The organism is Georgenia daeguensis (genome assembly GCF_039537705.1).
Classification (GTDB): Bacteria; Actinomycetota; Actinomycetes; order Actinomycetales; family Actinomycetaceae; genus Georgenia; species Georgenia daeguensis.
In genome coordinates, this window is the sequence record NZ_BAABBA010000006.1 from 1 (window position 1) to 56,306 (window position 56,306).

The following is a 56,306-nucleotide window of genomic DNA, read 5'->3' on the forward strand; positions in this document are numbered from 1 at the left end:
GTCCGCGCCCGCGCCGCCCGCCGCGACCTCGCGCCCCGGCCCGCCCGCCGCGGGGCTCACCCGCGCCTCCCGAGGAACGACAGCGCGGCGCCGGCCAGCAGCGCCAGGCCTGCCATGCCGGCCCGGTTGAACATGTGCGGCAGGTCGCGGGTGCTGACCACCGGGTCGGGCGGGAGGCCGTAGACCTCGGGCTCGTCGAGCAGCAGGAAGAAGGCGCCGGCGCCGCCCGTGCCGTCGTGCGCGTCCTCGCCGTACAGGCGCGCCCCGCTCACGCCGTCGTCCTGCAGGCGCTCGAGCCGGGTCCGCGCCCGCTCGCGCAGCTCGTCGAGGTCGCCGAACTGGATCGAGTCGGTCGGGCAGGCCTTGGCGCAGGCGGGCTCGAGGCCGGCACCGAGCCGGTCGTAGCACAGCGTGCACTTCTGGGCGATGCCGACGTTGCGGGCACCCGCCGGGCCCTTCCTCCGCTCGATGACGCCGTACGGGCACGCCGCGACGCAGTAGCCGCAGCCGTTGCAGACGTCGTCCTGGACCACGACGGTGCCGAACTCCGTGCGGAACAGCGCGCCGGTGGGGCACACGTCGAGGCAGGCGGCGTGCGTGCAGTGCTTGCAGACGTCGGAGGACATCAGCCAGCGGAAGTCGGGAGGCCCGTCCCCGGTGCCGTCGTCGGGAGCGGCGGCTCCGGCACCGCCGTCGGCGGAACCCTGGCCGGGCGCGCCGGCTCCGCCGTCGGGAGGCCCGAGGCCCGGCATGCCGAGCGGCACCGGGCCCCGCCCGCCCGCCGGCTGCTCGACGAACGCGACGTGCCGCCACGTGCTCGCCCCGAGGGCGCCGGTGTTGTCGTAGGAGGAGCCGAGCAGGTCGAAGCCGTCGTCGGGCAGGAGGTTCCACTCCTTGCACGCGACCTCGCACGCCTTGCAGCCGATGCACACGCTGGTGTCGGTGAAGAACCCCTTGCGCGCGGGCGGGTCGTCGTAGCCCGCGTCCTGCGCCGGGTCGATCGGCCCGAACAGGCTGTTCCTACCGGCCATCGTGCCCCTCCTCGTCCTGCGGCCCGGCGCCGCCCTGGTCCGCGCCGGTCGCGCGTGCGGTCACGATCTCCCCGCCGCCGCCGTCCACGATTCCTGCCCGACGGCGGTACCCGGCCACGTACTCCAGGAGCGCCGCCCCGGTGGGGCGCCGCCCGGGCCGCACGTCGCAGGTGCCGGCCTTGGTCTCCTGGATCAGCACGTTGGGCTCGAGCGCGATGCCGAACAGGTCGTTGGCGGAGTCCCCGGTGACCAGGCCGCCGCTGCCCCAGTGGTAGGGCAGCCAGACCTGGTGCACCGTGCGGCCCTCGATGCGAAGCGGGCGCAGGCGGTCGGTGACCATCACCCGGCCCTCGATCGCCGACCGCGCCGTGACGACGTGGCACCAGCCCATGTGCTCCAGCCCGCGCTCGGCCGCCAGCTGCGGGGAGACCTCCACGAACATGGCGGGCTGCAGCTCCGAGAGGTACTCCAGGAACCGGCTCATGCCGCCCGCGGTGTGGTGCTCGGTCAGCCGCGAGGTCGTGAACACGAACGGGAAGACCTCGCTGTCCCCGGGCGGGCCGGGATGGATCGGGTTGTCGGCGCGGCGGTACTCCACCCGGGTGGGGTTGGCCTGCTGGCCGTAGAGCGGGTTGCGGAACGGGGACTCCACCGGCTCGTAGTGCGTGGGCAGCGGCCCGTCGAGCAGGCCGACCGGGACGAACAGGGCTCCCTTGCCGTCGCCCTGCATGATGAAGGGGTCGTCGCCCGCGATGCCCTCGACGCCGTCGGCCCCCTCGGGCGGGCGGTACGACGGCGGCTTGGTGCGCTCGAAGTCGGGCACGTCGTGCCCCGTCCACTCCCCGGCCTCCTCGTCCCACCAGACGTACGCCTTGCGCTCGCTCCACGGCCGGCCCTCCGGGTCCGCGGACGCCCGGTTGTACAGGATGCGGCGGTTCGCGGGCCAGGCCCAGCCCCACTCGGGCGCCACCCAGGACTGCTCGGAGCCGGGACGACGGCGGGCGGCCTGGTTGACGCCGCCGGCGTAGACGCCGGTGTAGATCCAGCACCCACCGACCGTCGAGCCGTCCGCGCGCAGCTCGGTGAACGCCGAGAGCTCCCGGCCGCTCGCCACCTCGTAGCCGTTGATCTCCCGCAGCACCGCCTCGGCGCTGGGCTCGTCGGTGGGGCCGTGCACCGGGTAGTCCCAGGCCAGGTCGAGCACCGGCCGGTCCCGCTCGAGCGTGGAGCCGGCCAGCCGCTCCCGCACGAGGCGGCCCAGGTGGTAGAAGAACCACAGCTCGGAGCGGCGGTCGCCGGTGGGGTCGAGCGCCTTCTCGCGCCACTGCAGCATCCGCTGCGTCTGGGTGAAGGTGCCCTCCTTCTCCACGTGCGAGGCGGCGGGCATGAGGAAGACCTCGGTGCGGCACTCCTCGGGCACGATCTCCCCGGTGGCGATCTCCGGGGAGTCCTTCCAGAACGTGGCGCTCTCGATCTCGTAGAGGTCGCGCACCACCAGCCAGTCGAGGTTCGCCATGCCCAGGCGCTGGGCCCGGCCGTGGGCCGACCCGACGGCGGGGTTCTGCCCCAGCAGGAAGTAGCCCTTGACCTTGCCGTCGATCATGTCGAGCACGGTGCGGTAGGTGCCGTGGTCGCCGGTCATCCGCGGCAGGTAGTCGTAGGCGAAGTCGTTCTCCGCCGTGGCTTTCTCACCCCAGTAGGCCTTGAGCAGGCTGACGGCGTACGCGTCGGCCTGCTTCCAGAACCCCTTCGCGCCGGGGTGGCGGATGCTCCCGACCCAGCTGTCCAGGTCCGGGTGGTCCTCCGCGTGCGGCATCGGCAGGTAGCCCGGCAGGAGGTTGTACAGGGTCGGGATGTCGGTGGAGCCCTGGATGCTGGCGTGGCCGCGCAGCGCGAGGATGCCGCCGCCGGGCCTGCCCATGTTGCCCAGCAGCAGCTGGAGGATGGCGCCGGTGCGGATGTACTGGGCGCCCACGCTGTGCTGCGTCCACCCGACGCTGTACACCAGCGCGGTGGTCCGCTCGCGCCCGGAGTTCGCGACCCAGGCGTCGGCCACCTTGAGGAACTCCTCCCGCGGCACTCCGCAGGCCTCCTCGACCATCTCCGGCGTGTAGCGCGCGAAGTGCCGCCTGAGCACCTGGTACACGGTGCGCGGGTCCTGCAGCGTCTCGTCGCGGAGCGGGTGGCCCTGGACCTGGATGCCGTGGGTCTCGTGCTCCATCGGGCGCGCGGCGGCCCGCCGGTCCCCGGCCTCCTCCTCCCCGTGGCCGGCGTCGTCCGTGGCGTACTGCCAGCTGTCGTTGTCGTAGCTGCGCCGCTCGCGGTCGAAGCCCGAGAAGAGCCCGTCGAGGTCCTCGGTGTCGACGAAGCGCTCGTCGAGGATCGTGGCCGCGTTCGTGTAGGCCAGCACGTACTCGCGGAAGTCCAGCTCGTTGCTCAGGACGTGGTTGACGATCGCGCCGAGGAAGACGATGTCCGTCCCGGCGCGCAGCGGCACGAACTGGTCCGCGAGCGCGCTCGTGCGGGTGAACCTCGGGTCGACGTGGATGACCCTCGCGCCCCGGGCCTTGGCCTCCACCACCCACTGGAAGCCCACCGGGTGGGCCTCGGCCATGTTCGAGCCCTGGATGACGATGCAGTCCGCGTTGGCCAGGTCCTGCTGGAACCCGGTGGCGCCGCCGCGCCCGAAGCTGGTCCCCAGACCGGGGACCGTGGAGGAGTGTCAAATACGCGCCTGGTTCTCGATCTGCAGGGCGCCGAGCGCGGTGAACAGCTTCTTGATGAGGTAGTTCTCCTCGTTGTCCAGCGTCGCCCCGCCCAGGCTGGCGATGCCGAGGGTGCGGCGGACCCAGCGGCCGGTCTCGTCGAGGTCCTGCCAGGTCTGCTCGCGCGCCCGCACCACCCGGTCCGCGATCATCTCCATGGCGACGTCGAGGGGCAGGTCCTCCCACTCGGTGCCGTAGGCCCGGCGGTACCGCACGGTCGAGAGCCGCGCCGGGTTGGTCACCAGGCTCTTGCTGGCGGACCCCTTGGGGCACAGCCGCCCGCGCGAGATCGGGCTGTCCGGGTCGCCCTCGATCTGGACGACGCGCTCGTCCTTGACGTAGACCCGCTGACCGCAGCCGACGGCGCAGTACGGGCAGACGCTGCGGGCCACCCGGTCCGCCGTCGTCGTGCGGGCGGTCAGCTCCTCCGTGCGGGCGGAGCGTACGGCCGGACCGCGCCCGAGCGGGTCCGCGCCCGTGAGCTGGCGCACCACGGGCCAGTCGAGGAAGACCTTGCGTGCCACCGCCCCTGCCCCTTCCTGCCGACGCCGTCGTCCTGCCCCCGATGGTGCCCCGTCCGTGCCGTCACCGCACCCGAACGGCGTGCTCCCCCGCGGCCACCAGCTCTCCGACCACCGGGTAGCCCGGCACCTCCCCCGCCACCAGCAGCCCGCCGGAGGTCTGCGCGTCGGCGAGCAGGACCAGCTCGTCCTCCCCGACGGCGGAGTCGAGGTGCGGGCGGACCCAGTCCAGGTTGCGTCGGCTCCCGCCGGGGACGAACCCGTCCGCGAGCGCCTCGCGGGCTCCGTCGACGTAGGGCACGGCGGCCGCGTCGATGACCGCGGAGACCCCGCTGGCGCGCACCAGCTTGTACAGGTGGCCGAGCAGCCCGAAGCCGGTGACGTCGGTGGCGCAGCGCGCGCCGCCGTCGAGCGCGGCCGCGGCGGCGTCCCGGTTCAGCGTCGTCATCTGCGCCACGGCCTCCTCGAACCGCTCGCCGGTGGCCTTGTGGCGGTTGTTCAGGACTCCCAGCCCGAGCGGCTTGGTCAGCGTCAGCGGCACGCCGGCCTCGCCGGCGTCGTTGCGCAGCAGCCGGTCGGCATCGGCGATGCCCGTGACGGCCTGGCCGTACTTGGGCTCGGGGTCGTCCACGCTGTGCCCGCCGCCGAGGAAGGTCCCCGCCTCGGCGCACGCGTCGGCGCCGCCGCGCAGCACCTCGGCGGCGATCTCGAACGGGATCGTGCTGCGCGGCCAGCACAGGAGGTTCACCGCCACCAGGGGGGTCCCGCCCATCGCGTAGACGTCGGAGAGGGCGTTCGTCGCCGCGATGCGCCCCCAGTCGTACGGGTCGTCGACGACGGGGGTGAAGAAGTCGGCGGTGGCGATGATCGCCCGCCCGCCCTCGATGCGCACCGCCGCGGCGTCGTCGCCGTTCTCCAGGCCAACCAGCAGGTTCCCGCCGGCCGGCAGCCGCAGCGTCCCCAGCACCCGCTCCAGCTCCCCCGGCGGCACCTTGCAGGCGCAGCCTCCCCCGGCGGCGTACTGCGTCAGTCGCAGCGGCTGCGTCGTCGCGGTCACAGGGCGAGCCTAGGTGCGGCCCCGGCCGGGGTCCACCCTCCGCCGGCTGCCACTAGGGTGAGCGGCGGAGGCGTACCTCGTCTGGTGACGGGCGCGGTCCTCAAAACCGTTGTGGCCGGGTATCCCGGCCAGGCGGGTTCGATTCCCGTCCGCCTCCGCCACCGTCAGGAGGGCCGATCGTGCCGGACCGTCGCAGCGCCGCGACCGATTCCCGCCGCGCCGTGCCGCGCACGGACGCCGTGCTGGCCGACCCGCGGCTGGCCACCGCGGCCGCCCGCCTCGGCGGACGGCTCGTCAAGGAGGCCGTGACCGCGGCGCAGGCCCGGTGCCGCGCCGGTGACCTCGAGCCGGGCGAGGTCGCCGACGCCGCGCTCGCCGCCCTGCCCGAGGCCGCCACCTCGCTGCACCGCGTGGTCAACGCGACCGGCGTCGTCGTCCACACCAACCTCGGGCGCGCCCCGCTCTCCGCCGCCGCGCGCGAGGCGGTCGCCCTCGCGGCCGGCCCCACCGACGTCGAGCTGGACCTGGCGACCGGGCGGCGCGGGCCGGGCGGCGCGGGCGCGCTGGCGGCGCTCGCCGCCGCGGTGCCGGACGCCGGCGCCGTGCACGTGGTCAACAACGGCGCCGCGGCGCTGGCGCTGGTGACGCTGGGGCTCGCGGCGGGCCGGAACGTCGTGCTCTCCCGGGGCGAGATGGTGGAGATCGGCGACGGCTTCCGCATCCCCGAGCTGCTGGAGTCGGTCGGCGCGACGCTGCGGGAGGTCGGCACCACGAACCGGGTCCGCCTGGCCGACTACGCGGCGGCGGTCGACGGCGCCACCGCGTTCGTCCTGAAGGTGCACCCGTCGAACTTCGTCGTCTCCGGGTTCACCTCCACCGTGCCGGTGCGCGAGCTCGCCGGCCTGCCCGTGCCGGTGGTCGCGGACATCGGCTCGGGCCTGCTCGCGCCGCACCCGCTGCTGCCCGGCGAGCCGGACGCCGCCACGGCCCTGCGCGAGGGCGCCGCCCTGGTGACCGCCTCGGGCGACAAGCTCCTCGGCGGCCCGCAGGCGGGGCTGCTCCTGGGCCGCGCCGACCTCGTCCAGGCGTTGCGGCGCCACCCGCTCGCCCGGGCGCTGCGGGTCGACAAGCTCACGCTCGCCGCCCTCGAGGCCACCCTCACCGGTCCGACGGCGCCCGTGCGGGCCGCCCTCGAGGCCGACACCGCGGCGCTCCGGCGGCGCGCCGGGGCCCTCGCCGGGCTCCTGGCCGACGTCGGGGCCGACGCCCGCGCGAGCGTCGCCGCCGTCGGGGGCGGGGGCGCGCCTGGCGTCGAGCTGCCCAGCGCCGCGGTGACCCTGCCCGTGCCGTTCGCCGAGGCGCTGCGCCGCGGCCGCCCCGCGGTCGTGGGCCGCGTGGAGCGCGACCGGCTGCTGCTGGACCTGCGCACGGTGCCGCCCGAGCAGGACGAGGAGCTGCTCGCGGCGGTGCGGGCGGCCGCGGCGGCCCTGGCCGGGGCCTGACCGGTGCACGTCGTCGCCACCGCGGGACACGTGGACCACGGCAAGTCCGCCCTGGTCCGCGCCCTGACCGGCAGCGACCCGGACCGCCTGCCCGAGGAGCACCGGCGCGGCCTGACCATCGAGCTCGGCTTCTGCTGGACCGCGCTGCCCGGCGTGGGCGACGTCGCCTTCGTGGACGTGCCTGGCCACGGGCGGTTCGTGCCCACGATGCTCGCCGGCGTCGGGCCCGTGCCGGTGGCCCTCCTCGTGGTCGCCGCCGACGACCCGTGGATGCCGCAGGCGGCCGAGCACCTCGCCGCCCTCGACGGCCTCGGCGTCTCCCACGGCGTGGTCGCCGTCAACCGGTCCGACCTCGCGGAGCCGGGCTCCGCGATCGCCCGGGCGCGCGCGGAGGTCGACGCCACGTCCCTGCGCGGCTCCGCCGTCGTCCCGGTCAGCGCCCGCACGGGCGCCGGCCTGCCGGAGCTGGCCGAGGCGCTGACGCGGACGCTGCGCGAGCTGCCGCCGCCCGACGAGGACGCGGACGTGCGCCTGTGGGTCGACCGGAGCTTCGCCGTGCGCGGGGCGGGGACGGTGGTGACCGGGACGCTGCCCGCCGGCCGGGTCGCCCCGGGCGACCGGCTGGCCCACGACGGCGGGACCGTCCGGGTCCGGGCGGTGCAGTCCCTCGGGCTCGAGGTGCCCGCGGCCGTGGGGGTGGCCCGCGTGGCCCTCAACCTCGCCGGGGACGCCGACGTCGAGCGCGGCGCCGTGCTCGTCACGCCGGGCGCCTGGCACCGCACCTCGGTCGTCGACGTGCGGCTGCGCCCCGCCGGCCCGGCCGCACCCGGCGGGCCTCCGTCCACCGCGTCCGTCCCGCCGGAACGTCCGCTGCTGCACGTGGGCGCCGCGTCGGTCGAGGTCCACCACCGTCCGCTCGGGGACGGCCTGGCCCGGCTGACGCTGCGCCGGGCGCTGCCCCTGCGCGTGGGCGACCGGGCGCTGCTGCGGGACCCCGGCAGCCGGGCCCTGTGGGGCGTCGTCGTCCTGGACCCGGCCCGGCCGCCCCTGGCCCGCCGGGGCGCGGCCGCGAGCCGCGCGGCCGCCCTCGCCGGTGCCGCCGGCACGCCGGACTTGGCCGCGGAGCTGCGCCGCCGCGACGGGCTGGCCGACCTGTCCCTGCTGCGCCGGATCGGAGTGCCGACCGCCGACGCCGCCGCGCACGGCGTCGTCGCCGCGGACCTGGTCCTGTCCGCGTCGCGGGCGGCGCGTGCGCTGGCGGACGCGGAGCGCCTGGTGCGCGAGCACGACGCCGCCCACCCCCTCGACCCGGGTCTTCCGCCGGCGGCCCTCGCGTCCCGGCTCGCCGTGCCCGAGGCGCTGCTGCGGGCCGTTCTGCGTCCGCCGCTGGCCATGGCTGACGGGCGGGTGATCCTCGCAGGCAGCGGCGGGCTGCCCCCGGGGCTGGAGGAGGCTCTGGGTGAGCTCGCCGCGGATCTCGCCGGGGCGCCGTTCGTCGCCCCGACGGCGGACCGGTTGCGCGAGCTGGGGCTGGACGAGCGCGCCCTGGCCGCCGCCGCACGGGCGGGCCGGCTGCTGCGCCCGGCCCCCGGCGTCGTGCTCCCCGCCGACGCGGCCGAGCGCGCCGCCGGGTGGCTGGCGGACCTGCCGCAGCCCTTCACGACGAGCCAGGCGCGCGTCCGGCTCGGCACCTCACGCCGCGTGGTGCTCCCGCTCCTGGACCTCCTCGACCGGCGCGGCCTCACGCGGCGCCTGCCCGACGACCGGCGGGAGCTCACCGGGCGTCGCCCCTGAGTGCGCCGCGATAGTCTCGCGCGGTGGAGCCCTCGAGCGTGACGCTGGCCGTCGACTGCGGCGGCGGCGGCATCAAGGCCTCGGTGCTCGACGCCGCCGGCACCATGCACGCCCAGCCGGTGCGGGCCACCACGCCGTACCCGCTGCCGCCGTCCCGGCTCGTCCGGACAATCGCCTCCCTGGCCGAGCAGCTCCCCCCGGCCGGACGGGTGACGGTCGGGATGCCGGGGATGCTGCGCCACGGCGTCGTCATCCAGACCCCGCACTACATCACCAAGGCCGGCCCCCGCACGCGGGTGCTGCCCGAGCTCGAGCTGCACTGGTCCGGGTTCGACATGAAGGGCGCCGTCGAGCAGGAGCTCGGCATCCCGGCCCTCGTCCTCAACGACGCCGAGGTGCACGGCGCCGGCGCCATCACGGGCGCCGGGCTCGAGATGATCGTGACCCTGGGGACGGGGCTCGGGAACGCGGTCTTCGACGGCGGGGCGCTCGCCCCGCACGTGGAGCTCAGCCGCGGCCCGGTGAAGTGGGGCCTGACCTACGACGACTACGTCGGCGAGCACGAGCGGCTGCGGCTCGGCGACGCGATGTGGTCCCGGCGGGTCCGCAACGTCGTCGAGGCGCTGCGCCCGATGTACCTGTGGGACCGGCTCTACCTCGGCGGGGGCAACTCCCGCCGGATCACCCCTCAGGTGCTCTCCCGGCTCGGGGACGACGTCGTCATCGTGCCGAACTCGGCGGGCATCGTCGGCGGCGTGCGGGCCTGGGAGCTGCGGGTCCCGTAGGCGCCGTCGGCGGCGTCCGCCGTCACGCGGTCCACCAGCTCGAGCAGCACGCGGTTGAACGCCACCGGTCGCACCAGCGAGACCAGGTGGGTCCCGCGCGGGACCAGGACGAGGTGCCCCTCGCGCGCGGCCGCCACGAAGCGGCGCTCGTGCGCGCGGAAGTGGTCCCACCGTCCGTTGACGAACCAGACCGGGGCGTCGATGCGCGTGATGTCCGCGTAGGTGTCCACCCCCGCCATGCCGGCCAGGGCGGCGGACATGACCGACATCGTCATGCCCCCCGCGGCGAGGTCGGCACGGGCCTCCTCGGGCAGGAACCGGCGGACCATGAACGCGTTGACGCCCGCTCCGCCGTCGGGCAGCCGCCCGATCAGCGCGGCGAGACGGCGGTAGGCGGCCAGTCCGGGGCCGGCGGGCTGGGTGCAGCAGGAGGCGGCCAGGATCGCCGCGGGCCGCTGGGGCGTGCGGGCCGCCCAGTGCAGGACGAGGTAACCGCCGAGGGACAGCCCGGCGACGACGACGGGCCCGTCGACGCGGGCCACGGCCCTCTCGATGGTCTCGACCGCGGCCGGCACGGTGAAGTCCTCCGCCGCGCGCGTGCCGTGGCCGGGCAGGTCCGGCGCGACGGCGGGAACGCCTGCCGCCTCCAGCGCGGCGAGCTGGCGCAGCCACATGCTGCGGGAGGCACGGATGCCGTGCACCAGCACGACCGTGGGGACGCTCACCCACCCAGGCTAGATGCCGAGCCGTCCCCCTTCCGCCAGACGTGGCGGTCTCACGTGGTGGCGCCGGGGACGCACGAGGGGCCCGGACCGTGACGGTCCGGGCCCCTCGGGGCGGGCGCGACGCGACGGCGTCAGGCCCGCGGGTGACTCACTTGCGCGGGTCGACCGGGCCCTTGGCCTGGCCGGCCTCGGCCTCGGTGGCCTCGGCGTCGGCGGCCTGCGCGGCCTTCTCGGCGTCGGCCTGCTGCGCCTCGACGGTCGCCTCGGCCTCGACGGCCTCGGTGGCCGACCCCTGCTCGGCCGGCGCCTCGGCCTCGACGGCCGCGGCGGTGGTCTCGGCGACCTGCTCCTCGGCGGGGGCCTCGGCGGTCGGCGCGGCCGTGGCGGCGCGGGCGGTGGCCTTCTCGGCCTCGCGCACGGTGGCCTGCTTCGGGCTGACCGGCTCGAGCACGAGCTCGATGACCGCCATGGGGGCGTTGTCGCCCTTGCGGGGGGCCACCTTCGTGATGCGGGTGTAGCCGCCGTTGCGCTCGGCGAACTTCGGCGCGGTCTGCTCGAAGAGCTCGGCGACGATGTCCTTGCGGCGCACGGTCGTCATGACCTTCCGGCGGGCGTGCAGGTCACCGCGCTTGGCCAGCGTGATGAGCTTCTCCGCCACGGGCTGCAGGCGCTTGGCGCGGTGCTCGGTGGTGGTGATCCTCTTGTGCTCGAACAGCGCGGTGGCCAGGTTGGCCAGCATGAGCCGCTCGTGCGCAGCGCTGCCACCCAGACGGGGTCCCTTGGCAGGGGTAGGCATTGTTGTCTCCTAGTAGATGTGTCGGGTGAGCAGGTCAGCTGGGCTGCTCGTCGCTGAACTGGATGTCGCCGTAGGCCTCGTCCTCTTCCTCGTCGCCCGCGTGCGCGGAGAGGTCGAAGTCGGCGGGGCTGTCCTTCAGGCCGAGGCCGAGACCGGCGAGCTTCTCCTTGATCTCGCCGATCGACTTGGCACCGAAGTTGCGGATGTCGAGCAGGTCGGCCTCCGAGCGGGCGACGAGCTCGCCCACCGTGTGGATGCCCTCGCGCTTGAGGCAGTTGTACGAGCGCGACAGCAGGCCGAGGTCCTCGATCGGCAGCGCCAGGTCCTGGGCGAGCGCGGCGTCGGTCGGCGACGGGCCGATCTCGATGCCCTCCGCCTCGACGTTGAGCTCGCGGGCCAGGCCGAACAGCTCCACGAGGGTCTTGCCGGCGGACGCGAGCGCGTCGCGCGGAGCGATCGCGTTCTTGGTCTCGACGTCGACGATCAGCTTGTCGAAGTCGGTGCGCTGCTCGACGCGGGTGGCCTCGACCTTGTACGTGACCTTCAGGACCGGCGAGTAGATCGAGTCGACCGGGATGCGGCCGATCTCGGAGTCCGCGCTCTTGTTCTGCACCGCGGAGACGTAGCCGCGGCCGCGCTCGACCGTGAGCTCGATCTCCAGCTTGCCCTTGGAGTTGATCGTCGCGATGTGCAGGTCGGGGTTGTGCACCTCGACACCGGCCGGCGGGGTGATGTCCCCCGCGGTCACGACGCCCGGGCCCTGCTTGCGCAGGTACATCACGACGGGCTCGTCGTTCTCCGAGGAGACGACGATGTTCTTGATGTTCAGGATGATCTCGGTGACGTCTTCCTTGACACCGGGAACGGTCGAGAACTCGTGGAGCACGCCGTCGATGCGGATGGAGGTCACGGCGGCACCCGGGATGGAGGAGAGCAGGGTGCGACGCAGCGAGTTGCCGAGGGTGTAGCCGAAACCGGGCTCGAGGGGCTCGAGGACGAACCGCGAGCGGTAGTCGGAGACGACCTCTTCGGTCAGTGCGGGGCGCTGTGCGATGAGCACTTGGGGTTTCCTTTCAGCCGACGTCCGCTATATGACGTCTGGGCGAGGACCTGCCGACATCGGTCCGTCCGGCAGGGGTGGTGCTGGGGTCATGCAGCGGGGTGCGCACGCATCGCGCGCGCACCCCGCTGCATGGACTTCTCCGTCAGACGCGGCGACGCTTCGGCGGACGGCAGCCGTTGTGCGCCTGGGGCGTGACGTCCTGGATCGAGCCGACCTCGAGGCCGGTGGCCTGGAGGGAGCGGATCGCGGTCTCGCGGCCGGAGCCGGGACCCTTGACGAACACGTCGACCTTCTTCATGCCGTGCTCCTGGGCGCGACGCGCGGCGGCCTCGGCGGCCAGCTGCGCGGCGAACGGCGTCGACTTGCGCGAGCCCTTGAAGCCCACCTGGCCCGAGGACGCCCAGGCGATCACGGCGCCGGTCGGGTCGGTGATGGAGACGATGGTGTTGTTGAAGGTGCTCTTGATGTAGGCGTGGCCGTGGGAGACGTTCTTCCGCTCCTTGCGGCGCGGCTTGCGGGCCGCGGTCGCCGTACGGGTCTTGGGGGGCATAGAGGGTTCCTACTCCTGGGGTGAGGTCGTCGGACCGGTCCGCGCCGGGCTCGGCGCGGTCACGGACTGCTACTTCTTGCCGGCCTTCTTCTTGCCGGCGACGGTGCGCTTGGGGCCCTTGCGGGTACGCGCGTTGGTCTTGGTGCGCTGGCCGTGGACCGGGAGGCCACGACGGTGGCGCAGGCCCTGGTAGCAGCCGATCTCCACCTTGCGGCGGATGTCCGCGGCGACCTCGCGGCGGAGGTCACCCTCGACCTTGAAGTTGCCCTCGATGTAGTCACGCAGCGCGACGAGGTCCGCGTCCGTCATGTCCTTGACGCGCAGGTCCGGGCTGATCCCGGTCGCTGCGAGCGCCTCGGACGCACGGGTACGGCCGACGCCGTAGATGTAGGTGAGCGCGATCTCGAGCCGCTTCTCGCGGGGGAGGTCGACGCCGGAAAGACGTGCCAACTTTGACTCCTGTTGTGGGTCGGAGGTCTTCCGCACCACCCTCCCGCCGGTTGCGGGCCCCGGCCTCCGAGCCGAGGGTTGCGCCGCCGTGACCGGCGGTGCTGGTGGTACGTGGTGCCGGGGCGCTGCTCCCGGCGGTCAGGGCCTCAGCCCTGGCGCTGCTTGTGACGCAGGTTGGTGCAGATGACCATGACGCGGCCGTGCCGACGGATCACCTTGCAGTTGTCGCAGATCTTCTTGACGCTGGGCTTGACCTTCATGTGTTCCTCCGCCGCCGCGCACGCCGGACCCAGGTCCGCCGACGGCGTTCGATCGTGGTGGTTACTTGTAGCGGTAGACGATGCGACCCCGGGTGAGGTCGTACGGGCTCAGCTCGACGACCACCCGGTCCTCAGGGAGGATCCGGATGTAGTGCTGGCGCATCTTGCCCGAGATGTGGGCGAGGACCTTGTGCCCGTTGCTCAGTTCCACGCGGAACATCGCGTTGGGAAGAGCCTCGACCACGCTGCCCTCGATCTCGATGACGCCGTCCTTCTTCGCCATTACTCCCGCTCACGTTGATGACTGAAACCTGGTGATGGCTCATCGTGCTGCCGCGCACGCGCGACGAAGGTGAAGCCATGCCCAGCGGTCCATCCTACGGCATGACGCCGCACTGTGGAACCGGGCCCGCGGTGACGGCCGTCACCGGCCTCGCTGGCCCTGTCCGGGCGCACGAGAGCGGGGCCGCCCATCCCGGGGGAAGGTGGGCGACCCCGCCGTCTCGAGCGGTCAGGCGGGGTGGCGCGGCGCCGTTGCCGCACCACCGCCGTCGACCTCGGCCCCGGCTGTGCCGCCGGAGCCTGGGTCCAGAACACATCGAATGTCCGGCATTGTCAGCGAGACCGGGAGGGGATGGAGGGATGAAAAGCCGCCCTCACCCTCCGTAGGCGCGCCACCGCCATGGGTGACCGACCGGGGACGACGGCGCACCGCCGTGACGAGGACGGACGACGGCGCACCCGGAGCGACCAGGCCGGACCGCGCGCTCATTCCTGGGGCGGGAGGAGCCCCAGGAGCCGGCCGCGCTCGAGCGCCTCGGCACGGGAGTGGACGCCCAGCTTGCGGTAGATGCTCCGCACCTGCGTCTTGACCGTGCTCTCCGAGACGAACAGCCGGCGGGCCATGATCGGCACCGGACGGCCGGTGGCGAGCTCGCGGAGCACGTGGATCTCCCGCCCGCTCAGCGGTTCCACCCGCACGGCCTCCGGGAACGGCCCCGCCACGGCGGCCTGGTCCAGCTTCTCCAGCAGCGCACGGCTGTTGGGCAGACCCGCGGCAACGTTCTCCAGGTCCGCCCGGGGCACGAGCAGGAAAGGGCGCAGCATCCCCGTGCGTTCCACGATGCGGGTGGCAAGGTGCATGGCCTCCTGGGCGAGCGCCCGCTGGCCGGTCCGGTGCGCGGCGACCGTGCGGACGAGGCTGAGCTTGAGCGCCACCCGCGGCCGCACCGGGGCGACCGTGGGGGCGTCCTTGGTGACGTCCAGGGCGAGCTGGTCGTCCCCGGAGTAGAGCGCGAGCCGCGCCAGCGCCGCGCGGAGCAGACCGCTCTCCCAGCGCCTCGGCCCCGCCTGGACGCCGATCTCCCGCGCCCGGGCGAGCTGGTCCGTGGCGATGCACAGGTCGATGAGCGCGGCCGCGAGCATGGACTCCCCCAGCCAGGTGCTGGGACGGTGCCGGTTGCGGTCCCGGTACTGCTCGACGTCGCCGAGCACCTCCGCCGGGTTGCCCAGGTGGAGGGACCGGTTCACCCACACGTAGACGATGAGGGTCTCGAGCCACTGGTGAGCCTCGGGCAGGTCGGGCGGCTCGGCGGGCAGGTCGACGTCCGCGAGCCGGTCGAGCTGCAGGAAGCCGGGCACCACGATGCGCGCCACCGTCTCCAGCGGCCCGGGCGGCGGGTCCGGCCGGGCCTGCACCCAGTCCATCCAGTGGTCCGCGGCGTCGAGGTGGCCGAGCAGGGCGGTCGTCAGCGCGACCCCGGCGCCGGCCTCCCGCACGAGGGTGTGCTCCTCCTGCGTCCCGCGCCGCACGGCGTCGTAGCAGGCGAAGGAGGCGCCGAGGACGTCGGCCTCGCCGAGCAGCACGTGGGCGAGCTCCAGCATGGTGCGGGCGACGCCGGGCTCGTCGGCCTCGTCGTGGGCGATGGCCAGGGTGCTGCTGCCCGGGGCGATCACGGGCAGGTCGGACTGGACCGCCTCGAGGAACCACCGGGGCAGCTCACGCGGGGCCACGTGGTCGCGCAGCGCGATCATGGTCGGGGTGGCCGCCAGCGTCTCGGGCTGCAGGTGGGTCAGGGCCTCGCGCAGCTTGTCGCGGTCCGCGGCGAGCAGCTGTGGCCAGGACTCCTCCACCACCTCGGCCAGGAGCGGGGCGTCCTGGGAGCGGACCGCGTGCTCCAGAGCCTGGGTCATCCGCCCCGCCGCGCGACACAGTCGTGCGACGTCGGCGTTGAGCCGCCAGTACCTCGCAGGGTCGTCCTCGCGCAGGAGCAGGTTCGCGGCGTCGCGGAGGATGGTCGGGTACGCGAACTCCCCCTCGCCTCGCGTCACCAGCAGCCCGGCGCGCCGCATCCGCACGAGGATCTGCTCGGTCGCCTCGATGTTCTCCGCGCCCACGAGCTGCTCGGCGAGCTCGGGGGTGAAGGACTCCGGCACGGCCAGCGAGGTCAGCGCCGCGTCCACCCCGTCGACCGCGAGGTCCTGGAGCACGATGCGCAGGTAGTCGGCGATCGAGAAGAGGTCGACGACGGGCTCGCCGTCGTCCGTGAAGCTCGCCGTCAGCAGCGCCACCCTCAGCAGGCCCGGCCACCCGGCCAGCCCGGCGCACAGCTCCTCGGCGGCCTTCTCCGTCACCGGCACGCCGAGCTCCTCGCCGAGCTGGCGGGTCTGCTCCCCCGTCAGGACGAAGTCGCCGGCCTGGAGCACCACCGCCTCGGGCGCGATCGCGCGGGCGAGGGCCACCACCGGCCGCACGGTGCGGGTGAGCAGCACGATGTGGAGGTTCGCGTGCCGCTGGGCGAGCTCCACCAGCTCCTCGTCCACGGTCTCGTCGACGACCCGCTCGAAGCTGTCCACCACGATCACGAGGTGGCGGAACCGCTCCTGGGCCGCGCGGCCGACGTCGCGGCCGTCCAGCACCGGGCCGGGGTCGTCGTAGCCCGCCCGGACGACGGAGTCGCGCACCTCGGCCCAGAACTCCTCGCGTGCGACGGCGCGGGGCGGCAGCCCCACCCACACCAGGTCGTGGTCGGGCAGGTCGGGGCGGCGCAGCCAGGCCGAGGCCGTCGTGGTCTTGCCGTAGCCGCGCGGGGCCTGGAGGACGACCAGCGGCGGAAGGACCTCGAGCGCGCGCTCCACCGTCGGCGACGGCGTGAACGCCGCGGGCACGCGTGGCAGCCCCTGGCCGTCCCCCCGGTGCTGATCGCTGCGGTGGGACGGCCGGCTCATCTCAGCCCATCCCCACGTGACCCGGCGGCCCTGCGCGGTCGAGCTCGTCCGCGCGCCGGAGCGCACCCGAGCGGTTGGTCACGCCGAGCTTGTGGTAGACGCTGCGCAGGTGCGACTTGACGGTGTTGACCGACAGCCCGAGCACCTCCGCGATCGGCACGGCGCCGGTGTGCTGGTGCAGCGCCTGGAGAACCTCGAGCTCGCGCGGGGTGAGCAGCTCGGTCAGCCCGCCGCGGGGCTCCTCGGCGGTCTCGCGCTCGGTCGGCCGGTAGGCCTCGGGCCACAGGTCCAGCACGCGCGCGTCCCCGGCGGCGAGGGCGGTGAACACGCTGTGGCGCAGCACGAGCAGCGGGCGGCGCTGTCCGGAGGCGTAGGCGGTGCGGATGGCCTCGGCGAACGCGGCCCGGGCGGCGGCCCGCTCACCCAGCGCGTGGTGGGCCCCCGCGAGGACGAGCTGGCACTCCATCACCGAGCGCTGCGAGAGGGTGACCACCTCCAGCGCCTCCCGGGCGCGGGAGGCGGCCTGCCGGTACTCGCCGTTCGCGAGCGCGAGGTGGGCGTGGGTCGACAGGCTCACCGCGTTGACGGGCAGGTTGCGCGCGACGTGCCGGGCGTCGTCGAGCAGGCCGCCGGAGAGGAGCACCTCGACCTCCGTGGCGCGCAGGACCATCTCGGCCATCCGGCCCTGGGGCAGGTAGTGCCGCGCGGCGCGGACGTTGGCAGCCCACCGGGCGATGTCGCCGGCGTCGCCCGACGTGGACGCGTTCACCGCCGCGACGAACACCTCGAGCCCCCAGATCTCGTCGCGCCTCGGGCGCTCGCGCATCGCCGCCACGGCCGCCGCGGCGCCAGGATCGAGCCGGTCGAGGGCGATGAGCGCCCGGATCAGGCGCTGCCAGTAGTCCACGTACTCGGCCAGCTCCGGGGGGACGTCGCCGGTGCGGCGCAGGGACTCGTCCTCGAGCCAGGACGCGGCGATGTCGACCTCGCCGTAGATCGCGTGGGTGCCCGCCAGGCCGAGCGTGGCCAGAGCGACGGCGGCGGACTCGCCGTCGCGCTCCTGGGAGAGCGTCCGGGCCCGCCCGAAGGCGTAGAGCGCCGAGGGCTCGTCCCCCGCGAGAACCGCCGCGACGCCCCACTGCACCAGCGCGAAGACCGTGGTGTCCATGCCGCCGCGCAGGCGGGTCGGCCCGAGCTCGGCCGTCAGGCCGCGGATGTCGCCGGTCGGCCAGATGAGGTCCCGGCCCTGGCGGCTCGACTTGAGGGCACCGTCCATCTCGTCCCGTGCCACCTGGAAGCGGGGGTGCTCCGCGACGACGTCGGGCGGGATCAACTGCGCCGCCGCCATGAGCACCGCGGGCTCCTGGGTGACGAGGTGGTGCCACTCCTCCTCCATCACCTGCTCCGCGGTCGACCAGGCGCCGGCGTGGATGGCGTGCACGAGGGCGTGGACGTGGTCGCGCTCGTGCAGGCTGTGGCTCATCAGCGCGCGGTGCACCTCACGCAGCTCGTCGGGCCGCGACTCGGCGAGCATCCGGACCAGCGCCTGGCGCACGATCGGGGCGTAGGAGTACACCCTCCGCTCCCCCTCGATCTCCTCGCGGAGCAGCCCCGCGGAGCGGACGTTGCGCAGGATCGTGAGGGTGGAGTCCCCGGGGGCGACGAGATCGGCCAGCTCGGCGTCGAAGGACTCGGGGACGGCGGTGCGCAGAAGGAAGGCGCGCACCTGCTCGTGCCGGAGGTCGCGGACCATGCTCGCGATGTAGTCGTCGGCCAGGGCGAGGTTGATGCGCCCGCCCTCGCCGCGGGAGCGGACGAGGACGTCCCGGATGGCGGCCGGCCAGCCGGCGAACCCGGTGGCGAGCTGGTCGGCCTCGCGGTCGTTGAGCTGGACGCCCAGCCGCGTGGCGAGCGCCGCGACCTGGCTGCCGCGCAGCCGCAGCTCGCGCGGAGAGACGACGGCGACGTCGATCGAGAGGCTTCCGGTGGTCTCGATGGCCCGCGTGGTGCGGCTGGCGACGACGAGGTAGAGCTGGTCGTTCTGGCGCACCGCCTCGACGAGCTCGTCGTCGATGTCGGCGGCCGCCTCGAGCCGCCCCGCGTGGTGGTAGTCGTCGATGACGACCGTCAGCGGCGCGGCGCGCCGGACCAGGGACCGCACGGCGCGGGCACGGTGGTCCCCGTCCTCGCCGTCGACCACGCCGGCCTCGGAGAGTGCCGTGCACAGGGCGAGCCAGAACTCCTCGGCCTCGTTCGCCTCGCGGGCGAGCGTCAGGCGCACCACCTGGTGCGGCGGCGGGGCCGAGGCGAGCCAGGCGTTCAGCGTCGCGGTCTTGCCGTAGCCGCGGGGACCACGCACCACGGTGAGGGGGGCCTGCTCGGCGAGGATCTCGAGGACGGCGTCGTCGACGACGAGGTCGCGCGGCATGCGCGCGTGCGTTCGCGTCGCGTGTACGGCTGTCGCCACGGCCCACACCCCTCGTACGCCCGGCGGGGGCCCAGGGGTGACTCCCGTCCGGATCATCAAGGTACCGAGGACCTGGACGCGACACGGCGTTTTCGTGTCCTCAGTTCTTGCGACCTGCCACCGGAATCTGATATAGGTTCCGGCCCGTCCGCGTCCCGAGAGAACGCGATGCGGCCCGTCAGGCGCCTGAGTGCGCGCGTCGGGTTCCCGTCGCGTGGGACGGAGGTCCCGGTCAGCCCGGCACCGAGGTTCGGTCAGCCAGGCCGAGGACGCGATCAGTCCAGCGGAGCGACCGTGACGCCGCGCTGGGCCAGCTGCTCGGCGCCGCCGTCGGGCGCCGTGAGCACCCAGATGCCCCGTTCGCCGATGGCGACCGTGTGCTCGAAGTGGGCCGCCCGGGAGCCGTCCAGGGTCACGACCGTCCAGTCGTCCTCGAGCACCTCGCTCTCGGGGCTGCCTGCGGTGAGCATCGGCTCGACCGCCAGGCACATCCCCGGACGCAGGCGCGGGCCCTTCTCCCGGGTGCGGTAGTTCAGCACCTCGGGCGGCTGGTGCATGGCGGAGCCGATGCCGTGGCCGACGTACTCCTGGACGATGCCCAGGGTGACGCCGCGCTCGGCCGTCGCCCGCTCGACGACGGTCTCGACGGCGTCGCCCACCACCCCGAGCCGCTCGCCGGTGGCCAGGGCCGCGATGCCGGCCCACATGGCCTCCTCGGTGACCTCGACAAGCGCCCGGTCCGTCTCGGAGGGCGTACCGACGACAAGTGAGAAGGCCGCATCGCCGTGCCAGCCGTCGACGATCGCGCCGCAGTCGAAGGAGACGAGGTCGCCCTCGGCGATGACCCGGTCCCCGGGGATGCCGTGGACGATGACCTCGTTGACGGAGATGCACACCGTCGCGGGGTAGCCGTGGTAGCCGAGGAAGTTCGACCGCGCCCCGGCCCGGGAGAGGACGTCGGCGGAGACGGCGTCGAGGTCCGCCGTCGTCATCCCCGGGGCGACGGCCTCGCGGAGGGCGGCGTGGATGTCGGCGACGACGAGCCCGGCCCGGCGCATGGTGCGCACCTGGTCGGGGGTCTTGTACTCGATCTTCTCGCGGCCGAACACGTCCGCTCCTTCCGGGTACGACGACGGCGCGGACCGATCGGGCCGCGCCGTCGTGATGGGGTTGAGGCTCAGCCCAGCTTCGGCTCGAGCGCCGTGAGGATGCGCTCGGTCACCTCGTCGAGGGAGCCGATGCCGTCGACCTGCACCAGCAGGCCGCGCTCGGCGTAGAGGTCGGCGAGCGGGGCGGTCTGCTCCGCGTACACCTCGAGGCGCCGCCGGATCACCGACTCGGTGTCGTCGGCGCGGCCCTGCTCCGCGGCCCGCTTGAGCAGCCGGGTGACCACCTCGTCGGTGTCGGCGGTGAGCTCGACGACGGCGTCCAGGCGGGTCCCGCTGTGCGCCAGCATCCCGTCCAGCTCGGCCACCTGGTCCGCGGTGCGGGGGTAGCCGTCCAGGAGGAAGCCGTCGACGGCGTCCGCCTGGGCGAGCCGGTCGCGCACCATGGCGTTGGTGACCTCGTCGGGGACGTACTCGCCCGCGTCCATGTAGCGCTGCGCGCGCCGGCCGAGCTCGGTCTGCTCCGCGACGTTGGCGCGGAAGATGTCGCCGGTGGAGATCGCGGGGACGCCCAGCCGCTCGCAGATGCGGGCGGCCTGGGTGCCCTTGCCGGCTCCGGGAGGGCCGAGGAGGACCAGTCGTGCGCTCATCGCAGGAACCCTTCGTAGTGACGCTGCTGGAGCTGGGAGTCGATCTCCTTGACTGTCTGCAGGCCGACGCCCACGACGATGAGGACCGACGTCCCGCCGAACGCCATCATCTGCTGGTCGATGCCCATCTGGGCGAAGACGACGGTCGGGATGAGGGCCACCAGCGTCAGGTAGATGGCTCCCACCGTGGTGATGCGGGTGATCACGTACTGCAGGTACTCGGCCGTGGGGCGGCCCGCCCGGATGCCGGGGATGAAGCCGCCGTAGCGCTTCATGTTGTCCGCGACCTCTTCGGGGTTGAACGTGATCGAGGTGTAGAAGAACGTGAAGAACAGGATCAGCACGGCGAAGAGGCCGAGGTACAGCGGCGCGGACGGGGTGGCCAGGTTGACCATGATCCACTGCACCCAGCCCTGGGTCTGGTCCCCGAACTGCGCGGCCAGCGTCGGCAGCGCGAGCAGCGAGGACGCGAAGATCACCGGGATCACGTTCGCCATGTTGATCTTGATCGGGATGTAGGTGGACGAGCCGCCGTACATCCGGCGCCCCACCATCCGCTTGGCGTACTGCACCGGGACGCGTCGCTGCGACTGCTCGACGAAGACGATCAGCAGCGTCACGAGCAGGATCAGCGCGATGACGGCGAGCAGGCGGCCGACCCCGCCGTCGCTCTGGAGGATCGAGCCGAAGGAGCCCGGGAAGGACGCCGCGATCGAGGTGAAGATCAGCAGCGACATGCCGTTGCCGACGCCGCGCTCGGTGATGAGCTCGCCCAGCCACATGATCAGCCCGGTGCCCGCCGTCATCGCGACGATGGTCAGCAGCAGACTGCCGGGCGAGTCGTCCGGGATGGGCAGCACGGGGCAGCCCGGGAAGAGCTGGGAGTTTGCGACCGTGACGATCACGGAGGACTGCAGGACCGCCAGGAAGATCGTCAGGTAGCGGGTGTACTGGGTGAGCTTGGCCGTGCCGGCCTGGCCCTCCTTGTGCAGCTCCTCGAAGCGCGGGATGACCACGCGCATGAGCTGGACGATGATGCTCGCCGTGATGTAGGGCATGATCCCCAGCGCGAAGATGCTCAGCTGGAGCAGTGCCCCGCCGCTGAAGAGGTTCACCATGCCGAGAAGGTCGGCGGTGCCCGCGCTCGCGAGGCACTGCTGGACGTTCGCGTAGGAGACGCCGGGGGCCGGCACGAAGGTGCCCAGCCGGAAGATCGCCATGATCCCCAGCGTGAAGAGCAGCTTGCGCCGCAGATCAGGCGTGCGGAACGCCTGGGCGAATGCGCTGAGCAATCTTCCTCCTGCTGATCGGGCCCGTTCTGGGGCCTTGCTGACCGCATGCGCGGCACGGGCCGTCGGTCAGACTATCGCGACCGTCGCCGCTTCCCCGACCGCGGCACGGATGCCGGGCGCTCTCGGCCCGGCCGCCCCTGCGGTGGAGACGTCCCTGCGGCGGGACACCCCTGCGGTGGAGACGCTCCTGCGGTGGGACGCTCCCCCGGTCACGTCCCACCGCGGGAACGACGACGCGGGCGGCCCGGCTTGGCCGGACCGCCCGCGTCGCTGGCTCACTCGGCGGAGATGGTCCCGCCGGCAGCCTCGATCTTCGACTTCGCCGACGCGGACCACGCGTCGACCGTGACCTCGAGCTTGACGTTCAGCTCTCCGGTCCCGAGGACCTTGACGAGCTGCCCGGAGCGCACGGCGCCCTTGGCGACGAGGTCCTCGCGGGTGACGGTGCCACCCTCGGGGTAGAGCGCGCCGAGCTTCTCCAGGTTCACGACCTGGTACTCGGTGCGGTTGGGGTTCTTGAAGCCGCGGAGCTTGGGCAGCCGCATGTGCAGCGGCATCTGCCCACCCTCGAAGCGCTCCGGCACCTGGTACCGGGCCTTGGTGCCCTTGGTACCGCGGCCGGCGGTCTTCCCGCGCTTGCCACCCTCACCGCGTCCGACGCGGATCTTGGCGGACTTCGCCCCGGGGGCAGGACGCAGGTGGTGCACCTTGAGGGTGTGGACCTGCGCCTCGGCGCCGGTGTTCTTGGAATCGGCCATGGTCAGTCGACCTCCTCGACGGTGACGAGGTGCGCCACCGTCGTGATCATGCCGCGGACCTCGGGCTTGTCCTCGCGAACGACCGACTGGCCGATGCGCCTGAGGCCCAGCGAGCGCAGCGTGTCACGCTGGTTCTGCTTGCCGCCGATGACGGACTTGGTCTGGGTCACCTTGAGCTGAGCCATCACGCACCTGCCCCGACGGTCTGCTCGGTGGCAGCCTTGTCCTCGCGCTCCTTGGCCTCGCCCTTGGCGCGCGCCCGCAGCAGCGCGGCCGGGGCCACGTGCTCCAGGGGCAGGCCACGGCGGGCGGCGACGGCCTCGGGCTGCTCGAGCCCCTTCAGCGCCGCCACGGTGGCGTGGACGATGTTGATCGCGTTGGACGACCCGAGGGACTTGCTCAGGATGTCGTGGATGCCGGCGCAGTCCAGGACGGCGCGGACCGGGCCACCGGCGATGACCCCGGTACCCGGGGAGGCCGGGCGCAGGAAGACGACGCCTGCGGCGGCCTCACCCTGCACGGCGTGCGGGATGGTGCGGGCCACGCGGGGGACGCGGAAGAAGTTCTTCTTCGCCTCCTCGACGCCCTTGGCGATCGCCGCGGGCACCTCCTTGGCCTTGCCGTAGCCGACGCCGACCGTGCCGTCACCGTCGCCGACGACCACGAGGGCGGTGAAGCTGAAGCGACGACCACCCTTCACGACCTTGGCCACGCGGTTGATCGTGACGACGCGCTCGATGTACTGGTTCTTGTCCTCGGCCCCGCGACGGTTGCTGTCGCGACGGCCACCGTCGCGGCGGTTGCCGCCCTCGCGGCGGGCCCCGCCCTCGCGGTTCTCGCCCGAGCCGGTAGCCGGACCGGTGGTCCTGCCTCGCTGCGGTGCAGCCATCAGATGTTCCTCTGCTCTCGTACGCTCTGCTTGGTCACAGGGTCAGACCACCCTCGCGGGCGCCGTCGGCGACCGCCGCGACCCGCCCGTGGTACTTGTTGCCGCCGCGGTCGAACACCGCGGCGTCGACCCCGGCGCTCTTCGCACGCTCGGCGACGAGCTCGCCGACCCTGCGCGCCTTGGCGACCTTGTCACCCTCGGCGACCCGGAGGTCCGCCTCGAGCGTCGAGGCCGAGGCCAGGGTGCGGCCGGTGGTGTCGTCCACCAGCTGGGCGACCATGTGGCGGCTGGAACGGGTGACGACGAGACGCGGACGCTCGGCGGTGCCGGTGACGCGCTTGCGCACCCGCAGGTGACGGCGCGTGCGGGCGACCTGCTTGCCCTTGCCCTTGACGGAGATAGCCATGGGTTACTTACCAGCCTTTCCGACCTTGCGGCGGACCTGCTCGCCGGCGTAGCGCACGCCCTTGCCCTTGTAGGGCTCGGGCTTACGGATCTTGCGGATGTTCGCCGCGGTCTCGCCGACGAGCTGCTTGTCGATGCCGGAGACGGTGAACTTCGTGGGGCCCTCGACCGAGAAGGTGATGCCCTCCGGGGCCTTCACCGAGACGGGGTGGGAGAACCCGAGCGCGAACTCGAGGTCCGAGCCCTTGGCCTGCACGCGGTAACCGGTGCCGACGATCTCCAGCTGCTTGGTGTAGCCCTGGGTGACGCCGACGACCAGGTTGGCCAGCAGCGTGCGGGTGAGACCGTGCAGCGAGCGGGACTCGCGCTCGTCGTTCGGACGGGTCACCACGAGGGCGCCGTCCTCGTCGCGGGCGACGGTGATGGGTTCGGCCACGGTGTGGGACAGGGTGCCCTTGGGGCCCTTGACGGTGACGTTGGCACCGTCGATGGTGACGTCGACGCCAGCGGGGACCGGGACGGGGAGCCTACCGATTCGAGACATGCTCTGCTTCCTTCCTGGTCACCAGACGTAGGCGAGGACTTCCCCGCCCACACCCTTGGTCTGTGCCTCGCGGTCGGTCAGCAGGCCGGAGGAGGTGGACAGAATGGCCACCCCCAGGCCGCCGAGGACCCTGGGCAGGTTCGTGGACTTGGCGTAGACGCGCAGGCCCGGCTTGGACACGCGGCGCACACCGGCGAGCGAGCGCTCGCGGTTCGGGCCGAACTTCAGGTCCAGGGTCAGCGTCTTGCCCACCTCGGCGTCCTCGACGGTCCAGCCGGCGATGTAACCCTCGGCCTTCAGGATCTCCGCGATGTTCGCCTTGAGCTTCGAGTACGGCATCGCAACCGTCTCGTGGTACGCCGAGTTGGCGTTGCGCAGACGCGTGAGCATGTCTGCGATGGGGTCGGTCATAGTCATCGGGCCTCAGCCCTTCCTCGTCGTGGTTTCCTCGCGGGACCTGCGACGTAGTCGTTTACCAGCTGGACTTGGTCACACCGGGGAGCTGGCCGGCGAGGGCCATCTCCCGCAGGCAGATCCGGCACAGCCCGAACTTGCGGTACACCGAGTGCGGGCGCCCGCAGCGCTGGCAGCGGGTGTAGCCACGCACGGGGAACTTCGGCTTGCGGTTGGCCTTCTGAACCAGGGCGGTCTTCGCCATCTCAGTTCTCCTTGAACGGGAATCCGAGGCGACGCAGCAGCGAACGCCCTTCTTCGTCGGTGGTGGCCGAGGTGACGACCGTGATGTCCATGCCGCGCACCCGGTCGATCTTGTCCTGGTCGATCTCGTGGAACATCGACTGCTCGGTCAGACCGAAGGTGTAGTTCCCGTGGCCGTCGAACTGCTTGGGCGACAGGCCGCGGAAGTCACGGATGCGGGGCAGCGCCACGGAGAGCAGACGGTCCAGGAACTCCCACATGCGGTCGCCGCGCAGCGTCACGTGCGCGCCGATCGGCTGGCCCTCGCGCAGCTTGAACTGCGCGATGGACTTGCGGGCCTTGGTGACCTGCGGCTTCTGGCCGGTGATGAGGCTGAGGTCGCGGATGGCGCCCTCGATCAGCTTCGAGTCACGAGCGGCGTCGCCGACGCCCATGTTGACCACGATCTTGGTCAGGCCGGCGACCTCGTTGACGTTGGCGTGCTGGAACTCCTCACGCAGCCCGGCGACGATCTCGTCGCGGTAGCGCTGCTTGAGGCGCGGCGTCACGGTGGTGGTGGTCTCGCTCATGCTCAGATGTCCTTACCGGAGCGCTTGGCCACGCGGACCCGCACGGTGCGGGTCCGGCCGTCGCGCTCGACCTGCTCGGTGCGGTGACCCACCCGGGTGCCCTTCTTGGTCTCCGGGTCGACCACCATCACGTTGCTGACGTGGATGGGGGCCTCGACCGTCTCGATGCCGCCCGTGCGGGCGCCACGGCTGGACTGGCCGACCTTGGTGTGCTTCGTGGCGCGCTGGACACCCTCGACGACGACGCGGTCGGAGTCCTTGAGCACCTCGAGCACGCGGCCCTGCTTGCCCTTGTCACGGCCGGCGATGACGACGACGAGGTCGCCCTTCTTGATCTTCGCCATGGTCAGAGCACCTCCGGCGCCAGAGAAATGATGCGCATGAACTTCTTGTCGCGCAGCTCGCGGCCCACCGGGCCGAAGATGCGGGTCCCGCGCGGGTCGCCGTCGGCCTTGAGGATGACGGCTGCGTTCTCGTCGAACTTGATGTACGAGCCGTCCGGGCGGCGGCGCTCCTTGGTCGTGCGGACCACGACCGCCTTGACGACGTCGCCCTTCTTGACGTTGCCGCCGGGGATGGCGTCCTTGACGGTGGCGACGATCGTGTCGCCGATGCCGGCATAGCGCCGGCCCGAGCCGCCGAGCACGCGGATGCAGAGGATCTCCTTCGCACCGGTGTTGTCGGCGACCTTCAGCCGCGACTCCTGCTGGATCATTCGATTAACTCCTGTCGTCGTGCCGGTTCTCGGCGGGGCCGAGCCTGGCCGAACGGATGGTGGGCTAGAGGGCCGGGACTACTTGGCCTTCTCGAGGATCTCGACCACGCGGTGGCGCTTGGTGGCCGACAGCGGGCGGGTCTCCATGATGAGGACCAGGTCCCCGACGCCGACCTCGTTGGTCTCGTCGTGGGCCTTGACCCGCTCGGTGCGGCGGATGACCTTGCCGTAGAGCGCGTGCTTGACGCGGTCCTCGACCTCGACCACCACGGTCTTGTCCATCTTGTCGCTGACCACGTAGCCGCGGCGCGTCTTGCGGAAGTTGCGGTCCGCGGCGGCCTCGGGGGCCGTGGACGTCGTGTTCTCGCTCACTGGGACCTCGTTCACTTCTCGGTGCTCGGCGCCGTGCGGATGCCGAGCTCGCGCTCGCGCACGATCGTGTAGATGCGGGCGATGTCACGACGCACGGCCTTGAGCCGGCCGTGGTCCTCAAGCTGCCCGGTCGCCGCGGAGAACCGCAGGTTGAACAGCTCGGCCTTGGCCTTCTCCAGCTCCTGCGCGAGACGGTCGTTGTCCATCCCGTCCAGGTCGGCCGGAGCCAGGCCCTTGCTTCCGATGGCCATCAGCCTTCACCACCCTCACGACTCACGAAGCGAGTCTTCATCGGCAGCTTGTGCTGCGCGCGGCTCATGGCCTCGCGAGCGAGCTGCTCATCGACGCCGGCCAGCTCGAACATGATGCGGCCGGGCTTGACGTTGGCGATCCACCACTCGGGCGAACCCTTGCCGGAACCCATGCGGGTCTCGGCCGGCTTCTTGGTGAGCGGGCGGTCGGGGAAGATGTTGATCCACACCTTGCCGCCACGCTTGATGTGGCGGGTCATGGCGATACGGGCGGCCTCGATCTGCCGGTTGGTGACGTACGCACCCTCCAGAGCCTGGATGCCGTAGTCGCCGAAGGAGATCGACGTGCCACCCTTGGCCACGCCGCGGCGCGTCGGGTGGTGCTGCTTGCGGTGCTTGGTCCGCCGGGGGATGAGCACGGCTCAGGCCTCCGTTCCGGTCGGTGCCGAAGCCTCGGCGGCCGGGGCGTCGCCCTGGCCCGCCGCGGCGGGAGCGGCCTGCGTGCGGGACTCGCCGCCGCGGCCGGCGCCGTCACGGCGCGGGGCGCCACGGCGCTCCCCACCACGACCACGCGGCGCGCGGGAGGCGGAGTCGGCCTGCTCGCGGGCGTACTCCTTCTCGGTCACGTCACCCTTGTAGATCCAGACCTTCACGCCGATGCGGCCGAAGGTGGTGCGGGCCTCGAAGAACCCGAAGTCGATGTTCGCGCGGAGGGTGTGCAGCGGCACGCGGCCCTCGCGGTAGAACTCCGAACGCGACATCTCGGCGCCACCGAGGCGGCCGGAGCACTGCACCCGGATGCCCTTGGCGCCGGCGCGCTGGGCCGACTGCATGCCCTTGCGCATCGCGCGGCGGAAGGAGACACGGCTCGCGAGCTGCTCGGCGATGCCCTGCGCGACCAGCTGGGCGTCGACCTCGGGGTTCTTGACCTCGAGGATGTTCAGCTGGACCTGCTTGCCCGTGAGCTTCTCGAGCTCCCCGCGCAGGCGGTCGGCCTCCGCACCACGACGCCCGATGACGATGCCCGGGCGGGCGGTGTGCAGGTCGACGCGCACGCGGTCACGGGTGCGCTCGATGTCGACCTTGGAGATGCCGGCGCGCTCGAGCCCGGCGGACATGAGGCGACGGATCGCCACGTCCTCGCGCACGTAGTCGCGGTAGCGCTGGCCGGCCTTGGTGCTGTCGGCGAACCAGCGCGAACGGTGATCGGTGGTGATGCCGAGCCGGAACCCGGTCGGGTTGACCTTCTGACCCACTATCGGGTCCTCCCCTTCGTGCCGGCGGCCTGCTTGGCCGCGCCGTTGGTCTCAGCCTCACCGACGATGACGGTGATGTGGCTGGTGCGCTTGAGGATGCGGCTGGCCCGGCCCTGGGCGCGCGGCCGGAACCGCTTCAGGGTGGGACCCTCGTCGACGAACGCCTCGATGACGACGAGCTTGGACTCGTCGAACGCCTCGCTGGCCTGGTCGGCCTTCACGCGGGCGTTGGCGATCGCGCTCTCGACAACCTTGCGCACGGGCTCGGCCGCCGCCTGCGGGGCGAACCGCAGCACGGACACTGCCTCCTCAGCGCGCTTGCCGCGGACGACGTCCACGACACGGCGCGCCTTCTGAGGCGTGACGCGCACAAATCGCGCCTGCGCCTTGGCTTCCATGTTCCTGCCTTACTTGTCGGTTCGGTGTGCTCGGGAAGGTCGTCGCCTCAGCGGCGGCGAGCCTTGCGGTCGTCCTTGTCGTGCCCGCGGTAGGTGCGGGTCGGGGCGAACTCCCCGAGCTTGTGGCCGACCATCGACTCGGTGACGAAGACCGGGACGTGCTTCCGGCCGTCGTGCACCGCAAAGGTGTGGCCCAGGAAGTCGGGCGTGATGACCGACCGGCGGGACCAGGTCTTGATGACGTTCTTCGTCCCCTTCTCGTTCTGGACGTCCACCTTCTTCTGCAGGTGGTCGTCGACGAAGGGGCCCTTCTTCAGACTGCGAGGCATGTCGTCGTCTCCCTATCAGCGCTTCTTGCCGGTACGGCGACGGCGCACGATGAGCTGGTCGCTCGGCTTGTTCGGACGGCGGGTCCGGCCCTCGGGCTGGCCCCACGGGCTGACCGGGTGACGACCACCGGAGGTCTTGCCCTCACCACCACCGTGCGGGTGGTCGACCGGGTTCATGACGACGCCGCGGACGGTCGGGCGCTTGCCCTTCCAGCGCATGCGGCCGGCCTTGCCCCAGTTGATGTTCGACTGCTCGGCGTTGCCGACCTCGCCGACGGAGGCGCGGCAGCGCGCGTCGACGTTGCGGATCTCGCCGGACGGCATGCGCAGCTGCGCGAACTTGCCCTCCTTGGCGACCAGCTGGACCGACGTGCCGGCGGAGCGGGCGATCTTCGCGCCGCCGCCGGGCCGGAGCTCGATGGCGTGGACGACGGTACCGACCGGGATGTTGCGCAGCGGCAGGTTGTTGCCGGGCTTGATGTCCGCGCCCGCGCCGTTCTCGATGCGGTCGCCCTGCTTGAGCTTGTTCGGCGCGAGGATGTAGCGCTTCTCGCCGTCGGCGTAGTGCAGGAGCGCGATGCGCGCGGTGCGGTTCGGGTCGTACTCGATGTGCGCGACCTTCGCCGGGACGCCGTCCTTGTCGTGACGACGGAAGTCGATCACGCGGTAGGCGCGCTTGTGGCCACCGCCCTTGTGGCGGGTGGTGATCCGACCGGTGGAGTTGCGGCCACCTGTCTTCGACAGCGGGCGGACCAGCGACTTCTCCGGCTCGGACCGGGTGATCTCGACGAAGTCGGCCACGCTCGAACCGCGGCGGCCCGGCGTCGTCGGCTTGTACTTACGGATTCCCATTTTCGATCCTTCCTTCGGCGCGCCGGCGTCAGCCGGCGACCTCGCCAAAGATGTCGATGGTTCCCTCGCGCAGCGTGACGATCGCGCGCTTGGTGTCCTTGCGCTTGCCGAGGCCGAACTTGGTCCGGCGGGACTTGCCCGCACGGTTCGCCGTGTTCACCGAGGCGACCTTCACGTCGAAGATCTTCTCGATGGCGTTCTTGATCTCGGTCTTGTTCGAGCGCGGGTCCACCTCGAAGGTGTACTTGCCCTCGTCGATCAGGCCGTAGCTCTTCTCGGAGACGATCGGCTTGATGATGATGTCGCGGGGGTTCTTGCTCGCCTCGAGGCTCACTTCGTCTCCTCCTCGCCCTTCGGGCCGCGCAGGAAGGCCTGCAGCGCACCGGAGGTGAACACGACGTCGTCGTTGACCAGGACGTCGTAGGTGTTGAGCTGGTCGGCCCAGAGCAGGTGGACGCTCGGGACGTTGCGCAGGCTCAGGACGCTGAGCTCGTCGCCGCGCTCCACGACGACCAGCGCCGTCCGGTCGGCCACGACGTTCTTCAGCGCGGTCAGCGCGGCGGCCGTCTTCGGGGTCTCGCCGGAGACCAGCGAGGAGACGACGTGCACGCGGCCGGCGCGGGCCCGGTCGGACAGGGCGCCGCGGAGGGCGGCGGCCTTCATCTTCTTGGGGGTGCGCTGGCTGTAGTCGCGCGGCTGCGGGCCGTGGACGGTGCCACCGCCGGCGAACTGCGGCGCGCGGGTCGAGCCCTGGCGCGCGCGGCCGGTGCCCTTCTGCTTGTAGGGCTTGCGGCCACCGCCGCGGACGTCGCCGCGGGTCTTGGTGGCGTGGGTGCCCTGGCGGGCGGCCGCCAGCTGGGCGACGACGACCTGGTGGATCAGCGGCACGTTCGTCTGGACGTCGAAGACCTCCGCGGGCAGGTCGGCCGAGCCGGCCTTCTCGCCCGTGGCGTCCAGGACGTCGACGGTCTGCGTGGTTGCCATGCGGCTCACGCCCCCTTCGCGGCGGTACGGATCACGACGACGCCACCCTTGTTGCCGGGGATGGCGCCGGCGACGAGCACGAGGCCCCGCTCAGCGTCGATGGCGTGGATCGTGAGGTTCTGGGTGGTCTGGCGCTCGTTGCCCATCCGGCCGGCCATGCGCAGGCCCTTGAACACGCGCGACGGCGTCGAGGCGCCACCGATCGAGCCGGGCTTGCGGTGGTTGCGGTGCGAGCCGTGCGAGGCAGAGACGCCGGCGAAGCCGTGGCGCTTCATGACACCGGCCGTGCCCTTGCCCTTGGTGGTGCCGACGACGTCGACGCGCTGGCCGGCCTCGAAGGTGTCCACCGAGAGCTCCTGGCCGAGGCTGTACTCGGCGGCGTCGGAGGTGCGGATCTCGGCCACGTGGCGGCGCGGGGTGACCCCGGCCTTCTCGAAGTGGCCCTTGAGCGGCTGGGTGACCTTGCGCGGGTCGATCTGGCCGAAGGCGAGCTGGACGGCGTTGTAGCCGTCGGTCTCCGCGGAACGCACCTGCGTCACCACGTTCGTGCCCACCTGGACGACCGTGACGGGAACAAGGCGCCCGGCCTCGTCCCAGACCTGGGTCATGCCGAGCTTCGTGCCGAGCAGCGCCTTGACGGCGCGGCCGGCAGCCTGCTGGGAAGTCGTAGTCATTGCAGGAGTCCTCAGAGCTTGATCTCGATGTTGACGTCCGCCGGCAGGTCGAGACGCATGAGCGAGTCGACAGCCTTCGGCGTCGGGTCGACGATGTCGATGAGGCGCTTGTGGGTGCGCATCTCGAAGTGCTCGCGGCTGTCCTTGTACTTGTGGGGCGAACGGATGACGACGAAGACGTTCTTCTCCGTCGGCAGCGGCACCGGGCCCACGACCGTCGCACCAGCGCGAGTCACCGTGTCGACGATCTTGCGCGCCGAGCTGTCGATGACCTCGTGGTCGTAGGACTTGAGCCGGATGCGGATCTTCTGTCCCGCCATGGCGTCGTCTAACCTCTCTCGTACCGCTACCTGTACCGACCCCCGCGCTCGGGCGTGTCGCGGAAGGCAACATGCTCCGACCCGGATCCCCGTTCGGGGGTGGTCGTTGTGATGCTTGTTCGGACCTGGGTGTTGGCACCCGATCCAGCAGTCATGTCTCTGGGGCCTGACCCCAGGCAACCGGACTAGTCTGCCAGAGCGACGGGCCAGTTGGCCAATCAGGACCCCTTCCCCGCGGTGAGGACTGGATCACTACCCGGCAGGCACGCTCGCGCGTCCCGGCCCCGTTACGTTACCAGCACGCGGCGCCGGGCCGCGAGCCCCCGGCCCTGATCACCCTTGTGACGCTGCCCACCGGGGCGGGCGCAGCCCGCGGGATCGGCCGGCTCGACCGCGGCCGCAGCTGCCAGCACGTCCACGGCGCCGGCGGCGCCCGATCCGCTTCCTCGCGGATCCGTACGCGGGCCGCGCATGAGGACCGGGGATGACTGGTGTCGCTGTGCGACAGCAACCTCCCCCGTTCCGCGGCGGAAGCGGCTGGGACTGCGGCGGAAGCGACTGGGACGGCCGGACTGCGGGACGGCGGGACGGCGGGACGGCGGGACGGCGGGAGGCAGCATCTCCAAGCCGCACCCTGAGGCTCGGCGCACCCGGACCCGCTCCGCCGCTCTCGCGCCCCAACTTCCCCCCGCACACGCACCCGACCTTGCCGGCGCACACGCCCCGGCCCTGCCCGCACACGCACGCACCCCGAACTGCTGCCGCCCCGCAACACCGACAAGGGCCCGGCAGCTGCTGATGCAGCTGCCGGGCCCTGTGGTCCTGCGCTCGCCGGCCGGGGCCGGCTGCCGGGGTCTCCCCCGGCGGGTGCCAGGCCTAGGCCTGGCGGGCGATCACTTGAGGATCTTGGTGACGCGGCCGGAGCCGACGGTGCGGCCACCCTCGCGGATGGCGAAGCCGAGGCCCTCCTCCATGGCGATCGGCTGGATCAGCTCGACCGTCATCTCGGTGTTGTCGCCGGGCATGACCATCTCGGTGCCCTCGGGCAGCGTGATGACGCCGGTGACGTCGGTGGTCCGGAAGTAGAACTGCGGACGGTAGTTCGAGTAGAAGGGGTTGTGACGACCGCCCTCGTCCTTGGCCAGGATGTAGACCTGACCCTCGAACTGGGTGTGCGGGGTGATCGAGCCGGGCTTGCAGACGACCTGCCCGCGCTCGACGTCCTCGCGCTTGGTGCCGCGCAGCAGCAGGCCGACGTTCTCACCCGCGTCCGCGGTGTCGAGCAGCTTGCGGAACATCTCGATGCCGGTGACGGTGGTGGTCTGCTTCGCCTCCTTGATACCGACGATCTCGACCTCCTCGTTCACCTTGAGCTGGCCACGCTCGACACGACCGGTGACCACGGTGCCGCGGCCGGTGATCGTGAAGACGTCCTCGATGGGCATGAGGAACGGCTTGTCGATGTCGCGGACCGGGTCCGGGACGTTGTTGTCGACGGCGTCCATGAGCTCCTCGACGGACTTGACCCACTCCGGGTCGCCCTCGAGAGCCTTCAGAGCCGAGACGCGCACGACCGGCACGTCGTCGCCGGGGAAGCCCTGGGACGACAGCAGCTCGCGGACCTCCATCTCGACGAGCTCGAGGATCTCCTCGTCGTCGACCATGTCGGCCTTGTTCAGCGCGACCAGCAGGTACGGCACGCCGACCTGGCGGGCGAGCAGAACGTGCTCGCGGGTCTGAGCCATCGGGCCGTCGGTCGCCGCGACCACCAGGATCGCGCCGTCCATCTGGGCGGCACCGGTGATCATGTTCTTGATGTAGTCGGCGTGACCCGGCGCGTCGACGTGCGCGTAGTGGCGCTTCTCCGTCTGGTACTCGACGTGCGAGACGTTGATCGTGATACCGCGCTGACGCTCCTCGGGAGCGTTGTCCACCTGGTCGAACGGGGTGAACTTGTTCAGGTCGGGGTACTTGTCCGCCAGCACCTTCGAGATCGCAGCGGTCAGCGTCGTCTTGCCGTGGTCGACGTGACCGATGGTGCCGATGTTGACGTGCGGCTTGGTCCGCTCGAACTTGGCCTTCGCCACTGGGGTCCTCCTGGGACTTGGGTAGTTGTCTCTCAGCTCTGGCAGGCGCTTGGCGGCCCCTGCCGGGGCGGATGGGATCCTACGGGTCGGTTATGGGGTTACTGCAGGGTCGACCTGTGGGACTCACTCGCCCCGGGTCTTCTTGATGATCTCCTCGGCGACGTTCCGAGGAACCTCCGCGTAGCTGTCGAACTGCATCGAGTACACCGCGCGACCCTGGGTCTTCGACCGGAGGTCGCCGACGTACCCGAACATCTCGGACAGCGGCACGAGAGCGCGGACGACCTTGACGCCGCTCGCGTCTTCCATCGACTGGATCATGCCACGGCGGGAGTTGAGGTCGCCAATGACGTCACCCATGTACTCCTCGGGCGTACGCACCTCGACGTCCATCATCGGCTCCAGCAGGGCCGGGTCGGCCTTGCGGACGCCCTCCTTGAGGACCATGGAGCCGGCGATCTTGAACGCCATCTCCGAGGAGTCGACGTCGTGGTAGGCGCCGTCCAGCAGGGTCGCCTTGACGCCCACCATCGGGTAGCCCGCGAGGACGCCGTTCTGGAGCGCGTCCTGGATGCCGGCGTCCACGCTCGGGATGTACTCGCGCGGGATGCGGCCACCGGTGACCTTGTTCTCGAACTCGTAGAGCTCGCCCTCGGCGGTGTCGAGGGGCTCGAAGGTGACCTGCACCTTCGCGAACTGGCCGGAACCACCGGTCTGCTTCTTGTGGGTGTAGTCGACCTTCTCCACCTTGCGGCGGATGGTCTCCCGGTAGGCGACCATCGGCGCGCCGACGTTGGCCTCGACCTTGAACTCGCGGCGCATGCGGTCCACGAGGATGTCGAGGTGGAGCTCGCCCATGCCGCCGATGACGGTCTGGCCGGTCTCCTCGTCCAGCTTCACGGAGAACGTGGGGTCCTCCTCGGCCAGCTTCTGGATGGCCGTGGAGAGCTTCTCCTGGTCGCCCTTGGTCTTGGGCTCGATGGCCACGTGGATGACCGGCTCGGGGAAGGACATCGACTCGAGGATGATCGGCGAGTCGATGGCGCACAGGGTGTCACCGGTGGTGACGTCCTTGAGACCGATGAAGGCGTAGATGTGCCCGGCGTGGGCGACCTCGATCGGGTTCTCCTTGTTGGAGTGCATCTGGAACATCTTCCCGATGCGCTCCTTCTTCCCCTTGGTGGAGTTGAGGACCTGGGCGCCCTGCGCGACGGTGCCGGAGTAGACACGCACGTAGGTGAGCTTGCCGAAGAAGGGGTGCGTCGCGACCTTGAACGCCAGGGCGGAGAAGGGCTCCTTCTCGTCCGGGTGGCGCTCGACGACCTGCTCCTCGTTGCCGACGGCGTGGCCCTGGACGGCCGGCACGTCGAGCGGGGTGGGCAGGTAGTCGATGACGGCGTCGAGCATGGGCTGGACGCCCTTGTTCTTGAACGCCGAGCCGCAGAAGACCGGGTACGCCTCGCTGGCGACGGTCAGGGCGCGCACGCCCCGCTTGATCTCCTCGACCGTGAGCTCCTCGCCGCCGAGGTACTTCTCGAGCAGCTCCTCGTCAGCCTCCGCGACCTGCTCGATGAGCTTGTTGCGGTACTCCTCGGCCTTCTCCTGAAGGTCGGCCGGGATCTCCTCGACCTCGTAGTCCTCGCCGATCTTCACCTCGCCGCGCCAGGTCAGCGCGCGCATGTTCACGAGGTCGACGACGCCCTGGAAGTCGCTCTCGGAGCCGATCGGCAGCTGCATGACGAGCGGCGTCGCCTTGAGGCGGTCCTCGATGGTCTTGATGGTGAAGTAGAAGTCCGCACCGAGCTTGTCCATCTTGTTGACGAAGCAGATGCGCGGGACGTCGTACTTGTCCGCCTGGCGCCACACCGTCTCGGACTGGGGCTCGACGCCCTCCTTGCCGTCGAAGACGGCGACGGCCCCGTCGAGCACGCGCAGGGAGCGCTCGACCTCGACCGTGAAGTCGACGTGGCCGGGGGTGTCGATGATGTTGATCTGGTTGTTCTTCCAGAAGCAGGTGGTGGCGGCGGAGGTGATGGTGATGCCGCGCTCCTGCTCCTGCTCCATCCAGTCCATCGTCGAGGCACCGTCGTGCGTCTCGCCGATCTTGTAGTTGATGCCGGTGTAGAACAGGATCCGCTCGGTCGTCGTCGTCTTGCCGGCGTCGATGTGCGCCATGATGCCGATGTTGCGGACCTTGGTCAGGTCGGTCAGCACGTCAAGTGCCACGTGAGGCTCTCTTCGGTCGTGTCGTGTGTGAGGACGTGGGGGCCGCCGCCGGGATCACCGGCGGCGGCGCCGTGACTACCAGCGGTAGTGCGCGAAGGCCTTGTTGGACTCGGCCATCTTGTGCGTGTCCTCGCGACGCTTCACCGCGGCGCCGAGGCCGTTGGACGCGTCGAGGATCTCGTTCATGAGGCGCTCGGTCATGGTCTTCTCGCGGCGCGAGCGCGCGTAGTCGACGAGCCAGCGGAGCGCGAGCGTGGTCTGGCGCACCGGCCGGACCTCGACGGGCACCTGGTAGGTGGCGCCACCGACGCGGCGGGAGCGGACCTCGAGGGAGGGACGGACGTTCTCGAGCGCACGCTTGAGGACGACGGCGGGGTCGGACTGCGTCTTGTCGCGAACGCCCTCGAGGGCGCCGTAGACGATGCGCTCGGCCGTGGACTTCTTGCCGTCCTGCAGGACGCGGTTGACCAGCTGGGTCACGACCGGGGAGCCGTAGACCGGGTCGACGACGAGCGGACGCTTCGGGGCGGGGCCCTTACGAGGCATTACTTCTTCTCCTTCTTCGCGCCGTAACGGCTGCGAGCCTGCTGGCGGCCACGAACACCCTGGGTGTCGAGCGCGCCGCGGACGATCTTGTAACGGACACCGGGCAGGTCCTTCACACGACCGCCGCGCACCAGCACGATGGAGTGCTCCTGGAGGTTGTGACCGACGCCGGGGATGTACGCGGTGACCTCGATGCCGGAGGACAGGCGCACGCGGGCGACCTTGCGAAGGGCCGAGTTCGGCTTCTTCGGGGTCGTGGTGTACACGCGGGTGCACACACCGCGACGCTGCGGGCTGCCCTTGAGGGCCGGCGTCTTGGAAGTCCCGACCTTGACGCTACGGCCCTTGCGGACCAGCTGCTGAATCGTGGGCACTACATCTCCGTCTCGAAGTACTTGCTGTGTCGATGTTTCTCTGCTCGCCCGACCACGGGGTCGACCGGCACGGACCGCATCCGGCCCGACCTGGCTCGCTCCCCCTGCCCCCGCTGTCGGGCGTGTCGACCAGCTGCTGCGCGGCCTCGTCTGCCACCGTAAAGGGCGGATCGACGTGCTGCTACTGGGCGGTGACGCCTGCGGGCCCCGCTCCTGCCGGGCTGGTGACCCAGCGGCGTGAGAGGCACGCACGAGAGCCCGAATGTCGCGGGCACCGCCGAACAGCGTACTCTGCGGCGGTTTCGTGCGTCAAAGCTTGGGGCGAGCATGGGGCGTGGCGTGCGACACCTTGGCGGCGCACCACGTCCGTGACACGCGGCGGGGCCGGGAGGTGAGAACCTCTCGGCCCCGCCGCGCCTATGCGTGGATCAGCGGAACTCCAGCCCGTACGTGTCCGGACCGAAGTCCAGGTCGTCGAGGAGGATCGACTCGTTGGTGCCGCCGGTGGGGGCGAAGTCGATGTCGCTGTAGCCCAGCCGGCTGAACGCCTGGGCCTTGGCCTCCTCGGTCGGCTCCACGACCACCTCGTGGTAGCGGGGCAGGCCCGTCCCGGCCGGGATGAGCTTACCGAGGATGACGTTCTCCTTGAGGCCGAGGAGCGGGTCCCGCCGGCTGCTCATGGCCGCCTCGGTGAGCACCTTCGTCGTCTCCTGGAAGGAGGCGGCGGAGAGCCACGAGTCGGTGGCGAGCGAGGCCTTGGTGATACCCATCAGCTCGGGCCGGCCGGAGGCGGGGGTGCCGCCCTCGGAGACCACGCGCCGGTTCTCGGTCTCGAAACGGCTGCGCTCCATGAGCTCGCCGGGCAGCAGTCGCGAGTCGCCGGAGTCGAGCACCGTCACGCGGCGCAGCATCTGGCGGACGATGACCTCGATGTGCTTGTCGTGGATGTCCACGCCCTGGGAGCGGTAGACCTCCTGGACCTGCTCGACGAGGTGCTTCTGCGTGGCGCGCGGGCCGAGGATCCGCAGGACCTTCTTCGGGTCCACGGCACCGGCGATCAGCTGCTTGCCGACGGCGACGTGCTCGCCGTCCTCGACCAGCAGGCGGGCACGCTTGGTGACCGGGTAGACGGCGTCCTCCTGGCCGTCGTCGCGCGTGATGACGATCTTGCGCGTGCGCTCGGTGTCGTCGATCTTCACGCGGCCGGCGGCCTCGGCGATCGGGGCCTCACCCTTGGGGGTGCGGGCCTCGAACAGCTCCTGGACACGGGGCAGACCCTGCGTGATGTCCTCCGCGGAGGCGGCGCCACCGGTGTGGAACGTACGCATGGTCAGCTGCGTGCCGGGCTCGCCGATGGACTGCGCGGCGATGATGCCGACGGCCTCGCCGATGTCCACCAGCTTGCCGGTGGCCAGGGAGCGGCCGTAGCACTTGGCGCAGGTACCGACGCGGGACTCGCAGGTCAGCACCGAGCGGATCTTGACCTCGGTGATGCCGGCCGCGACGAGGCGCTCGATGAGCACGTCGCCCGCGTCGTCGCCCGCCGCGGCGAGGACGTTGCCGTCCGCGTCCTTGACGTCCTGGGCGACCGTACGGGCGTAGACGCTGGTCTCCACCGTCTCGGCGCGCACCAGGTTGCCCTGGGAGTCCGGCTCGGCGATCGTCATCGTCAGGCCCATGCGGGTGCCGCAGTCGTCCTCGCGGACGATGACGTCCTGGGAGACGTCCACCAGACGACGGGTGAGGTACCCGGAGTCGGCGGTCCGCAGGGCGGTGTCGGCCAGGCCCTTGCGGGCACCGTGGGTGGCGATGAAGTACTCGAGGACGGACAGGCCCTCGCGGTAGTTGGACTTGATCGGGCGCGGGATGATCTCGCCCTTCGGGTCCGCCACCAGACCACGCATACCGGCGATCTGACGGACCTGCATCCAGTTACCGCGGGCACCCGAGGAGACCATGCGGAACACCGTGTTGCGCTCCGGGAAGTTCTCCCGCATCGCCGCGTCGACGTCGTTGGTCGCCTGGGTCCAGATGTCGATGAGCTCCTGACGGCGCTCGTCGTCCGTGATCAGACCGATGTCGTACTGCTCCTGGATCTTCGCGGCCTCCCCCTCGTACTTCTCGAGGATGCCCGCCTTCGCCTCGGGGGCGACGACGTCGGAGATCGCGATGGTCACGCCGGAGCGCGACGCCCACCGGAAGCCGGCCTCCTTCAGCGCGTCGAGGCTCGCCCCGACCTCCACCTTCGGGTACCGCTCGGCCAGGTCGTTGACGATGCTGCCGAGCACCTTCTTGTCCACCACACCGTTGATGTACGGGTAGTCGACCGGCAGCAGCTCGTTGAACAGGGCGCGGCCCAGCGTGGTCTCGAGGACGTACGGGTCGCCGTCCTCCCAGCCCTCCGGCGCCGTCCAGCCCTGCGGCGGGACGAGCTCGGGGAAGCGGATCTTCACGACCGCGTTGAGGTCGAGCTCGCCGGCGTCGTAGGCCATGATCGCCTCGGCCATGGAGGCGAAGGAACGGCCCTCGCCCAGGGCGTCGCTGCGGTCCGACGTCAGGTGGAACAGGCCGATGATCATGTCCTGGGTGGGCATGGTCACCGGACGGCCGTCCGACGGCTTGAGGATGTTGTTCGAGGACAGCATCAGGATGCGGGCCTCGGCCTGCGCCTCCGCGCTCAGCGGCAGGTGCACGGCCATCTGGTCGCCGTCGAAGTCGGCGTTGAACGCGCCGCAGACGAGCGGGTGCAGCTGGATGGCCTTGCCCTCGACCAGCTGGGGCTCGAAGGCCTGGATGCCCAGGCGGTGCAGGGTCGGGGCGCGGTTGAGCAGCACCGGGTGCTCGCGGATGACCTCGGAGAGGACGTCCCACACCTGCGGGCGCGAGCGCTCGACCATGCGCTTGGCCGCCTTGATGTTCTGCGCGTGGTTGAGGTCCACGAGGCGCTTCATCACGAACGGCTTGAACAGCTCCAGGGCCATCTGCTTGGGCAGACCGCACTGGTGCAGCTGCAGGGTCGGGCCGACCACGATGACCGAACGGCCGGAGTAGTCGACGCGCTTGCCGAGCAGGTTCTGGCGGAACCGGCCCTGCTTGCCCTTGAGCATGTCGGAGATCGACTTCAGGGCTCGGTTGCCCGGGCCCGTCACCGGACGCCCGCGGCGGCCGTTGTCGAAGAGCGCGTCCACCGACTCCTGGAGCATGCGCTTCTCGTTGTTGACGATGATCTCAGGCGCGCCGAGGTCGAGCAGCCGCTTGAGGCGGTTGTTGCGATTGATGACGCGGCGATACAGGTCGTTCAGGTCGGAGGTGGCGAAGCGGCCACCGTCGAGCTGGACCATCGGGCGCAGGTCCGGCGGGATGACCGGGACGCAGTCCAGGACCATGCCCAGCGGCGAGTTGCCGGTGGTGAGGAACGCGTTGACGACCTTCAGGCGCTTCAGCGCCCGGGTCTTGCGCTGACCGGTGCCCGTGGCGATGGTCTCGCGCAGGGAGTCGGCCTCGGCCTGCAGGTCGAAGGTCTCCAGGCGCTTCTGGATCGCCTCGGCGCCCATCGAGCCCTTGAAGTAGATGCCGTAGCGGGCGTTGAGCTCGCGGTAGAGCAGCTCGTCACCCTCGAGGTCACCGACCTTGAGGTTCTTGAAGCGGTCCCAGACGCGCTCGAGCCGGTCGAGGTCCTGGTCCGCGCGCTTGCGGATCTGGGCCATCTCGCGCTCGGCGGACTTGCGCACCTTGTCGCGCGCGTCGGCCTTGGCGCCGGACGCCTCGAGCTCGGCGAGGTCGGCCTCGAGCCGCTGGGCGCGGGCCTCGATGTCGGCGTCGCGCCGGGTCTCGACCTGCTTCTTCTCCAGGTCCATCTCGTTCTGGAGAGAGGGCTGGTCCTCGTGCCGGCCGTCCTCGTCCACCTCGGTGATCATGTAGGCGGCGAAGTAGATGACCTTCTCAAGGTCCTTCGGCGCCAGGTTGAGCAGGTACCCCAGGCGCGAGGGGACGCCCTTGAAGTACCAGATGTGCGTGACGGGCGCGGCCAGCTCGATGTGGCCCATGCGCTCGCGCCGGACCTTCGAGCGGGTGACCTCGACACCGCAGCGCTCGCAGATGATGCCCTTGTAGCGCACGCGCTTGTACTTGCCGCACGCGCACTCCCAGTCCCGGGTGGGGCCGAAGATCTGCTCGCCGAACAGACCGTCCTTCTCCGGCTTCAGGGTGCGGTAGTTGATGGTCTCGGGCTTCTTGACCTCACCGTGCGACCACTCACGCACGTCGCCCGCGGTCGCGAGCGAGATGTGGAGCTGGTCGAAGACATTGACGTCGAGCAAGGGTTCCTACTTCCTCCGGTAGAACACCGTGTACAGCTTTTCGATGAGCGGCGGCGGGCTGGTGGCGCCGGGAGCGCCGCCGACCGTGTTCTTGCGGTCGGCGGCGGTCCGGCACGCCCTGTCGGGCTCTACAGTTCGTCGACGCTGCTGGCGTCGGGGCGCCGCGAGAGGTCGATGCCGAGCTCCTCAGCGGCCCGGTACACCTCGTCGTCGGCGTCCCGCAGCTCGATGGCGTTGCCCTCGGCGTCGAGCGCCTCGACGTTCAGGCAGAGCGAGCGCATCTCCTGGATGAGCACCTTGAAGGACTCGGGGATCCCGGGCTCGGGGATGTTCTCGCCCTTGACGATGGCCTCGTAGACCTTCACGCGGCCGGTCACGTCGTCGGACTTGATCGTCAGCAGCTCCTGCAGGGCGTAGGCGGCGCCGTAGGCCTCGAGGGCCCAGACCTCCATCTCGCCGAAGCGCTGACCACCGAACTGCGCCTTACCGCCCAGCGGCTGCTGGGTGATCATCGAGTACGGACCCGTCGAGCGCGCGTGGATCTTGTCGTCCACCAGGTGGTGCAGCTTGAGGATGTACATGTAACCCACGGAGATCGGCTCCGGGAACGGCTCGCCGGAGCGGCCGTCGAAGAGCTGAGCCTTGCCGTCGGAGTTCACGAGCCGGTCCCCGTCGCGCGTGAGCGTGGTGTGCTGGAGCAGACCCTGGACCTCCTCCTGGTGGATTCCGTCGAACACCGGCGTGGCCACCGGGGTGCGCGGGGCACCCTTGAGGGCCTCCTCCGGCAGGTGCTTGGTCCACTCCTCGGCCGCCTTGGCGGCCTCGGTGACGTCCCAGCCCTGCGCGGCGATCCAGCCGAGGTGCAGCTCGAGCACCTGGCCCACGTTCATGCGTCCGGGGACGCCGAGCGGGTTGAGGATGACGTCCACCGGCGTGCCGTCGGGCAGGAACGGCATGTCCTCGACCGGGAGGATCTTGGAGATGACGCCCTTGTTGCCGTGACGGCCGGCGAGCTTGTCGCCGTCGGTGATCTTGCGGCGCTGCGCGATGTAGACGCGGACCATCTGGTTCACGCCCGGGGGCAGCTCGTCGCCGTCCTCCTCGGAGAACTCGCGGATGCCGATGACGATGCCGGACTCGCCGTGCGGCACCTTCAGGGAGGTGTCGCGCACCTCGCGCGCCTTCTCGCCGAAGATCGCACGGAGCAGGCGCTCCTCGGACGTCAGCTCGGTCTCGCCCTTCGGGGTGACCTTGCCGACGAGGATGTCGCCGGAGCTGACCTCGGCACCGATGCGGATGATGCCGCGCTCGTCCAGGTCGGCGAGGACCTCCTCGGAGACGTTCGGGATGTCCCGGGTGATCTCCTCGGCGCCCAGCTTCGTCTCGCGGGCGTCGACCTCGTGCTCCTCGATGTGGATCGAGGTGAGCACGTCGTCGGCCACGATGCGCTGGGACAGGATGATGGCGTCCTCGTAGTTGTAGCCCTCCCACGACATGAAGGCGACGAGGAGGTTGCGGCCCAGGGCCAGCTCGCCGTCGTCGGTGGCGGGGCCGTCCGCGAGGACGGAGCCGACCTCGACGCGGGCGCCCTCGTCGACCAGCACGCGCTGGTTGTAGGAGTTGCCCTGGTTCGAGCGGCGGAACTTGGCCACGCGGTAGACCTGGGTCGTCCCGTCGTCGGCGGCCACCTGGATGGCGTCGGCCGAGACCTCGGTGACCACGCCGGCCTTCGCGGCGACGATGACGTCACCGGCGTCGACGGCGGCGCGGCGCTCCATGCCGGTCCCGACCAGCGGGGCCTCGCTGCGCAGCAGCGGCACGGCCTGGCGCTGCATGTTCGCGCCCATGAGCGCGCGGTTGGCGTCGTCGTGCTCGAGGAACGGGATCATGGCCGTGGCCACGGAGACCATCTGGCGCGCGGAGACGTCCATGTAGTCGATCTCGTCGATCGCGACCAGGGCCGGCTCACCGCCGGAGAGACGGCACAGGGCCGAGTCCTCGACGAACCTGCCCTCGTCGTCGAGCGGGGCCGAGGCCTGCGCGATGACGTGACGGTCCTCGTCGTCGGCCGTGAGGTAGACGACGTCGTCCGTGACCACGCCGTCCTTGACCACGCGGTACGGGGTCTCGACGAAGCCGAACGGGTTGATGCGTGCGAACGTCGCGAGCGAGCCGATCAGACCGATGTTCGGGCCCTCAGGGGTCTCGATGGGGCACATGCGCCCGTAGTGCGACGGGTGGACGTCACGGACCTCCATGCCGGCGCGGTCGCGGGAGAGACCGCCCGGGCCGAGCGCGGACAGGCGGCGCTTGTGCGTCAGGCCGGCCAGCGGGTTGTTCTGGTCCATGAACTGCGAGAGCTGCGACGTCCCGAAGAACTCCTTGATCGACGCCACGACGGGGCGGATGTTGATCAGGGTCTGCGGGGTGATCGCCTCGACGTCCTGCGTGGTCATGCGCTCGCGGACGACGCGCTCCATGCGGGACAGGCCGGTGCGGACCTGGTTCTGGATCAGCTCGCCGACGGCGCGGATGCGGCGGTTGCCGAAGTGGTCGATGTCGTCGGTCTCGACGCGGACCTCGATCGCCTCACCGTTGCGGGTGCCCGGGATCGACTCGTCGCCCTTGTGGAGGGCGAGCAGGAACTTGATGGTCGCGGTGATGTCGTCCAGGCGCAGGACCGACTCGCCGAGCTCCGTGGTCAGCCCGAGCTTCTTGTTGATCTTGTAGCGGCCGACCTTGGCGAGGTCGTAGCGCTTCGGGTTGAAGTAGTAGTTCTCCAGCAGAGTGCGGCCGGCCTCGACGGTCGGCGGCTCGCCGGGGCGGACCTTCCGGTAGATGTCGAGCAGCGCCTCGTCCTGGGTGTGGACGTTGTCCTTCTCCAGGGTCTCGAGCAGGACGGGGTAGTCCGCGAACTCCTCGCGGATCTCCGACTCGGTCATGCCGAGGGCGCGCAGGAAGACGGTGACCGACTGCTTGCGCTTGCGGTCGATGCGCACGCCGACGGCGTCGCGCTTGTCGATCTCGAACTCCAGCCAGGCGCCGCGGCTCGGGATGACCTTGGTGGTGAAGATGTCCTTGTCGGACGTCTTGTCCGGCGTCCGCTCGAAGTAGACCCCCGGGGAGCGGACGAGCTGGGACACGACGACACGCTCGGTGCCGTTGATGATGAAGGTGCCGCGCTCGGTCATGAGCGGGAAGTCGCCCATGAACACCGTCTGCGACTTGATCTCGCCGGTGGTGTAGTTGACGAACTCCGCCGTGACGAACAGCGGGGCGGCGTAGGTGAAGTCCTTCTCCTTGCACTCCTCGGCCGTGTACTTCGGCGGCTCGAAGCGGTGGTCGCGGAAGGAGAGCGACATGGACTGGCCGAAGTCCTCGATCGGGGAGATCTCGGCGAAGATCTCCTCCAGGCCCGACGTGTTGTTCACGTTCGTGTCACCGCTCGCGGCGGCGGCCTCGACGCGGGCGCGCCAGGCGTCGTCACCGAGCAGCCAGTCGAAGCTCTCGGTCTGGAGCCCGAGAAGGTCCGGCGCCTGGAGCGGCTCGTGGATTTTTGCGAACGACACGCGGCGGGATGCCGTACGGTTCGCGATAGCGTCAGCAGTAGGTGCGGAAGAGGTGCGCGAGGCAGCCAAAGGGGGTCCTTCCCTGCAGTTGGAATGCACGCTGCAATGATCACCTGGGACGGGCGGCCTGATTGCAGGCAGAAGTCAGCGCAAAGCGACAGCATACCGGCCGGATGGTGCGAAGTCCAGCGGGTACGGGACGAGGCCCGCACCACAGGTGCGGGCCTCGTCGTCGAGCCGTACGGGCCGGCCGGTCCCCCGCGGGCGCCGCGGCGCAGCAGCGGGGGCCGGCCTCAGATCACTTGAGGGTGACGGTGGCCCCGGCGCCCTCGAGGGCCTCCTTGGCCTTGTCGGCCACGTCCTTGGCCACGCCCTCCAGGACCGGCTTGGGCGCGCCGTCGACGAGGTCCTTGGCCTCCTTCAGGCCGAGGGAGGTCAGGGCGCGCACCTCCTTGATGACCTGGATCTTCTTGTCGCCGACCGACTCGAGGACGACGTCGAACTCCGACTTCTCCTCCTCGGCCTCCTCGGCGGCGCCACCACCGGCCGGCGCGCCGGCGGCGGCAACGGCGACGGGGGCGGCGGCGGTGACCTCGAAGGTCTCCTCGAACTGCTTCACGAACTCGGAGAGCTCGATGAGGGTGAGCTCCTTGAAAGCCTCGATGAGCTCTTCGGTGCTGAGCTTCGCCATGGTAGGCGTTCCTTCCTGGTAGTCCTGCTACGCGAGCAGAGGGTTGGGGTGGTGCGTGCCGTGACCTGTCCCGGGCGGGATCAGGCCTCGGCGGCCTGCTTCTCGCGCAGGGCCTCGATGGTGCGCGCGGCCTGGGTGGCCGGCGCGGTGAAGAGGTAGGCAGCCTGGAACAGCGCAGCCTTGAACGCTCCGGCCGCCTTGCCCAGCAGCACGTCGCGGGACTCGAGCTCGGCGAGCTTGGTGACGTCCTGGGCGGAGAGCTTGTTGCCCTCCAGGACGCCCGCCTTGATCACGAGCTGAGGGTTCGCCTTGGCGAAGTCACGCAGGGCCTTGGCCGCGTCGACCGGCTCCCCGGTCACGAACGCGATCGCGGTGGGGCCGGAGAGCTCGTCCTCGAGGTTGTCGAGGCCGGCCTCCTTCGCCGCGATGGCCGTCAGCGTGTTCTTCACCACGGCGTAGCTAGCGGTACCGGCGAGCGAGCGGCGCAGCTGCTTGAGCTGGGCGACGCTGAGCCCGCGGTACTCGGTCAGCACGACGGCGCTCGACTCACGGAACTGCTCCGTGATCTCGGCAACCGCTGCCGCCTTGTCAGGCCTCGCCATGGCCCTCCTTCCGGTAGTGACGCCGGTCGGTGGGCCCGGAACGAAGAAGAGCCCCGTGCGCAGGAAGGCACGGGGCTCGAACGCCACTCAGGGCACTGAAGCTCGTATCTCACCTGCGCTGGCTCCGCGTTCGCGGACTTGGCCCCGTCTGAGCGACGGGCGACCGGCGGTCTTTGGCAGATGACACCCTACCCGGTCCGGAGAGGTCCGGGCAACGCCCGGGCGGGCCGACGGTCCGGTCGCGGCCGTGTCCTTGGCCACACGCGGGCCCCGACCCTGCCATACAGCCGGCGGCCGCCGGCCGCCATTGCGGAGGAATTTCGTACGGCGATTCCTGACGTTGTTCTGCCAGAGCGGCACCGCTGTGCGGCTCTGCGGGTGCGGCGAGGGACCCGGCCCGAGGCCACCGCTTTGAGGCGTAGCTTCGTACGGCTACACCTGACGTTGTTCCGCCGGAGCGGCGGGTACCGGTGGCCGTGGGCTGTCGGGGCTCCGCGGGTGCCGCGGTGACGTCGGCCCGGCCCCCCAGAGCGGACGACGTCGGCCCGGCACCTTCCTTGCGGAAGGCCCGGGCCGTCGTCGTCGATCCTGGATCAACTCATCCCTGGATCAGGAAGCGTCCTCGGTGGTGAGGTTGCGCGTCTTGGTCGCGTCCAGCGGGATGCCGGGGCCCATGGTGGTGGTCATGGTCGCCTTGGTGATGTAGCGGCCCTTGGAGCTGGCCGGCTTGAGGCGCAGGATCTCCTCCTGGGCGGCGGCGTAGTTCTCGACGAGCAGCTTCTCGTCGAAGCTGGCCTTGCCGATGATGAAGTGCAGGTTCGAGTGCTTGTCCACGCGGAACTCGATGCGGCCACCCTTGATGTCGTTCACGGCCTTGGCCACGTCCATCGTCACGGTGCCGGTCTTCGGGTTCGGCATGAGGCCACGGGGCCCGAGCACGCGGCCGAGGCGGCCGACCTTGCCCATGAGGTCGGGCGTCGCCACGGCGGCGTCGAAGTCGGTGTACCCGGCCGCGACCTTCTCGATCAGCTCGTCGCCACCGACCTCGTCCGCCCCGGCCTCGATGGCCTGGTTGGCCCGCTCACCGACGGCGAAGACCACGACCCGAGCGGTCTTGCCGGTGCCGTGCGGCAGGTTGACGGTGCCGCGGACCATCTGGTCCGCCTTGCGGGGGTCGACGCCGAGGCGGAAGACGACCTCGACGGTGGAGTCGAACTTGGTGGTGGCGCTCTCCTTGGCCAGGCGCACGGCCTGGAGGGGGGCGTAGAGCTCGCCGTCGTGAATCTTCTCGGCGGCCTTGCGGTAGTTCTTGCTGCGCGTTGCCATCTGCTTCTCTTTCCTGTGCAGTCGTGGTCTGCGGGTCCGCGCGGACCCTGCCACTGGCGGCGCCTGGGGCGCCGCGTCGGGTTGTTCGGTCAGCCCTCGACCGTGATGCCCATGGAGCGGGCGGTGCCGGCGATGATCTTCTCGGCGGCCTCGATGTCGTTGGCGTTGAGGTCTTCCTGCTTGGTGCGGGCGATCTCCTGGACCTGCTCACGGGTGATCTTGGCGACCTTGACCGTGTGCGGGGTTCCGGAGCCCTTGGCCACACCGGCGGCCTTCTTGATCATCTCGGCGGCCGGCGGGGTCTTCGTGACGAAGGTGAAGGAGCGGTCCTCGTAGACCGTGATCTCCACCGGGATCACGTTGCCACGCTGCGACTCGGTAGCCGCGTTGTAGGCCTTGCAGAACTCCATGATGTTCACGCCGTGCTGACCCAGCGCGGGGCCGATCGGCGGCGCAGGGGTCGCAGCGCCGGCCTGGATCTGGAGCTTGATCAGGCCTGCGACCTTCTTCTTGGGGGGCATGTTCGGGTCCTAACGATTCTTCCTGGGATACCCGCCGGCCCTCGGCCGGCGGACGCCTCGTCCCTCAGATCTTGGCGACCTGGGAGAACGACAGCTCGACCGGGGTCTCCCGGCCGAAGATCGTGACGAGCACCTTGAGCTTCTGGCTCTCGGGGCTGATCTCGGAGATGGTGGCGGGCAGCGTCTCGAACGGGCCGTCGGTGACCGTGACCGACTCGCCGACCTCGAAGTCCACGTGGATGGGTGTGGGCGCGGCGCCACCGGTGCTGGCGGCGGCCTTCCCGGCAGCGGCCGGGGCGGCGGCCTGCACGGTGGGGGCGAGCATCGAGAAGACCTCGTCCTCGGTCAGCGGCACCGGCTGGTGGGTGTTGCCCACGAAGCCCGTCACCCCGGGCGTGTGGCGCACGGCGCCCCACGACTCGTCGGTGAGGTCCATGCGCACGAGGGTGTAGCCCGGCACACGCACGCGGCTGACCACCTTGCGCTGGGCGTTCTTGATCTCGACGACCTCTTCCATGGGGACCTCCACCTGGAAGATGTAGTCCTCCATGTTGAGGCTCTGGATGCGGTTCTCCAGGTTCGCCTTCACACGCTTCTCGTACCCGGCGTACGTGTGGACCACGTACCAGTCGCCGGGCAGGTGACGCAGCTCCTTGCGGAACGCCTCGGCCGGGTCCTGGTCGGCCTCGTCGGCCTCCGCGGAGGCCGTCTCGGGCACGGACTCGTCCGTCACGGCGTCGGGCGCGACCTCGTCGAGCCCGTCGGAGTCGGCCTCGTCCGTCCCGGCGGACAGCGCCTCGCCGGCGTCCTCGAGGTCGGACTCGTCCGCGTCAACCCGGTCGGCCGCGTCGTCGTCCTCGTTCTCGAACAGGTCGACCTCGCCGTGCTCGGGGGCAGCGTCGACCTCGGTGTCGTCGACAGCCGGGGTGTCCGGCTGCCCGGGCTCGAGCGACGCCTCGTCGACGTTCTGGGGCTCGAGATTCTCCTCAGGCACAGGGGACCTGCTTTCTGATCAGTGGGATGGCTACCGGTCGGCCGGCTGCCGGGCGGACGGCCTCATGGGGCTCAGCCGAAGATCCACAGCACGAGCCGGCCGAACGTCAGGTCGAGCAGCCCCACGAAGGCCATGATCACCGCGACGAACACGAGCACGACCACGAAGTAGGTCATGAGCTCGCTGCGGGTCGGGCGGACGACCTTCTTGAGCTCTGCGATCACCTGGCGGACGAACAGGGCGATGCGGCCGAACAGGCCACGCTCCTTCTTCGGCCGCGACCCGTCGGCGCTCGCGGCACGCTCGGGCCGCCCCGAGGTCGCGCTCGCAGACTCGCTCACAGGTTGCTTCCTTCGTTCTGCCGGGTCCGACGCCGCCCCGGTCGGGCGGGTCCGGCTCGCCGTGCGGCGAAGCCATCAGGATATCCGCGCCCTCCCGAGGGAGACGCCGTCCTGGCAGGGCAGGAGGGACTCGAACCCACAACCGCCGGTTTTGGAGACCGGTGCGCTACCAATTGCGCCACTGCCCTATCAGTGATCCGCACGCCATGCTCTCGCCACCCTCACGGGCACGCTCCAGCATGGTGGACGTCAACCACCGGCGTCGAGTGTACGTGGTCGAGCGCCTTTTGGTCGAACTCGGACCGCAGGGAGCCTCGTCACACGCGAGCTGCCGCCGTTCCTGACGAGTCCCGGACCCCGCGGACGGCGGTGCCGGACCCCGCGGACGGCCGGTCCCGGGCCCCCGCGGACGGCCGGTCATCGGCGCGCGGACGGCCGGTCCGCGGACCCACGGAGGGCACGGTCCCGCACGCTGGTGCCCGCGGAGCGAACGTCCCGGTGACCGCCCGGTGGGCGCGTGCCACGATAGGCGACGTGAGCGCACCCACCTCCTCCAAGCCCCGAGTCTCCGCCCGCCTGGCCGCGATCGCCGAGTCGGCCACGCTCGCCGTCGACGCCAAGGCCAAGGCCCTCAAGGCCGCCGGCCGGCCCGTGATCGGCTTCGGCGCCGGCGAGCCCGACTTCCCGACGCCCGACTACATCGTCGAGGCCGCCGTCGCCGCCGCGAAGGACCCGGTCAACCACCGGTACACCCCCGCGAAGGGGCTGCCGGCGCTCCGCGAGGCCATCGCGGCGAAGACCCTGCGCGACTCCGGGTACGAGGTCTCCCCTGACTCCGTGCTCGTCACCAACGGCGGGAAGCAGGCCGTCTACCAGGCCTTCGCCGCGATCATCGACCCGGGCGACGAGGTCCTGCTGCCGGCGCCGTACTGGACCACGTACCCCGAGGCCATCGCACTGGCCGGCGGCACGCCGGTCGAGGTCTTCGCCGGTGCCGACCAGGAGTACCTCGTCACGGTCGAGCAGCTGGAGGCCGCCCGCACCGAGCGCACGAAGGCGCTGCTCTTCTGCTCGCCGTCGAACCCGACCGGCGCGGTCTACTCCCCCGAGCAGACCGAGGCGATCGGCCGCTGGGCCGTCGAGCACGGCGTGTGGGTCATCACCGACGAGATCTACGAGCACCTCGTCTACGACGACGCCGTGTTCACCCCGATCCAGCGGGCGGTCCCCGAGCTGGTGGACACCTCCATCGTCCTGAACGGCGTCGCGAAGACGTACGCCATGACGGGCTGGCGGGTGGGCTGGATGATCGGCCCGAACGACGTCATCAAGGCCGCGACCAACCTGCAGTCGCACCTGACCTCCAACGTCGCCAACGTCTCCCAGCGGGCCGCGATCGCGGCGCTGACCGGTGACCTGTCCGCCGTGGAGCAGATGCGGACGGCGTTCGACCGCCGCCGCCGCACGATGGTGGAGATGCTCCGCGCGATCGACGGCGTCGTGCTGCCCACCCCCAAGGGCGCGTTCTACGCCTACCCGTCCGTCGAGGGCGTCCTCGGCCGGACGATCCGCGGCCGCACGCCCACCACCTCGGCCGAGCTCGCGAGCCTCATCCTCGAGGAGGTCGAGGTGGCGGTCGTGCCGGGTGAGGCCTTCGGCCCGAGCGGGTTCCTGCGGCTGAGCTACGCCCTGGGCGACGACGACCTGGCCGAGGGCGTCGGCCGCATCCAGGAGCTGCTCGCCTGAGCGACCCTTCGCACCCGACGGCGGAGCCCGGGACCCGCGCTAATGCGCCGGTCCCGGGCTCTTCTCATGCCCGTCTCATCCGCGTGCACCACGATCGGTGGGACGATCGCGCCGGACGGCCGACCCGCCGGGCCGGGGAACGGCGAGCCCGGACGGCCGGGCAGGAGGGCAGGGAGAGACGATGCGGAGGACGACGGACGGCACCTCGCGCGGCATGACCGTGCGCGCCCGCATCCTGGCGCTGACGCTGCTCCTGACCGGTCTCACGCTCGCCATCGCCGGCGGAACCGCCTACGTGCTGCAGCTGGGCCGCGTCGACCAGGGCATCGACGCCAGCCTGCGCCGCACCACCGAGGAGTTCTCCAGCTACGCAGGCGACGCGGCCGCCCGGGGCGGCGCCTCCGCCGATCCCAAGCAGCTGATCTACGGCGGCATGGTCCGCGAGGTCCCGGGCACGAACGAGGGCATGATCGGCTTCGTCGGCGAGCGCCTGGAGTACACGATGCCCTCGGGCGTGCCGCTCGCGGACGATCCCGACCTCGTCGCGCACCTCACCGCGCAGCTCGACGCGGCGGCGGGCAGCGGGCAGGGCCGGATCGCCTCCTTCACCACCGCCACCACCGAGTACCGCTACGCGCTGGTCCCGCTCCGGGTGGGCGGTGTCGGCGTCGGGGCTCTCGTGGTGGCGTTCGACCGGACGGCGGAGCATGCCTCGGTGGACGAGACGTTCCGGACGTACGCCCTCGTCAGCGTGGCGGCGTTCGCGGTGCTCGCCGCCGTCGGCTGGCTCCTCTCGGGGCGGCTGCTCAAGCCGGTGCGCCAGCTGCGCGAGACCGCCGAGCAGATCTCCGAGACGGATCTCTCCGGCCGCATCGACGTCCGGGGGAACGACGACCTCAGCGACCTCGCGCGCACGTTCAACGCGATGCTCGCGCGCCTGGAGGACGCCTTCACCTCCCAGCGCAGGCTCCTCGACGACGCCGGGCACGAGCTGCGCACCCCCATCACGATCGTCCGTGGTCACCTCGAGCTGATGGACCCGACGGACGCCCAGGACGCCGCGGCCACCAAGGAGCTCGCCCTCAGCGAGCTCGACCGCATGCACCGCCTCGCCGACGACCTGGTGATGCTGGCCAGGTCCGAGCAGCCGGACTTCGTCCAGCCGGCCCCCACCGCCCTGGGGTTGCTCCTCGACAACGTCCTGGACCAGGCGCGCCAGCTCGGGGACCGGCGCTGGCGGGTGGACGAGCGGCTCGAGGCTGACGCCGCGGTCGACTCTCAGCGGCTCACCCAGGCCATGCTGCAGCTGGCCGCCAACGCCGTGAAGTTCTCGGAGGACGGCTCCACCGTGGCGATCGGGTCCGGGCTCCGCGGCGACCGGCTGCACCTGTGGGTCCGCGACGAGGGCATCGGCATCGCGCCCGAGCAGCGCGAGCGCATCTTCGACCGTTTCGCCCGCGCGCCGGGCGAGGCGGGGCGGCGCGAGGGGGCCGGGCTCGGGCTCGCGATCGTCGCGGCCATCGCCGAGGCCCACCGCGGCGCCGTCCGCGTGGACTCGCACCCCGGCGCGGGGTCCATCTTCATTCTCGACCTGCCGGCCGTGGCGGTGCAGACGCACGTGGCCGAGGAGCCGGATGCCGACGACGACCGGGCGGGACGGCCCTGAGCGCATGAAGCGGACCCGGACGCCGGCCCCGCCGGACGGGCGCGTCCGGCGTCAGCGGGGCAGGCGTCAGCGCGTCCGACGTCAGCGGGGCAGGCGCTCGAGCGCGGCCGTCCCCTCGAGCGTCGAGACGGCGGGCTCGTCGAGCAGGCTGGGGTCGCGGGCCAGGTAGGCCCTGGTCTCCCGGGCGATCAGCCCGGCGCAGATGACCAGACCGATCAGGTTGGGCAGCGCCATCAGCCCGTTCATGACGTCGGAGAAGTTCCAGACGACGGTCAGCTCCGTCGTCGCCCCGACGAAGACCACGACGGTGAACAGCACGCGGTAGGGCATCACGCCCCGGATGCCCACGAGCCGCTCCATGCAGCGCTCCCCGTAGTAGGCCCAGCCCAGGACCGTGGAGAAGGCGAAGAAGATCACCGAGATGGTCACCACGTAGTGGCCCCAGCTGCCCAGGCCGATGTTGAACGCCTCCGCCGTCATCCCGGCGCCCTCGATGCCGCTGCTCCAGGCGCCCGTGGTGATGATGACCAGGCCGGTCATGGACACGACGATCAGGGTGTCGATGAAGGTCTGCGTCATCGAGACGAGCCCCTGGCGGACGGGGTGGCGGGTCTGGGCGGCCGCCGCGGCGATGGCCGCGGACCCCATGCCCGACTCGTTCGAGAAGATGCCGCGGGCGACGCCGTACTGGATCGCCAGGATGAGGGTCGAGCCCAGGAACCCGCCGGCGGCCGCGGTGCCGGTGAACGCGTCGGTGAAGATCAGCGCCAGCGCCTGCGGGATGTCCGCGACGTTGAGCACGAGGACCACCAGGGACGCCACGACGTAGAGGACGATCATCATCGGGACGAACCCGGCGGTGACCTTGCCGATGGACCGGATGCCGCCGAGCAGCACGGCACCGGTGAACACGGCCAGGACGATGCCGACGATCCAGGCGGGGACGCCGAAGGACTCCTCCACGGAGGTCGCCACGGTGTTGGACTGCGTCATGTTGCCGATGCCGAAGCTGGCCAGCACCGCGAAGACGGCGAAGACGATGCTCAGCGTGAGCCCGAACTTGTTGGGGATGGCGCGGGCGAGGTAGTACTGCGGCCCGCCCGAGACCTCGCCGCGTGCGTCCTTGGTCCGGAACCGCACGCCGAGGAAGGCCTCGGAGTACTTCGAGGCCATGCCCAGCAGACCGGTGACCCACATCCAGAACAGCGCTCCGGGGCCGCCGAGGTAGATCGCGGTGGCGACGCCGGCGATGTTGCCGACCCCGACCGTGGCGGCGAGCGCCGTGGTGAGCGCCTGGTAGTGCGAGATGTCGCCGTCGGCCCCCTCGTCCTTGCGCTGGACCAGCGCGAGGCGCAGCGCGGCGCCGAGCTTGCGGAACTGCAGCCCGCCCAGGCGGATCGTCAGGTACAGGCCGGTCCCGAGGAGCAGCGGGATGAGCACGAACGGCCCCCACACCACTCCGCCGATGTCCCCCAGGGTCGTCGCCAGCCGCTCGCTGTCCATGCATCTCCCTCGTGCCGAGCCCGGACCGCTGTCGGCCGGACGCTTGGTCGCAGAACCTAGCGCCTTCTGTGCCCGCCGTCACAAACGCGTCCACAACGGCGGTGACCCGCCAGATCCGGACCTCCCCCGCGGCCCCCGGCGGGACGCGCGGCTGCCCGACGCCGGGCGTCGCGTGATGGGAGACTGTCCGGAAACCACCGTGGAGGGCAGATGGCGCAGATCCTGATCGTCGAGGACGAGGCCGGGATCTCCTCGTTCGTCACCAAGGGCCTGAAGGCCGCCGGGCACCAGCCGACCGCGGTGGGCACCGGGCGCGAGGCCCTCGCGCACGCCCACACCGACGGCTACGACCTCGTCATCCTCGACATCGGCCTGCCCGACATGGACGGGTTCGACGTGCTGCAGCGAATCAGGGGCCAGGGCTCGACCGTCCCGGTCATCATCCTCACGGCACGGTCCTCCGTGGACGACACGGTGGCCGGCCTCGAGGGCGGCGCGGACGACTACATGGCCAAGCCGTTCCGCTTCGAGGAGCTCCTGGCGCGGGTCCGGCTGAGGCTGCGCAGCGAGCCCGGCGCCGTGGAGACGACGGTCCTGACCTACGGCGACCTCTCCCTGGACCTGCGCAGCAGGCGGGTGAGCGCCGGCGAGACCGAGGTGGACCTCTCCGCGCGCGAGTTCGCCCTGCTCGAGACGTTCATGACCCACCCCGGTCAGGTCCTCTCGCGCGAGCAGCTGCTCTCCCGGGTCTGGGGCTACGACTTCGACCCGGGCTCCAACGTCGTCGACGTCTACGTGCGCTACCTGCGCAAGAAGATCGGCGCCGCGCACCTGGAGACGGTCCGCGGCATGGGCTACCGCCTGGTCGCCCTCACGCGCTGACGCGGGACCGCAGCTCGCCGACCACCCGCGCGAGCGTGGGCGTCGGCACACCGTGACGTTCCCCCAGCGCGAGCAGGTGCCCGCCGATCGCCTCGAGCTCGGTGGGACCGCCCGCACGGATGTCGTGCTGGAGCGAGGACATCATCGTGGCGGGCAGGCGGCGCAGGAACGCGTCGAGGTCCTGAGCCGTCGCCGGCCACCCGTCCGCCGTGGCCACGGCGGCCACCTCGGCGACGACGCCGCGCGTCAGGTCCGGGTCGTGCTCGAGCGCCTGCCCCAGTGGCAGATCCGTCCAGGAGGTCAGCAGCGCCGTCGGGGCCAGGAAGCTGTACTTGCGCCAGAGGATGTCCTGCTCCGAGCCGCGCACGCGCACGTCGGCGCCAGCGCGCCGCAGCGCCTCGGCGATGCGCGCCGCACCGCCGGCGGGGACGTTGACGATGAGGTACTGCCCGCGGTGGACGATCGTGCCGTCGTCCCGCGAGGCCTCGACCTGGACGGACCCGCTGACGGCGTTCGGGACCTCGCGGAGCGTCTCGGCGTGCCCGAGACCGTTGAGGAGGGCGAGCACCTCGGTCGGGGCCGCGGCGCGGAGGCCCGGGAGGACGTCGGGGAGGCCGTAGCTCTTGACCGCGAGGACGACGGCGGAGCCGGGCGGGACCGCGGTGGTCACCGGCACCATCGCCGTGAGCTCCCCGAACATCTCCGACCGGACACGCAGGCCGTCCGTGAGGATCCGCCGGGCGCTGCCTGGCCGTGCGACGACCACGACGTCCTCCCCCGCCCGGTGGAGCAGGGCGGCGATCAGTCCGCCGACGGCGCCCGGCCCGAGAACGGCGAGCATCACTCGGGGGTCTCCGCCGTGATCGGGCTGGGTGGTGAGACCACGATCGGCCCGGAC

The 56,306-nt window shown here is 71.3% G+C and carries 57 protein-coding genes and 2 tRNA genes (1 of these 59 running past the window's edge); 7 read left to right on the plus strand and 52 right to left on the minus strand.

Annotation, left to right across the window (positions count from 1 at the left end):
- Positions 1-56: 56 nt before the first annotated feature.
- The 3 genes from ABD774_RS07255 to selD all read right to left on the minus strand — a co-directional run bounded on the left by ABD774_RS07255 (position 57) and on the right by selD (position 5,374).
- Positions 57-1,031: a 4Fe-4S dicluster domain-containing protein gene (locus ABD774_RS07255; RefSeq protein ID WP_345039328.1), complete on the minus strand. Its 975-nt coding sequence runs from the start codon at positions 1,029-1,031 to the stop codon at positions 57-59.
- Positions 1,021-4,320, minus strand: coding sequence for a formate dehydrogenase (fdh, locus tag ABD774_RS07260; RefSeq protein WP_345039330.1), 3,300 nt, complete (start codon positions 4,318-4,320; stop codon positions 1,021-1,023). The genes ABD774_RS07255 and fdh overlap by 11 nt, the downstream gene beginning before the upstream one ends.
- Positions 4,321-4,381: 61 nt before the next feature.
- On the minus strand, positions 4,382-5,374 hold the full coding sequence (gene selD, locus ABD774_RS07265; RefSeq protein ID WP_345039332.1) for a selenide, water dikinase SelD: 993 nt from the start codon (positions 5,372-5,374) through the stop codon (positions 4,382-4,384).
- 66 nt (positions 5,375-5,440) lie between these two features.
- On the opposite strand from selD, the gene ABD774_RS07270 reads away from it, so the two are divergent.
- The 4 genes from ABD774_RS07270 to ABD774_RS07285 all read left to right on the plus strand — a co-directional run bounded on the left by ABD774_RS07270 (position 5,441) and on the right by ABD774_RS07285 (position 9,455).
- Positions 5,441-5,535: transfer RNA gene (locus ABD774_RS07270), tRNA-Sec, on the plus strand.
- Between the two features lie 18 nt (positions 5,536-5,553).
- A complete protein-coding gene (gene selA, locus ABD774_RS07275) occupies positions 5,554-6,876 on the plus strand; it encodes an L-seryl-tRNA(Sec) selenium transferase (protein WP_345039335.1) in 1,323 nt (440 codons plus the stop codon).
- A gap of 3 nt (positions 6,877-6,879) precedes the next feature.
- The gene (locus ABD774_RS07280; protein ID WP_345039337.1) at positions 6,880-8,670 is read left to right on the plus strand and encodes a SelB domain-containing protein; all 1,791 of its coding nucleotides are present in this window, start codon (positions 6,880-6,882) and stop codon (positions 8,668-8,670) included.
- 38 nt (positions 8,671-8,708) lie between these two features.
- Positions 8,709-9,455: an ROK family protein gene (locus ABD774_RS07285; protein ID WP_486327285.1), complete on the plus strand. Its 747-nt coding sequence runs from the start codon at positions 8,709-8,711 to the stop codon at positions 9,453-9,455.
- Here the strand turns inward: ABD774_RS07285 and ABD774_RS07290 are convergent.
- The 46 genes from ABD774_RS07290 to ABD774_RS07515 all read right to left on the minus strand — a co-directional run bounded on the left by ABD774_RS07290 (position 9,359) and on the right by ABD774_RS07515 (position 49,799).
- Entirely contained in the window at positions 9,359-10,180 is an 822-nt protein-coding gene (locus tag ABD774_RS07290) for an alpha/beta fold hydrolase (RefSeq protein ID WP_345039341.1), read from the minus strand. The genes ABD774_RS07285 and ABD774_RS07290 overlap by 97 nt on opposite strands.
- A gap of 148 nt (positions 10,181-10,328) precedes the next feature.
- A complete protein-coding gene (gene rplQ, locus ABD774_RS07295) occupies positions 10,329-10,976 on the minus strand; it encodes a 50S ribosomal protein L17 (protein WP_345039344.1) in 648 nt (215 codons plus the stop codon).
- A 34-nt stretch (positions 10,977-11,010) separates the two neighbouring features.
- Positions 11,011-12,036, minus strand: a complete 1,026-nt coding sequence (locus ABD774_RS07300; RefSeq protein WP_345039346.1) for a DNA-directed RNA polymerase subunit alpha — start codon at positions 12,034-12,036, stop codon at positions 11,011-11,013.
- Positions 12,037-12,181: 145 nt separating this feature from the next.
- Positions 12,182-12,589, minus strand: coding sequence for a 30S ribosomal protein S11 (rpsK, locus tag ABD774_RS07305; protein WP_123917129.1), 408 nt, complete (start codon positions 12,587-12,589; stop codon positions 12,182-12,184).
- A gap of 69 nt (positions 12,590-12,658) precedes the next feature.
- Positions 12,659-13,039 carry a 30S ribosomal protein S13 gene (rpsM, locus tag ABD774_RS07310; RefSeq protein WP_345039348.1) on the minus strand — a complete coding sequence of 127 codons (381 nt, stop codon included), beginning with the start codon at positions 13,037-13,039 and terminating at the stop codon, positions 12,659-12,661.
- Positions 13,040-13,185: 146 nt separating this feature from the next.
- The gene (gene rpmJ, locus ABD774_RS07315) at positions 13,186-13,299 is read right to left on the minus strand and encodes a 50S ribosomal protein L36 (RefSeq protein WP_110851912.1); all 114 of its coding nucleotides are present in this window, start codon (positions 13,297-13,299) and stop codon (positions 13,186-13,188) included.
- Positions 13,300-13,360: 61 nt separating this feature from the next.
- Positions 13,361-13,582: a translation initiation factor IF-1 gene (infA, locus tag ABD774_RS07320; protein ID WP_043501486.1), complete on the minus strand. Its 222-nt coding sequence runs from the start codon at positions 13,580-13,582 to the stop codon at positions 13,361-13,363.
- A gap of 485 nt (positions 13,583-14,067) precedes the next feature.
- Positions 14,068-16,527: a LuxR C-terminal-related transcriptional regulator gene (locus ABD774_RS07325; protein WP_345039354.1), complete on the minus strand. Its 2,460-nt coding sequence runs from the start codon at positions 16,525-16,527 to the stop codon at positions 14,068-14,070.
- Position 16,528: 1 nt separating this feature from the next.
- Complete coding sequence (locus ABD774_RS07330; RefSeq protein WP_345039356.1) at positions 16,529-18,955, minus strand: helix-turn-helix transcriptional regulator; 2,427 nt, start codon at positions 18,953-18,955, stop codon at positions 16,529-16,531.
- A 314-nt stretch (positions 18,956-19,269) separates the two neighbouring features.
- Positions 19,270-20,103, minus strand: coding sequence for a type I methionyl aminopeptidase (map, locus tag ABD774_RS07335; RefSeq protein ID WP_345039358.1), 834 nt, complete (start codon positions 20,101-20,103; stop codon positions 19,270-19,272).
- A gap of 68 nt (positions 20,104-20,171) precedes the next feature.
- On the minus strand, positions 20,172-20,750 hold the full coding sequence (locus ABD774_RS07340) for an adenylate kinase (RefSeq protein ID WP_345039360.1): 579 nt from the start codon (positions 20,748-20,750) through the stop codon (positions 20,172-20,174).
- Positions 20,747-22,042, minus strand: coding sequence for a preprotein translocase subunit SecY (secY, locus tag ABD774_RS07345; RefSeq protein WP_345039362.1), 1,296 nt, complete (start codon positions 22,040-22,042; stop codon positions 20,747-20,749). Before secY ends, ABD774_RS07340 begins: the two co-directional genes overlap by 4 nt.
- 275 nt (positions 22,043-22,317) lie before the next feature.
- Complete coding sequence (rplO, locus tag ABD774_RS07350; protein WP_345039364.1) at positions 22,318-22,800, minus strand: 50S ribosomal protein L15; 483 nt, start codon at positions 22,798-22,800, stop codon at positions 22,318-22,320.
- 2 nt (positions 22,801-22,802) lie between these two features.
- Complete coding sequence (gene rpmD / locus ABD774_RS07355) at positions 22,803-22,985, minus strand: 50S ribosomal protein L30 (RefSeq protein ID WP_345039366.1); 183 nt, start codon at positions 22,983-22,985, stop codon at positions 22,803-22,805.
- The gene (gene rpsE / locus ABD774_RS07360) at positions 22,985-23,689 is read right to left on the minus strand and encodes a 30S ribosomal protein S5 (protein ID WP_248256579.1); all 705 of its coding nucleotides are present in this window, start codon (positions 23,687-23,689) and stop codon (positions 22,985-22,987) included. Before rpsE ends, rpmD begins: the two co-directional genes overlap by 1 nt.
- A gap of 34 nt (positions 23,690-23,723) precedes the next feature.
- The gene (gene rplR, locus ABD774_RS07365) at positions 23,724-24,095 is read right to left on the minus strand and encodes a 50S ribosomal protein L18 (RefSeq protein ID WP_345039372.1); all 372 of its coding nucleotides are present in this window, start codon (positions 24,093-24,095) and stop codon (positions 23,724-23,726) included.
- 3 nt (positions 24,096-24,098) lie between these two features.
- Positions 24,099-24,638: a 50S ribosomal protein L6 gene (gene rplF / locus ABD774_RS07370; RefSeq protein ID WP_345039375.1), complete on the minus strand. Its 540-nt coding sequence runs from the start codon at positions 24,636-24,638 to the stop codon at positions 24,099-24,101.
- An 18-nt stretch (positions 24,639-24,656) separates the two neighbouring features.
- The gene (gene rpsH / locus ABD774_RS07375; protein WP_248256576.1) at positions 24,657-25,055 is read right to left on the minus strand and encodes a 30S ribosomal protein S8; all 399 of its coding nucleotides are present in this window, start codon (positions 25,053-25,055) and stop codon (positions 24,657-24,659) included.
- A 55-nt stretch (positions 25,056-25,110) separates the two neighbouring features.
- The gene (locus tag ABD774_RS07380) at positions 25,111-25,296 is read right to left on the minus strand and encodes a type Z 30S ribosomal protein S14 (RefSeq protein WP_248256575.1); all 186 of its coding nucleotides are present in this window, start codon (positions 25,294-25,296) and stop codon (positions 25,111-25,113) included.
- 1 nt (position 25,297) lies between these two features.
- Positions 25,298-25,864, minus strand: coding sequence for a 50S ribosomal protein L5 (rplE, locus tag ABD774_RS07385; protein ID WP_248256574.1), 567 nt, complete (start codon positions 25,862-25,864; stop codon positions 25,298-25,300).
- A 2-nt stretch (positions 25,865-25,866) separates the two neighbouring features.
- Positions 25,867-26,208, minus strand: a complete 342-nt coding sequence (gene rplX / locus ABD774_RS07390) for a 50S ribosomal protein L24 (RefSeq protein ID WP_345039378.1) — start codon at positions 26,206-26,208, stop codon at positions 25,867-25,869.
- A 2-nt stretch (positions 26,209-26,210) separates the two neighbouring features.
- On the minus strand, positions 26,211-26,579 hold the full coding sequence (gene rplN, locus ABD774_RS07395) for a 50S ribosomal protein L14 (protein WP_043498182.1): 369 nt from the start codon (positions 26,577-26,579) through the stop codon (positions 26,211-26,213).
- Positions 26,580-26,657: 78 nt separating this feature from the next.
- Positions 26,658-26,951: a 30S ribosomal protein S17 gene (rpsQ, locus tag ABD774_RS07400; protein ID WP_345039380.1), complete on the minus strand. Its 294-nt coding sequence runs from the start codon at positions 26,949-26,951 to the stop codon at positions 26,658-26,660.
- An 11-nt stretch (positions 26,952-26,962) separates the two neighbouring features.
- The gene (gene rpmC / locus ABD774_RS07405) at positions 26,963-27,202 is read right to left on the minus strand and encodes a 50S ribosomal protein L29 (RefSeq protein WP_282453266.1); all 240 of its coding nucleotides are present in this window, start codon (positions 27,200-27,202) and stop codon (positions 26,963-26,965) included.
- Positions 27,202-27,621 carry a 50S ribosomal protein L16 gene (gene rplP, locus ABD774_RS07410; protein ID WP_248256572.1) on the minus strand — a complete coding sequence of 140 codons (420 nt, stop codon included), beginning with the start codon at positions 27,619-27,621 and terminating at the stop codon, positions 27,202-27,204. The genes rpmC and rplP overlap by 1 nt, the downstream gene beginning before the upstream one ends.
- Positions 27,622-27,624: 3 nt before the next feature.
- Positions 27,625-28,458 (minus strand): 30S ribosomal protein S3, encoded by an 834-nt coding sequence (gene rpsC / locus ABD774_RS07415; protein WP_345039385.1) that lies wholly within the window; start codon positions 28,456-28,458, stop codon positions 27,625-27,627.
- A complete protein-coding gene (gene rplV, locus ABD774_RS07420; RefSeq protein ID WP_248256570.1) occupies positions 28,458-28,856 on the minus strand; it encodes a 50S ribosomal protein L22 in 399 nt (132 codons plus the stop codon). Before rplV ends, rpsC begins: the two co-directional genes overlap by 1 nt.
- Positions 28,857-28,903: 47 nt before the next feature.
- Positions 28,904-29,185: a 30S ribosomal protein S19 gene (rpsS, locus tag ABD774_RS07425; RefSeq protein ID WP_139930137.1), complete on the minus strand. Its 282-nt coding sequence runs from the start codon at positions 29,183-29,185 to the stop codon at positions 28,904-28,906.
- A gap of 15 nt (positions 29,186-29,200) precedes the next feature.
- Positions 29,201-30,037: a 50S ribosomal protein L2 gene (gene rplB, locus ABD774_RS07430; protein WP_248256569.1), complete on the minus strand. Its 837-nt coding sequence runs from the start codon at positions 30,035-30,037 to the stop codon at positions 29,201-29,203.
- 28 nt (positions 30,038-30,065) lie between these two features.
- Complete coding sequence (gene rplW, locus ABD774_RS07435; RefSeq protein WP_248256568.1) at positions 30,066-30,371, minus strand: 50S ribosomal protein L23; 306 nt, start codon at positions 30,369-30,371, stop codon at positions 30,066-30,068.
- Entirely contained in the window at positions 30,368-31,021 is a 654-nt protein-coding gene (rplD, locus tag ABD774_RS07440; protein ID WP_345039389.1) for a 50S ribosomal protein L4, read from the minus strand. Before rplD ends, rplW begins: the two co-directional genes overlap by 4 nt.
- A gap of 5 nt (positions 31,022-31,026) precedes the next feature.
- Entirely contained in the window at positions 31,027-31,695 is a 669-nt protein-coding gene (gene rplC / locus ABD774_RS07445) for a 50S ribosomal protein L3 (RefSeq protein WP_345039392.1), read from the minus strand.
- Positions 31,696-31,706: 11 nt separating this feature from the next.
- Positions 31,707-32,015, minus strand: coding sequence for a 30S ribosomal protein S10 (rpsJ, locus tag ABD774_RS07450; RefSeq protein ID WP_006502853.1), 309 nt, complete (start codon positions 32,013-32,015; stop codon positions 31,707-31,709).
- Positions 32,016-32,908: 893 nt separating this feature from the next.
- Positions 32,909-34,102, minus strand: coding sequence for an elongation factor Tu (tuf, locus tag ABD774_RS07455; RefSeq protein ID WP_345039394.1), 1,194 nt, complete (start codon positions 34,100-34,102; stop codon positions 32,909-32,911).
- A gap of 123 nt (positions 34,103-34,225) precedes the next feature.
- Entirely contained in the window at positions 34,226-36,328 is a 2,103-nt protein-coding gene (gene fusA / locus ABD774_RS07460; RefSeq protein WP_345039397.1) for an elongation factor G, read from the minus strand.
- A gap of 75 nt (positions 36,329-36,403) precedes the next feature.
- Entirely contained in the window at positions 36,404-36,874 is a 471-nt protein-coding gene (gene rpsG / locus ABD774_RS07465) for a 30S ribosomal protein S7 (protein WP_345039399.1), read from the minus strand.
- Positions 36,874-37,248, minus strand: a complete 375-nt coding sequence (gene rpsL / locus ABD774_RS07470; protein ID WP_043498211.1) for a 30S ribosomal protein S12 — start codon at positions 37,246-37,248, stop codon at positions 36,874-36,876. The genes rpsG and rpsL overlap by 1 nt, the downstream gene beginning before the upstream one ends.
- A gap of 428 nt (positions 37,249-37,676) precedes the next feature.
- Entirely contained in the window at positions 37,677-41,567 is a 3,891-nt protein-coding gene (locus ABD774_RS07475; RefSeq protein ID WP_345039402.1) for a DNA-directed RNA polymerase subunit beta', read from the minus strand.
- Between the two features lie 128 nt (positions 41,568-41,695).
- Positions 41,696-45,205 carry a DNA-directed RNA polymerase subunit beta gene (gene rpoB / locus ABD774_RS07480; RefSeq protein WP_345039405.1) on the minus strand — a complete coding sequence of 1,170 codons (3,510 nt, stop codon included), beginning with the start codon at positions 45,203-45,205 and terminating at the stop codon, positions 41,696-41,698.
- Positions 45,206-45,434: 229 nt separating this feature from the next.
- Entirely contained in the window at positions 45,435-45,827 is a 393-nt protein-coding gene (gene rplL / locus ABD774_RS07485; protein ID WP_345039407.1) for a 50S ribosomal protein L7/L12, read from the minus strand.
- Between the two features lie 80 nt (positions 45,828-45,907).
- Entirely contained in the window at positions 45,908-46,429 is a 522-nt protein-coding gene (gene rplJ / locus ABD774_RS07490; RefSeq protein ID WP_345039409.1) for a 50S ribosomal protein L10, read from the minus strand.
- 609 nt (positions 46,430-47,038) lie between these two features.
- The gene (gene rplA, locus ABD774_RS07495) at positions 47,039-47,755 is read right to left on the minus strand and encodes a 50S ribosomal protein L1 (protein WP_345039412.1); all 717 of its coding nucleotides are present in this window, start codon (positions 47,753-47,755) and stop codon (positions 47,039-47,041) included.
- Positions 47,756-47,844: 89 nt separating this feature from the next.
- Positions 47,845-48,276: a 50S ribosomal protein L11 gene (gene rplK / locus ABD774_RS07500; RefSeq protein ID WP_345039414.1), complete on the minus strand. Its 432-nt coding sequence runs from the start codon at positions 48,274-48,276 to the stop codon at positions 47,845-47,847.
- Between the two features lie 64 nt (positions 48,277-48,340).
- A complete protein-coding gene (gene nusG, locus ABD774_RS07505) occupies positions 48,341-49,270 on the minus strand; it encodes a transcription termination/antitermination protein NusG (RefSeq protein WP_425554501.1) in 930 nt (309 codons plus the stop codon).
- 71 nt (positions 49,271-49,341) lie between these two features.
- Entirely contained in the window at positions 49,342-49,611 is a 270-nt protein-coding gene (gene secE, locus ABD774_RS07510; RefSeq protein WP_345039417.1) for a preprotein translocase subunit SecE, read from the minus strand.
- Positions 49,612-49,723: 112 nt separating this feature from the next.
- Positions 49,724-49,799 (minus strand) — tRNA-Trp (locus ABD774_RS07515).
- A 337-nt stretch (positions 49,800-50,136) separates the two neighbouring features.
- On the opposite strand from ABD774_RS07515, the gene ABD774_RS07520 reads away from it, so the two are divergent.
- A complete protein-coding gene (locus ABD774_RS07520; protein WP_345039758.1) occupies positions 50,137-51,357 on the plus strand; it encodes a pyridoxal phosphate-dependent aminotransferase in 1,221 nt (406 codons plus the stop codon).
- 181 nt (positions 51,358-51,538) lie between these two features.
- Positions 51,539-53,023 carry a sensor histidine kinase gene (locus ABD774_RS07525; RefSeq protein WP_345039419.1) on the plus strand — a complete coding sequence of 495 codons (1,485 nt, stop codon included), beginning with the start codon at positions 51,539-51,541 and terminating at the stop codon, positions 53,021-53,023.
- 81 nt (positions 53,024-53,104) lie between these two features.
- Here ABD774_RS07525 and ABD774_RS07530 read toward each other — a convergent pair whose 3' ends face one another.
- Positions 53,105-54,526, minus strand: a complete 1,422-nt coding sequence (locus ABD774_RS07530) for an alanine/glycine:cation symporter family protein (RefSeq protein ID WP_345039422.1) — start codon at positions 54,524-54,526, stop codon at positions 53,105-53,107.
- A gap of 210 nt (positions 54,527-54,736) precedes the next feature.
- Between ABD774_RS07530 and ABD774_RS07535 the strand changes: the two genes are divergently transcribed.
- Complete coding sequence (locus ABD774_RS07535) at positions 54,737-55,408, plus strand: response regulator transcription factor (protein ID WP_345039424.1); 672 nt, start codon at positions 54,737-54,739, stop codon at positions 55,406-55,408.
- On the opposite strand, the gene ABD774_RS07540 is transcribed toward ABD774_RS07535, so the two are convergent.
- Both ABD774_RS07540 and ABD774_RS07545 read right to left on the minus strand, forming a co-directional pair.
- A complete protein-coding gene (locus tag ABD774_RS07540) occupies positions 55,398-56,249 on the minus strand; it encodes a ketopantoate reductase family protein (RefSeq protein WP_345039427.1) in 852 nt (283 codons plus the stop codon). The genes ABD774_RS07535 and ABD774_RS07540 overlap by 11 nt on opposite strands.
- A protein-coding gene (locus tag ABD774_RS07545) for a hypothetical protein (protein WP_345039430.1) crosses the window boundary here: on the minus strand, positions 56,249-56,306 show its final stretch. It continues 341 nt past the right edge of the window; only the last 58 of its 399 coding nucleotides appear in the window; its start codon lies beyond the right edge, outside the window; it ends in the stop codon at positions 56,249-56,251. The genes ABD774_RS07540 and ABD774_RS07545 overlap by 1 nt, the downstream gene beginning before the upstream one ends.

What these genes read in the sequence shown, in the direction of transcription:
- ABD774_RS07255 (WP_345039328.1), bottom strand. Translation starts at nt 1,031, where the DNA reads ATGGCCGGTAGGAACAGCCTGTTCGGGCCGATCGACCCGGCGCAGGAC.
- rplQ (WP_345039344.1), bottom strand. Translation starts at nt 10,976, where the DNA reads ATGCCTACCCCTGCCAAGGGACCCCGTCTGGGTGGCAGCGCTGCGCAC.
- rpsK (WP_123917129.1), bottom strand. Translation starts at nt 12,589, where the DNA reads ATGCCCCCCAAGACCCGTACGGCGACCGCGGCCCGCAAGCCGCGCCGC.
- rpmJ (WP_110851912.1), bottom strand. Translation starts at nt 13,299, where the DNA reads ATGAAGGTCAAGCCCAGCGTCAAGAAGATCTGCGACAACTGCAAGGTG.
- infA (WP_043501486.1), bottom strand. Translation starts at nt 13,582, where the DNA reads ATGGCGAAGAAGGACGGCGTCATCGAGATCGAGGGCAGCGTGGTCGAG.
- ABD774_RS07325 (WP_345039354.1), bottom strand. Translation starts at nt 16,527, where the DNA reads ATGAGCCGGCCGTCCCACCGCAGCGATCAGCACCGGGGGGACGGCCAG.
- ABD774_RS07330 (WP_345039356.1), bottom strand. Translation starts at nt 18,955, where the DNA reads ATGCCGCGCGACCTCGTCGTCGACGACGCCGTCCTCGAGATCCTCGCC.
- ABD774_RS07340 (WP_345039360.1), bottom strand. Translation starts at nt 20,750, where the DNA reads ATGAGCGCACGACTGGTCCTCCTCGGCCCTCCCGGAGCCGGCAAGGGC.
- rplO (WP_345039364.1), bottom strand. Translation starts at nt 22,800, where the DNA reads ATGGCCGATTCCAAGAACACCGGCGCCGAGGCGCAGGTCCACACCCTC.
- rpmD (WP_345039366.1), bottom strand. Translation starts at nt 22,985, where the DNA reads ATGGCTCAGCTCAAGGTGACCCAGACCAAGTCCGTCATCGGCGGCAAG.
- rpsE (WP_248256579.1), bottom strand. Translation starts at nt 23,689, where the DNA reads ATGGCTGCACCGCAGCGAGGCAGGACCACCGGTCCGGCTACCGGCTCG.
- rplR (WP_345039372.1), bottom strand. Translation starts at nt 24,095, where the DNA reads ATGGCTATCTCCGTCAAGGGCAAGGGCAAGCAGGTCGCCCGCACGCGC.
- rplF (WP_345039375.1), bottom strand. Translation starts at nt 24,638, where the DNA reads ATGTCTCGAATCGGTAGGCTCCCCGTCCCGGTCCCCGCTGGCGTCGAC.
- rpsH (WP_248256576.1), bottom strand. Translation starts at nt 25,055, where the DNA reads ATGACTATGACCGACCCCATCGCAGACATGCTCACGCGTCTGCGCAAC.
- ABD774_RS07380 (WP_248256575.1), bottom strand. Translation starts at nt 25,296, where the DNA reads ATGGCGAAGACCGCCCTGGTTCAGAAGGCCAACCGCAAGCCGAAGTTC.
- rplE (WP_248256574.1), bottom strand. Translation starts at nt 25,864, where the DNA reads ATGAGCGAGACCACCACCACCGTGACGCCGCGCCTCAAGCAGCGCTAC.
- rplX (WP_345039378.1), bottom strand. Translation starts at nt 26,208, where the DNA reads ATGGCGAAGATCAAGAAGGGCGACCTCGTCGTCGTCATCGCCGGCCGT.
- rplN (WP_043498182.1), bottom strand. Translation starts at nt 26,579, where the DNA reads ATGATCCAGCAGGAGTCGCGGCTGAAGGTCGCCGACAACACCGGTGCG.
- rpmC (WP_282453266.1), bottom strand. Translation starts at nt 27,202, where the DNA reads ATGGCCATCGGAAGCAAGGGCCTGGCTCCGGCCGACCTGGACGGGATG.
- rplV (WP_248256570.1), bottom strand. Translation starts at nt 28,856, where the DNA reads ATGGAAGCCAAGGCGCAGGCGCGATTTGTGCGCGTCACGCCTCAGAAG.
- rpsS (WP_139930137.1), bottom strand. Translation starts at nt 29,185, where the DNA reads ATGCCTCGCAGTCTGAAGAAGGGCCCCTTCGTCGACGACCACCTGCAG.
- rplB (WP_248256569.1), bottom strand. Translation starts at nt 30,037, where the DNA reads ATGGGAATCCGTAAGTACAAGCCGACGACGCCGGGCCGCCGCGGTTCG.
- rplD (WP_345039389.1), bottom strand. Translation starts at nt 31,021, where the DNA reads ATGGCAACCACGCAGACCGTCGACGTCCTGGACGCCACGGGCGAGAAG.
- rplC (WP_345039392.1), bottom strand. Translation starts at nt 31,695, where the DNA reads ATGACTACGACTTCCCAGCAGGCTGCCGGCCGCGCCGTCAAGGCGCTG.
- rpsJ (WP_006502853.1), bottom strand. Translation starts at nt 32,015, where the DNA reads ATGGCGGGACAGAAGATCCGCATCCGGCTCAAGTCCTACGACCACGAG.
- rpsG (WP_345039399.1), bottom strand. Translation starts at nt 36,874, where the DNA reads ATGCCTCGTAAGGGCCCCGCCCCGAAGCGTCCGCTCGTCGTCGACCCG.
- rplL (WP_345039407.1), bottom strand. Translation starts at nt 45,827, where the DNA reads ATGGCGAAGCTCAGCACCGAAGAGCTCATCGAGGCTTTCAAGGAGCTC.
- rplJ (WP_345039409.1), bottom strand. Translation starts at nt 46,429, where the DNA reads ATGGCGAGGCCTGACAAGGCGGCAGCGGTTGCCGAGATCACGGAGCAG.
- rplA (WP_345039412.1), bottom strand. Translation starts at nt 47,755, where the DNA reads ATGGCAACGCGCAGCAAGAACTACCGCAAGGCCGCCGAGAAGATTCAC.
- rplK (WP_345039414.1), bottom strand. Translation starts at nt 48,276, where the DNA reads ATGCCCCCCAAGAAGAAGGTCGCAGGCCTGATCAAGCTCCAGATCCAG.
- ABD774_RS07525 (WP_345039419.1), top strand. Translation starts at nt 51,539, where the DNA reads ATGCGGAGGACGACGGACGGCACCTCGCGCGGCATGACCGTGCGCGCC.
- ABD774_RS07530 (WP_345039422.1), bottom strand. Translation starts at nt 54,526, where the DNA reads ATGGACAGCGAGCGGCTGGCGACGACCCTGGGGGACATCGGCGGAGTG.
- ABD774_RS07535 (WP_345039424.1), top strand. Translation starts at nt 54,737, where the DNA reads ATGGCGCAGATCCTGATCGTCGAGGACGAGGCCGGGATCTCCTCGTTC.
- ABD774_RS07540 (WP_345039427.1), bottom strand. Translation starts at nt 56,249, where the DNA reads ATGCTCGCCGTTCTCGGGCCGGGCGCCGTCGGCGGACTGATCGCCGCC.